The 57,369-nt window shown below is 72.8% G+C and carries 49 protein-coding genes (2 of these 49 only partly in view); 27 read left to right on the forward strand and 22 right to left on the reverse strand.

Translation table 11 applies throughout. The features are described from left to right. From ACIP9D_RS08685 to ACIP9D_RS08695, 3 genes are all read left to right on the forward strand, one after another. On the forward strand, positions 1–99 hold the 3' portion of the coding sequence (locus ACIP9D_RS08685; RefSeq protein ID WP_350867473.1) for a GntR family transcriptional regulator. 291 nt of this gene lie to the left of the window's left edge; the window shows 99 of its 390 coding nt (coding positions 292–390); its start codon lies off the left edge, out of view; it ends in the stop codon at positions 97–99. 25 nt (positions 100–124) lie between these two features. Beyond that, positions 125–751 carry an SRPBCC domain-containing protein gene (locus tag ACIP9D_RS08690; protein WP_350867471.1) on the forward strand — a complete coding sequence of 209 codons (627 nt, stop codon included), beginning with the start codon at positions 125–127 and terminating at the stop codon, positions 749–751. A gap of 69 nt (positions 752–820) precedes the next feature. Then, positions 821–1,264, forward strand: coding sequence for a hypothetical protein (locus ACIP9D_RS08695; protein ID WP_350867469.1), 444 nt, complete (start codon positions 821–823; stop codon positions 1,262–1,264). Positions 1,265–1,336: 72 nt separating this feature from the next. Here the strand turns inward: ACIP9D_RS08695 and ACIP9D_RS08700 are convergent, their stop codons facing one another. The 3 genes from ACIP9D_RS08700 to ACIP9D_RS08710 all read right to left on the reverse strand — a co-directional run bounded on the left by ACIP9D_RS08700 (position 1,337) and on the right by ACIP9D_RS08710 (position 4,815). Then, complete coding sequence (locus ACIP9D_RS08700) at positions 1,337–1,705, reverse strand: VOC family protein (protein WP_350867467.1); 369 nt, start codon at positions 1,703–1,705, stop codon at positions 1,337–1,339. Positions 1,706–1,927: 222 nt separating this feature from the next. Next, complete coding sequence (locus ACIP9D_RS08705; RefSeq protein ID WP_350867466.1) at positions 1,928–3,565, reverse strand: glycoside hydrolase family 13 protein; 1,638 nt, start codon at positions 3,563–3,565, stop codon at positions 1,928–1,930. Positions 3,566–3,726: 161 nt separating this feature from the next. Further along, positions 3,727–4,815 (reverse strand): LacI family DNA-binding transcriptional regulator, encoded by a 1,089-nt coding sequence (locus tag ACIP9D_RS08710; protein WP_350867465.1) that lies wholly within the window; start codon positions 4,813–4,815, stop codon positions 3,727–3,729. A gap of 198 nt (positions 4,816–5,013) precedes the next feature. Here ACIP9D_RS08710 and ACIP9D_RS08715 point away from each other — a divergent pair, with 198 nt between their 5' ends. The 4 genes from ACIP9D_RS08715 (at position 5,014) to ACIP9D_RS08730 (ending at position 11,106) form a co-directional block, all read left to right on the forward strand. Continuing rightward, positions 5,014–6,261, forward strand: coding sequence for a maltose ABC transporter substrate-binding protein (locus ACIP9D_RS08715; RefSeq protein ID WP_350867463.1), 1,248 nt, complete (start codon positions 5,014–5,016; stop codon positions 6,259–6,261). Beyond that, positions 6,261–7,898 carry an ABC transporter permease subunit gene (locus ACIP9D_RS08720; RefSeq protein ID WP_350867461.1) on the forward strand — a complete coding sequence of 546 codons (1,638 nt, stop codon included), beginning with the start codon at positions 6,261–6,263 and terminating at the stop codon, positions 7,896–7,898. Before ACIP9D_RS08715 ends, ACIP9D_RS08720 begins: the two co-directional genes overlap by 1 nt. Positions 7,899–7,965: 67 nt before the next feature. Beyond that, positions 7,966–8,898 carry a sugar ABC transporter permease gene (locus ACIP9D_RS08725; RefSeq protein WP_350867459.1) on the forward strand — a complete coding sequence of 311 codons (933 nt, stop codon included), beginning with the start codon at positions 7,966–7,968 and terminating at the stop codon, positions 8,896–8,898. A 402-nt stretch (positions 8,899–9,300) separates the two neighbouring features. Next, a complete protein-coding gene (locus ACIP9D_RS08730; RefSeq protein ID WP_350867458.1) occupies positions 9,301–11,106 on the forward strand; it encodes a glycoside hydrolase family 13 protein in 1,806 nt (601 codons plus the stop codon). A gap of 49 nt (positions 11,107–11,155) precedes the next feature. Here the strand turns inward: ACIP9D_RS08730 and ACIP9D_RS08735 are convergent, their stop codons facing one another. Continuing rightward, positions 11,156–11,761, reverse strand: a complete 606-nt coding sequence (locus tag ACIP9D_RS08735; RefSeq protein WP_350867456.1) for a TetR/AcrR family transcriptional regulator — start codon at positions 11,759–11,761, stop codon at positions 11,156–11,158. 96 nt (positions 11,762–11,857) lie between these two features. Between ACIP9D_RS08735 and ACIP9D_RS08740 the strand changes: the two genes are divergently transcribed. From ACIP9D_RS08740 to ACIP9D_RS08780, 9 genes are all read left to right on the forward strand, one after another. Further along, positions 11,858–12,868: a hypothetical protein gene (locus ACIP9D_RS08740; RefSeq protein ID WP_350867454.1), complete on the forward strand. Its 1,011-nt coding sequence runs from the start codon at positions 11,858–11,860 to the stop codon at positions 12,866–12,868. Between the two features lie 113 nt (positions 12,869–12,981). Continuing rightward, positions 12,982–13,323, forward strand: a complete 342-nt coding sequence (locus ACIP9D_RS08745; RefSeq protein ID WP_350867453.1) for a hypothetical protein — start codon at positions 12,982–12,984, stop codon at positions 13,321–13,323. Positions 13,324–13,599: 276 nt separating this feature from the next. After that, entirely contained in the window at positions 13,600–14,667 is a 1,068-nt protein-coding gene (locus ACIP9D_RS08750; RefSeq protein ID WP_350868777.1) for a BMP family ABC transporter substrate-binding protein, read from the forward strand. Between the two features lie 264 nt (positions 14,668–14,931). After that, positions 14,932–16,512: an ABC transporter ATP-binding protein gene (locus tag ACIP9D_RS08755; protein WP_400449608.1), complete on the forward strand. Its 1,581-nt coding sequence runs from the start codon at positions 14,932–14,934 to the stop codon at positions 16,510–16,512. Positions 16,513–16,668: 156 nt separating this feature from the next. After that, complete coding sequence (locus ACIP9D_RS08760; RefSeq protein WP_350867451.1) at positions 16,669–18,024, forward strand: ABC transporter permease; 1,356 nt, start codon at positions 16,669–16,671, stop codon at positions 18,022–18,024. A gap of 3 nt (positions 18,025–18,027) precedes the next feature. Next, positions 18,028–19,308 (forward strand): ABC transporter permease, encoded by a 1,281-nt coding sequence (locus tag ACIP9D_RS08765; protein ID WP_350867449.1) that lies wholly within the window; start codon positions 18,028–18,030, stop codon positions 19,306–19,308. 15 nt (positions 19,309–19,323) lie between these two features. After that, entirely contained in the window at positions 19,324–20,025 is a 702-nt protein-coding gene (locus tag ACIP9D_RS08770; RefSeq protein WP_350867447.1) for a cytidine deaminase, read from the forward strand. A 147-nt stretch (positions 20,026–20,172) separates the two neighbouring features. Then, positions 20,173–21,453, forward strand: coding sequence for a thymidine phosphorylase (locus tag ACIP9D_RS08775; protein ID WP_350867445.1), 1,281 nt, complete (start codon positions 20,173–20,175; stop codon positions 21,451–21,453). A gap of 105 nt (positions 21,454–21,558) precedes the next feature. Further along, positions 21,559–22,239, forward strand: a complete 681-nt coding sequence (locus ACIP9D_RS08780) for a DUF4272 domain-containing protein (RefSeq protein WP_350867443.1) — start codon at positions 21,559–21,561, stop codon at positions 22,237–22,239. Between the two features lie 10 nt (positions 22,240–22,249). On the opposite strand, the gene ACIP9D_RS08785 is transcribed toward ACIP9D_RS08780, so the two are convergent. Together ACIP9D_RS08785 and ACIP9D_RS08790 are read right to left on the reverse strand one after the other, a co-directional pair. Next, the gene (locus tag ACIP9D_RS08785; protein WP_350867441.1) at positions 22,250–23,113 is read right to left on the reverse strand and encodes a putative RNA methyltransferase; all 864 of its coding nucleotides are present in this window, start codon (positions 23,111–23,113) and stop codon (positions 22,250–22,252) included. Between the two features lie 91 nt (positions 23,114–23,204). Beyond that, entirely contained in the window at positions 23,205–23,933 is a 729-nt protein-coding gene (locus ACIP9D_RS08790; protein WP_350867440.1) for a sensor domain-containing protein, read from the reverse strand. A 269-nt stretch (positions 23,934–24,202) separates the two neighbouring features. On the opposite strand from ACIP9D_RS08790, the gene ACIP9D_RS08795 reads away from it, so the two are divergent. Beyond that, complete coding sequence (locus ACIP9D_RS08795) at positions 24,203–25,285, forward strand: adenosine deaminase (protein WP_350867438.1); 1,083 nt, start codon at positions 24,203–24,205, stop codon at positions 25,283–25,285. On the opposite strand, the gene ACIP9D_RS08800 is transcribed toward ACIP9D_RS08795, so the two are convergent. Beyond that, a complete protein-coding gene (locus ACIP9D_RS08800; RefSeq protein ID WP_350867436.1) occupies positions 25,261–25,581 on the reverse strand; it encodes a hypothetical protein in 321 nt (106 codons plus the stop codon). The two genes, ACIP9D_RS08795 and ACIP9D_RS08800, sit on opposite strands and share 25 nt — an antisense overlap. Positions 25,582–26,083: 502 nt before the next feature. On the opposite strand from ACIP9D_RS08800, the gene ACIP9D_RS08805 reads away from it, so the two are divergent. The 4 genes from ACIP9D_RS08805 (at position 26,084) to ACIP9D_RS08820 (ending at position 31,224) form a co-directional block, all read left to right on the forward strand. Further along, entirely contained in the window at positions 26,084–29,755 is a 3,672-nt protein-coding gene (locus tag ACIP9D_RS08805) for a nitrate- and nitrite sensing domain-containing protein (RefSeq protein WP_350867434.1), read from the forward strand. Beyond that, entirely contained in the window at positions 29,752–30,156 is a 405-nt protein-coding gene (locus ACIP9D_RS08810; protein WP_030329023.1) for a roadblock/LC7 domain-containing protein, read from the forward strand. The genes ACIP9D_RS08805 and ACIP9D_RS08810 overlap by 4 nt, the downstream gene beginning before the upstream one ends. Before the next feature lie 95 nt (positions 30,157–30,251). After that, entirely contained in the window at positions 30,252–30,629 is a 378-nt protein-coding gene (locus ACIP9D_RS08815) for a DUF742 domain-containing protein (protein WP_350868772.1), read from the forward strand. Between the two features lies 1 nt (position 30,630). Next, complete coding sequence (locus ACIP9D_RS08820) at positions 30,631–31,224, forward strand: ATP/GTP-binding protein (RefSeq protein WP_350867432.1); 594 nt, start codon at positions 30,631–30,633, stop codon at positions 31,222–31,224. Between the two features lie 383 nt (positions 31,225–31,607). On the opposite strand, the gene ACIP9D_RS08825 is transcribed toward ACIP9D_RS08820, so the two are convergent. Then, positions 31,608–34,034, reverse strand: a complete 2,427-nt coding sequence (locus ACIP9D_RS08825) for a transposase (RefSeq protein ID WP_350868769.1) — start codon at positions 34,032–34,034, stop codon at positions 31,608–31,610. 39 nt (positions 34,035–34,073) lie between these two features. After that, complete coding sequence (locus ACIP9D_RS08830) at positions 34,074–35,015, reverse strand: DNA primase (protein WP_350867430.1); 942 nt, start codon at positions 35,013–35,015, stop codon at positions 34,074–34,076. A 117-nt stretch (positions 35,016–35,132) separates the two neighbouring features. On the opposite strand from ACIP9D_RS08830, the gene ACIP9D_RS08835 reads away from it, so the two are divergent. After that, positions 35,133–35,471: a helix-turn-helix transcriptional regulator gene (locus ACIP9D_RS08835; protein ID WP_350867428.1), complete on the forward strand. Its 339-nt coding sequence runs from the start codon at positions 35,133–35,135 to the stop codon at positions 35,469–35,471. A 15-nt stretch (positions 35,472–35,486) separates the two neighbouring features. Here the strand turns inward: ACIP9D_RS08835 and ACIP9D_RS08840 are convergent, their stop codons facing one another. The 10 genes from ACIP9D_RS08840 to deoC all read right to left on the reverse strand — a co-directional run bounded on the left by ACIP9D_RS08840 (position 35,487) and on the right by deoC (position 46,911). Continuing rightward, entirely contained in the window at positions 35,487–36,161 is a 675-nt protein-coding gene (locus ACIP9D_RS08840) for a permease prefix domain 1-containing protein (protein WP_350867427.1), read from the reverse strand. A 68-nt stretch (positions 36,162–36,229) separates the two neighbouring features. Further along, complete coding sequence (gene cydC / locus ACIP9D_RS08845) at positions 36,230–38,089, reverse strand: thiol reductant ABC exporter subunit CydC (protein ID WP_350867425.1); 1,860 nt, start codon at positions 38,087–38,089, stop codon at positions 36,230–36,232. Beyond that, on the reverse strand, positions 38,086–39,762 hold the full coding sequence (gene cydD, locus ACIP9D_RS08850; protein WP_350867424.1) for a thiol reductant ABC exporter subunit CydD: 1,677 nt from the start codon (positions 39,760–39,762) through the stop codon (positions 38,086–38,088). The genes cydC and cydD overlap by 4 nt, the downstream gene beginning before the upstream one ends. Continuing rightward, positions 39,759–40,766 carry a cytochrome d ubiquinol oxidase subunit II gene (locus tag ACIP9D_RS08855; protein ID WP_350867422.1) on the reverse strand — a complete coding sequence of 336 codons (1,008 nt, stop codon included), beginning with the start codon at positions 40,764–40,766 and terminating at the stop codon, positions 39,759–39,761. Before ACIP9D_RS08855 ends, cydD begins: the two co-directional genes overlap by 4 nt. Positions 40,767–40,775: 9 nt before the next feature. Further along, positions 40,776–42,023 carry a cytochrome ubiquinol oxidase subunit I gene (locus ACIP9D_RS08860; protein WP_350867420.1) on the reverse strand — a complete coding sequence of 416 codons (1,248 nt, stop codon included), beginning with the start codon at positions 42,021–42,023 and terminating at the stop codon, positions 40,776–40,778. A gap of 128 nt (positions 42,024–42,151) precedes the next feature. Next, positions 42,152–43,057: a M56 family metallopeptidase gene (locus ACIP9D_RS08865; protein ID WP_350867416.1), complete on the reverse strand. Its 906-nt coding sequence runs from the start codon at positions 43,055–43,057 to the stop codon at positions 42,152–42,154. 10 nt (positions 43,058–43,067) lie between these two features. Next, complete coding sequence (locus tag ACIP9D_RS08870) at positions 43,068–43,520, reverse strand: BlaI/MecI/CopY family transcriptional regulator (RefSeq protein WP_350867415.1); 453 nt, start codon at positions 43,518–43,520, stop codon at positions 43,068–43,070. A 178-nt stretch (positions 43,521–43,698) separates the two neighbouring features. Further along, positions 43,699–44,523 carry an aldehyde dehydrogenase family protein gene (locus tag ACIP9D_RS08875; protein ID WP_350867413.1) on the reverse strand — a complete coding sequence of 275 codons (825 nt, stop codon included), beginning with the start codon at positions 44,521–44,523 and terminating at the stop codon, positions 43,699–43,701. After that, positions 44,516–45,946 (reverse strand): aldehyde dehydrogenase family protein, encoded by a 1,431-nt coding sequence (locus tag ACIP9D_RS08880; RefSeq protein ID WP_350867411.1) that lies wholly within the window; start codon positions 45,944–45,946, stop codon positions 44,516–44,518. Before ACIP9D_RS08880 ends, ACIP9D_RS08875 begins: the two co-directional genes overlap by 8 nt. 5 nt (positions 45,947–45,951) lie before the next feature. After that, positions 45,952–46,911: a deoxyribose-phosphate aldolase gene (gene deoC / locus ACIP9D_RS08885; protein WP_350867409.1), complete on the reverse strand. Its 960-nt coding sequence runs from the start codon at positions 46,909–46,911 to the stop codon at positions 45,952–45,954. Positions 46,912–47,056: 145 nt separating this feature from the next. Here deoC and upp point away from each other — a divergent pair, with 145 nt between their 5' ends. Next, positions 47,057–47,689, forward strand: a complete 633-nt coding sequence (gene upp / locus ACIP9D_RS08890; RefSeq protein WP_350867407.1) for a uracil phosphoribosyltransferase — start codon at positions 47,057–47,059, stop codon at positions 47,687–47,689. Positions 47,690–47,751: 62 nt separating this feature from the next. Further along, positions 47,752–48,429, forward strand: a complete 678-nt coding sequence (locus tag ACIP9D_RS08895) for a GPP34 family phosphoprotein (RefSeq protein WP_350867405.1) — start codon at positions 47,752–47,754, stop codon at positions 48,427–48,429. A 92-nt stretch (positions 48,430–48,521) separates the two neighbouring features. On the opposite strand, the gene ACIP9D_RS08900 is transcribed toward ACIP9D_RS08895, so the two are convergent. Then, positions 48,522–50,189, reverse strand: a complete 1,668-nt coding sequence (locus tag ACIP9D_RS08900; protein WP_350867403.1) for a phospho-sugar mutase — start codon at positions 50,187–50,189, stop codon at positions 48,522–48,524. 48 nt (positions 50,190–50,237) lie between these two features. Next, positions 50,238–52,295: a serine/threonine-protein kinase gene (locus tag ACIP9D_RS08905; RefSeq protein WP_350867402.1), complete on the reverse strand. Its 2,058-nt coding sequence runs from the start codon at positions 52,293–52,295 to the stop codon at positions 50,238–50,240. Between the two features lie 205 nt (positions 52,296–52,500). Between ACIP9D_RS08905 and ACIP9D_RS08910 the strand changes: the two genes are divergently transcribed. Both ACIP9D_RS08910 and ACIP9D_RS08915 read left to right on the forward strand, forming a co-directional pair. Beyond that, positions 52,501–54,084, forward strand: a complete 1,584-nt coding sequence (locus ACIP9D_RS08910; RefSeq protein WP_350867400.1) for a methylmalonyl-CoA mutase family protein — start codon at positions 52,501–52,503, stop codon at positions 54,082–54,084. A gap of 569 nt (positions 54,085–54,653) precedes the next feature. Then, positions 54,654–55,913 (forward strand): amidohydrolase, encoded by a 1,260-nt coding sequence (locus tag ACIP9D_RS08915; protein ID WP_350867398.1) that lies wholly within the window; start codon positions 54,654–54,656, stop codon positions 55,911–55,913. Here the strand turns inward: ACIP9D_RS08915 and ACIP9D_RS08920 are convergent. After that, the gene (locus ACIP9D_RS08920; protein WP_350867396.1) at positions 55,870–56,799 is read right to left on the reverse strand and encodes a DUF4349 domain-containing protein; all 930 of its coding nucleotides are present in this window, start codon (positions 56,797–56,799) and stop codon (positions 55,870–55,872) included. The genes ACIP9D_RS08915 and ACIP9D_RS08920 overlap by 44 nt on opposite strands. A gap of 113 nt (positions 56,800–56,912) precedes the next feature. Between ACIP9D_RS08920 and ACIP9D_RS08925 the strand changes: the two genes are divergently transcribed. Beyond that, on the forward strand, positions 56,913–57,369 hold the 5' portion of the coding sequence (locus ACIP9D_RS08925; RefSeq protein WP_350867394.1) for an MBL fold metallo-hydrolase. The gene runs 170 nt beyond the window's last position; the window shows 457 of its 627 coding nt (coding positions 1–457); it begins with the start codon at positions 56,913–56,915; the stop codon falls past the right edge of the window.

Below are 57,369 nucleotides of genomic sequence, written 5' to 3' on the forward strand. Positions count from 1 at the left end.
GCCGCCGACTACGCGGCCGAGGCGCGCCGGCTCGCCGTGCCGCCCGCTGCGGCGCTCGCCCTGGTCCGGGCGGCCCTGGACGCGAGCCGGCCGGGTTGACATCCGAACGACGAGGGGAGCACCAGTGATCGAACCGGAGGCGCTGACGGTCGAGGTCGCGGTGGCCGCGCCGATCGACCGGGTCTGGGCGGCGTTGACCGAGCCGGCGGAGATCGGGCAGTGGTTCGGCTGGGAGTACGACGGCCTGGCCGACGAGATCCGTCACATCTTCGTCGACCACGCCGAGCGCTTCCCGCCCGGCCGGCTGGCGATGGCCGACGGGTCCGAGGTCGTGCTCGCCGGCGACGGCGAGCGGACGCTGGTGCGGGTGGTCATGCCCGGTGACGGCGACGGCGGCTTCAACGTGATCCTGGAAGGCTGGCGGGCCTTCTTCGAGCAGCTGCGCTTCCTGCTCGAACGCCAACCGGTCGGGCCTCGGCGCACCGTCTACCTGACCGGTGCGGCCACCGGCGCGCAGCTGCTCGCCGCCCTGCCGGCAGGGGAGCCGTGGCACCGGAGCCGCTATCTGCGGATGGTGGTGGACGGCGACGGCCGACTGCTGACCGCCCTGGCCGAGCAGCCGCTCGACGCGGGCGAGGTGGCCCCGGTGAGCCTCACCGTCACCAGCTACGGCCTGGACGACGACGCCGCGGCCCGCCTCCGCGACGAGTGGAACGGCCGCTGGCACGCCGCGCTCCCACCGGCCCCCTGACGGTCGCCGACGAGGGTGGATCGGGCGAATGCCGCCCGAGGCTCGGGGGAGACGGACGATGATGGGCCGGTGGGCGCACTCGTGACGTTGGACCTGCCGAGCGACTCGCCGATGCTCGGCCTGCCGTGGATCATCACGCTCGGTCCGCTCGGCGACGACGACGAGTGGGAGCCGGTGGTCTGCGGCCCCTACGAGCGTCCGCACGCGCTCGCCCTGGCCGAGGCGGTGGTGGCCGACGAACAGCTGATGGCCGTCGTCGAGCCGCTGTTGCCGGCGCTCTCCGCCGAGGAGATCCGCAGCGAGATCGCCGCCGCCCAGATCGCGGCGGCGGACGAGGCCGCGCAGGTCGACCAGGCCGACCTCTACGGCGATTTCGAGGACACCATCGACGAGGAGCTGGACGCGGCGGCGGACGAGGTCGGCCACGGTGAGCGGGTTCTCCCGCCCACCGAGGCCGAGCTGCGCGCCGGATTCCACCGCATCGCCGAGATCCTCACCGCCAAGGGGGCGTGACCGCCCGGCCCGCGAGGGCTCAGGCGGGCATCCGTCGGCCCGGGCGATGTCGCGGGCCCGGCCGCCGAGGGGTCAGGGCCGGGTCGGCGGGGCGTCCAGGACGCAGAACTCGTTGTCCTCCGGGTCGGCGAGCACCACGAACTGCTCCTCCCCGGTCTGCCCGACGTCGGCCTGCCGGGCGCCGAGCCCGATCAGCCGCTGTACCTCCGCGCCCGGGTCGCCGTCGCTGACCAGGTCCAGGTGCAGCCGGTTCTTGCCCCGCTTCGCCGTGCCGGAGCCCTGCAGCCACACCGTGGGGCCGGTCGCGCCGTCGGCGGGCCAGAGTTTCGCGCTGCCGTCATCGCCCTGCTCGACGGTGTAACCGAGCGCCCCGGACCAGAACGTCACCATCAGGTCGAGGTCCTCGACGTCGAGGGTGTACTGCGTCACCCGTGCCACCATGTGCACCACCTCCGTCTGGTGCGGTACCCGGGCTGCGACGGGGCGACACGTGAGCCGCACCGACCATTGTGGTTTTCCGGTTCCGGGCGGACGTCGGCGCCCCGCGGGGCGGACCCCGCGAGACGCCGGCGCCACCTCACCCCCCACCACAAGGGGCCGGTAGCCCAGTCGCCCGTCGGCGCGGGGCACAACGGACGACCAGGTTGCTGAGGGCTTACCCGTTCAGCTCCGATCGAACCAGGCGGCGGCGTCCACCGGCAGCAGGTGCCCGGTGCCCTGCGCGGTGAGCGGTTCACTGGCGGCCAGCGGCCCGCCGTACCCGTCGATCAGCGCCGGGGCGCCGCTGATGTTCACCACGCAGGTCAGCACGGCGTCACCTGCGGCGCGGGTGAAGGCCAGCACGCCGGGCCCGGTCTCCAGCCAGGTGACCGGGCCGGCGTCGGCCGCCAGCGCCGGGTGTTCGCGTCGGATCCGCAGCGCGGCGCGGTAGAGCTCCAGGGTGGAGCCGGGGTCACCGGTCTGGGCGGCGACCGAGAGCGCACGCCAGGTGGCCGGGGCCGGCAGCCAGCTCAGCTCGCTGTCGGCCGGGCCGAATCCGTACGGCGCGAGTTCGCCGCTCCACGGGATCGGCACCCGGCAGCCGTCCCGGCTCTCGCCGGTACGCAGGAACGCCGGGTCCTGGCGCAGCTCGTCGGGCAGGTCCAGCACCTCCGGCAGGCCCAGCTCCTCGCCCTGGTAGAGGTAGGCGCAGCCGGGCAACGCGAGCATCAGCAGGGTGGCCGCGCGGGCCCGGCGCAGCCCCTCCGGCCCGTCGCCGTAGCGGGTCACGTGCCGCTGCTTGTCGTGGTTGGAGAGCACCCAGGTGGTCGGCGCGCCGACGATGGTCGACTCGGCCAGCGCGGTGTCGATGACCTTGCGGAACGAGTCGGCCGACCAGGTCGCGTCGAGGAAGTCGAAACTGAATGCCTGGTGCAGCTCGTCCGGGCCGATGTAGCGGGCCAGCCGCTGCGGCGTCTCGGCCCAGGCCTCCGCCACCGCCATCCGACCGCCGGGGTAGCTGTCCAGGATCGGCCGCCACGAGCGGTAGATGTCGTGCACCTCGTCCTGGTCGAAGTAGGGGAGCCGGCCCTTGCCGAGCAGCTCGACCTGGCGCTGGCCGGTGGTCAGCGTGCTGAATCCGACGTCGGGCAGCCCCTCGGCCTTGATCATTCCGTGCGCCACGTCGATCCGGAAGCCGTCCACGCCCCGGTCCAGCCAGAAGCGCAGTACGTCTTCGAACTCGGCGCGGACCTCGGGGTGCCGCCAGTTCAGGTCCGGCTGGGCCGGGTCGAACAGGTGCAGGTACCACTGGCCGTCCGGCACCCGGGTCCAGGCGGGGCCGCCGAAGATGCTCTCCCAGTCGTTGGGTGGCAGCTCGCCGTGCTCACCCCGGCCCTCGGCGAAGAGGTAGCGGGCCCGCTGCGGGGAGCCCGGGGCGGCGGCGAGCGCGGCGGTGAACCAGGGGTGCGCGCTCGAGGTGTGGTTCGGCACCAGGTCGACGATGATCCGCAGCCCGAGGGCGTGCGCGTCGGTGATCATCGCGTCGAAGTCGGCGAGGGTGCCGAACATCGGGTCGACGTCGCGGTAGTCGGCCACGTCGTAGCCGCCGTCCACCATGGGGGAGGTGTAGAAGGGGGTCAGCCAGAGCGCGTCCACCCCGAGGTCGCGCAGGTACGGCAGGCGCTCCCGAAGGCCCCGCAGATCACCGATGCCGTCGCCGTTCGCGTCGGCGAAGCTGCGGACGTAGACCTGGTAGACGACCGCGGAGCGCCACCAGTCCTCGGCGGCGTCGGTCGGCGGGTCGGCATGGGTGGCGGTCATCGGTGGCGTTTCCGTTCTCGGGCGCGTGACGTCGACACCCGGTGGTCTGGGGTGCGGTGGGTGTCTGAGCAGAATGCCGGCCGGGCGCTGCAAGAGTCAAGCAGCGCTTGCGCAAGAAATGATCGGCGTTGCGGGCCGCAACGCCCGGCCGGCGGGCCGGGTCAGGCCGGTACGGCCAGCGCGGGGGGTGTCGGGCGCCGCCGGGCCGACCCACCGGGCGCCGGGCGGGCCGGGTTCGCCGGCGCGACCGCGGTGGAGCCGCGGACCACCAGCTCCGGGCGGAACAGGTACTCGGAGTGCGGCGCGGCATGCCCGTTGATCTCGTCGACGAGGGCCCGGACGGCGGCCACCGCCATCGCGATCACCGGCTGCCGCATGGTGGTCAGTGGCGGGTCGGTGAAGGCCATCAGCGGCGAGTCGTCGTAGCCGACCACGGAGAGGTCGGTGGGGACCGTGAGGCCGCGCTGCCGGGCCGCCCGGACGGCGCCGAGCGCCATCAGGTCCGAGCCGCAGACGACGCCGGTGACGCCGCGGTCCAGCAACCGACCGGCGGCGGCCTCGCCACCCTCGACGCCGAAGAGGGTGAGTTCGGCGAGTTCGTCCAGTTCGGACTCGGTCAGCCCGGCCAGTCGGCGCATCGCGTCGCGCCAGCCGGCCACCTTGCGCTGCACCGGCACGAACCGGTCCGGGCCGGTGATCAGGCCGATCCGCCGGTGCCCGAGCGCGACCAGGTGGGCCACGGCCAGCTCGGCGGCCTCGCCGTCGTCGCAGGAGACGAAGGGGGCCGCCACGTCCGGCACGTACCCGTTGATCATCACGACCGGCAGCGGCCGGGCGATCAGGGCGCGGTAGCGCTCGTGGTTGGCGGCCGTGTCGGCGTGCAGGCCGGAGACGAAAACGATCCCGGAGACCTGCCGGTCCAGCAGCATCTCGACGTACTCGTCCTCGGTGACCCCGCCCGGGGTCTGGGTGCAGAGCACCGGGGTGAACCCGCTCTGCGCCAGGGTCGACTCGATGACCTGCGCGAAGGCGGGGAAGATCGGGTTGTCCAGCTCCGGCACCACCAGGCCGACCAGGCCTGCGCTGCGCTTGCGCAGCCGGGCCGGCCGCTCGTAGCCGAGCACGTCGAGGGCGGTGAGGACGGCCTGGCGGGTCTCCGGGGCCACACCGGGGCGGTCGTTGAGCACCCGCGACACCGTGGCCTCGCTGACTTCGGCCTGTTGGGCGATGTCGGACAGTCGAGCGCGCATGGCGGCACTTTAGCCCAAGGGCAAGTTCTTGCGTACGGTTCTGCAAGGTCTTCCATTCTTTGAAACCCCTTGCTAACGTCCCCGCAACACGCGACAGCAGCGGCGCCGTAACCGTGCGCCGGTTGGCAAGAACTTTCTCAGGTTCCCACTGGCGGGCGCCCTTCCCCCGGCGGACCCGCCACGACGACAGGAGTACCGATGCGCATCCGTACCGCGGGTGTGGTCGCCGTCTTCGCCCTGGCGCTCGCCGCCTCGGGCTGTGGCGGCGACAGCGACGAGCCGGCCACGAACGAATCCCCCAAGGCCGCCGGCGGCAAGCTGGTGATCTGGGCCGACGACAAGCGGACCGCCGCCCTCAAGCCGTTCGCCGAGAAGTTCGGCCAGGAGAACGGCGTCACCGTCGAGGTGCAGGCCGTCTCCAAGGACCTGCAGACCAACTTCGTGACCGCCTCGCAGCAGGGCAGCGGACCCGACGTCGTGGTCGGCGCGCACGACTGGATCGGCAACCTGGTGCAGAACGGCGCCATCGACCCGGTGCAGCTCGCCGCCGAGCAGAAGAGCGCGTTCAACGAGACCGCGGTCAAGGCGGTCACCTTCAACGGCCAGCTCTACGGTGCGCCGTACGCGATGGAGAACCTCGCCCTGATCCGCAACACCGAGCTGGCTCCCGAGGCGCCGAAGACCATCGAGGACCTGGTCGCCACCGGAAAGAAGCTCAAGGCGGACAAGAAGGCCAGCGAGATCCTCTGCCTCCAGTCCGGCCAGAACGGCGACGCGTACCACATCTACCCGCTCTACACCTCGGCCGGCGGCTACCTCTTCGGCACCGCGGCCAACGGCGACTACGACCCGAAGGACCTGGGCGTGGGCAAGCCGGAGTCGATCGAGGCGTTCAAGAAGATCGGCGCGCTCGGCGAGAAGGGCGAGGGGGCGCTGAAGCGCTCCATCACCGGCGAGAACTCGATCGCCACCTTCGGCGCCAAGAAGTGCGCCTTCCTGGTCTCCGGCCCGTGGGCCATCGCGGACGCCAAGAAGGCCGGCATCAAGTACGACATCTCCCCGGTCCCCGGCTTCGCCGGCGGCAAGGAGGCCCAGCCGTTCGTCGGCGTCCAGGCGTTCTACGTCGCGTCGAAGGGCAAGAACAAGGCGCTGGCGCAGGAGTTCGTGGCCAACTACGTGACCAAGCCGGACCTGGCCGTCGCGCTCTACAACGCCGAGCCCCGCCCGCCGGCGCTGACCGCCGCGCTCGACCAGGTCAAGGGCACCGACCCCGACCTGGCCAAGTTCACCGAGGCCGGCAAGAACGGCCAGGTGCTCCCGGCGATCCCGGCGATGGCCGCCATCTGGGACCCGTTCGGCAAGGCGGAGGCAGCCGTCATCGGCGGCGCCGACCCGGCCAAGACGATCACGGCGGCCGGCAAGACGATCGCTGGCCAGATCAAGTAATGAACGCGCCGCTGTCCGGCCCGGGGTCTGCCCAGCAGGCCCCGGGCCGGGAGCCCGTCGGCTCCCGGCCCCCGGGGCAACGCGCCGCGCGTGACCACGCGCCGACCACCCTGACCGGACTGGCGGTCAAGGTGGTCCTGCTCGGCCTGACCGCCGGCATCGCCACCTGGGCCGCCTTCCCGCTGGTCGAGGCGGAGAAGTGGGTCGGGCTGGCCCTGCTGGCGGCGACCACGGCCGGCCTGTTCTACCTCTACCTCACCCCCCGGCACATCCCGGCGAAGTACCTGGTTCCCGGAACGCTCTTCCTGATCGCGTTCCAGGTGTTCCCGGTGCTCTACACGGCGAGCACCGCCTTCACGAACTTCGGCGACGGGCACCGCGGCAGCAAGGACGACGCGGTCGTCGCCATCCAGACCGCCTCGGTCAAGCAGGTCCCCGGCTCCGTCGAGTACGCCCTCTCCATCGCCACGAAGGGTGACCCGGCCGCCGGTCCGCTGGTCTTCCTGGTCACCGACCCGAGCACCGGCACCGTCTCGGTCGGCGACGCCGAGGGGCTGCGCCAGCTCGACCCGGCCGACGTCACCGTCGCACCGGGCGGCAAGGTCACCGCCGCCGACGGCTACACCGTGCTGAACTTCGGCCAGGCCGGCGCTCGCGGTCAGGAGATCACCGACCTGGTCGTGCCGACCGTCGGCGGCGCGATCCGGTCCACCGGGCTGACCCGCGCCTACGAGGGCAAGGCGGTCCGGGCGTACGACGCCGGCTGCGACTGCGTGCGGGACAGCGAGACCGGCAAGTCCTGGTCGGCGGACGAGGAGACCGGCTCCTTCGTCGCCGCCGACGGCGAGCGGCTGGCCCAGGGTTGGAAAGTCAACGTCGGGCTCTCGAACTTCAGCCGGGTGCTGACCGACCCGAACATCTCCGGGCCGTTCTTCGGCACCCTGATCTGGAACTTCGGCTTCGCGATCGGCTCCACCGGGCTCACCTTCCTGCTCGGTATGGCCATCGCGCTGGCGCTGCACTCGCCGCGGGTGCGCGGCACCAACCTCTACCGGGTGCTGCTGATCCTGCCGTACGCCATGCCGTCGTTCGCGATGCTGCTGGTCTGGCGGGACATGTTCAACACCGACTTCGGCCTGGTCAACAACCTGTTCGGGCTCGGCGTCGACTGGTTCGGCCAGGACTGGTCGGCGCGGGCCGCGGTGCTGCTGGTGCAGCTCTGGCTCGGCTACCCGTACATGTTCCTGGTGGCCACCGGCGCGTTGCAGGCCATACCCGCGGAGCTGACCGAGGCGACGTCGGTCGACGGGGCGTCACCCTGGCAGTCGTTCCGCGCGGTGACCCTGCCGCTGCTGCTGGTCGCGCTCTCTCCGCTGCTGATCGCGTCGTTCGCGTACAACTTCAACAACATCAACGCGATCTGGCTGACCACCGAGGGCGGCCCGTTCCCGGCGGACAACCCGCGCAACGGGGCGACGGACCTGCTGATCACCTATACCTACCGGCTGGCCTTCGGTTCCCAGGGCGCCGAGTACGGCACGGCCGCCGCGGTCTCGATCTTCATCTTCGCGATCGTCGCGACCGTCTCGGCGATCAGCTTCCGACGTACCCGCAAGCAGGAGGAGGTGTACGCATGAGCGAGCGTCAGCGAGCGAATCATCGACTCAGGCCTCATGGCGGCACGGAGCGCAGCGGAGTGCCGGCATGAGCACGCTCAGCGGGGTCCGGACCGCCGGTGAAACGGCCAGTGGCGCGTCGGTCGTCAACCGCAACTCGCGCGGCGGGTCGAGGGGCCGTTGGTTCCGCCAGGTCGGCTGGCGGCACCTGGTCGGGGTGCTGGCGGTGGTGTTCAGCCTCTTCCCGATCGTGTTCGTGCTCTCCGCGGCACTCAACCCGCGCGGCACGCTCTCGTCCACCGAACTGGTGCCGACCGACGGGGTGTCGGTGGAGAACTTCGGCAACCTCTTCGCGCAGTTCGCGTTCGCCCGCTGGTTCGCCAACAGCCTGCTCGTCGCCGGTCTTGCCGCGCTGGTGTCGATCTTCCTTTCCGCGTTGGCGGCGTACGCCTTCTCCCGGATGCGCTTCGCGGGCCGCCGGATCGGGCTGCTCGCGCTGCTGCTGATCCAGATGTTTCCGCAGTTCCTGGCGGTCGTGGCGATCTTCCTGATCTTCACAACGATCACCGACCTGTGGCCGGGGATCGGCTTCAACACGCCCTGGGGGTTGTTCCTGCTCTACATGGGCGGTGCGCTGGGCGTGAACACCTGGCTGATGAAGGGCTTCTTCGACACCCTGCCGAGGGAGTTGGACGAGTCGGCCACCATGGACGGCGCGACGCACGCCCAGGTCTTCTTCCGGATCATGCTGCCGCTGGTCGCGCCGATCCTGGCGGTGACCGCGCTGCTCTCCTTCATCGGCACGATCAACGAGTTCATGCTCGCCAACGTGTTCCTCACCGACACCGAGTCGAAGACCCTCGCGGTCGGCATGTACGGCATGGTGGCCGGCGAGCGGAACAACAACTTCGGGATGTTCGCGGCGGCCACCCTGCTCACCGCGATCCCCACGGTGCTGGTCTTCCAACTCCTGCAGCGCTACATCGTCTCCGGCCTGACCTCCGGAGCGGTGAAAGGGTGAATCGGAGGGGTGGCCGCTCGTCGCCGAGGGCGAGGTGAGTGGTGCTACTCCGCGGCGTCGGTGTCGTGGTGCTACTCCGCGGCGTCGGTGTCGTGGTGCTACTCCGCGGAGTCGATGTCGGGTCCCGCGTTTTGAGGCGTCGGCACCGGGGTGCCCGGCCGGCCCGGCAGCGTCCGTCGCGTCCTTTGCTCTGCTTCAGCGACGGCAACGGCCACTGTCCGACATCCGGACGGTCGCCGTTGCCTCGGCTGAAACAGAGCAAAGGCGTCCGACGGGGACCGGCCTCGGCCCAGCCCAGCCCGGCCTCGGCTCAGCCCGGCCGGGTCACACCGCCCTGTCGCCCGCCGCCGCCAAGCCCGCCGTGCAACGCCCAGCCCAGCCCGCAACGGAAGGACCCCTGCCGTGCTCGCGCACCACGACGGCTCCGCTCTTCACGTACCCGAGCAGGAGCCCTCGCTCGGTGACACCGTCGACGTCTTCGTCCGGGCGCCGGCCGGCGCCGACGTCCGGCAGGTGCACGTCCGCACCACAGGTGACGGCGAACCCCGGTTCACCGAGGCGGTGGTGGACCGGGTCGACGGCGACGAGGTCTGGTGGCGTGCTCCGGTCGAGGTCCGCAACCCGGTCAGCAACTACCGCTTCCTGCTCACCGGCGGCCGTGGCCACCGCTGGCTGAACGCCGCCGGGGTGGTCGGCCACGACGTCCCGGACCACGGCGACTTCAAGCTGGTCAGTCACGCCCCGCCGCCGGCCTGGGCGCGGGACGCCGTGATCTATCAGATCTTCCCGGACCGGTTCGCCCGCTCCGCGAGCGCGGACGGCCGGGTGCTGCCGGACTGGGCGATCCCGTGCGACTGGGAGACGCCGGTGATCGGGCGGGGCCCGGAGACACCACACCAGTTCTACGGCGGCGACCTGGACGGCGTCGTCCAGCGGCTGGACCACCTGGACCGGCTCGGGGTGAACACCGTCTACCTGACCCCGATCTTCCCGGCCCGCTCCAACCACCGCTACGACGCGGCGAGCTTCGACACCGTCGACCCGCTGCTCGGCGGGGACGCCGCGCTGGCCCGGCTCGCCGACGCGGTGCACGCCCGCGGTTGGCGGCTGCTCGGCGACATCACCAGCAACCACACCGGCGACGCGCACCGCTGGTTCACCGCGGCCACCGCCGACGTCCGCGCTGCCGAGCGGGAGCTGTACTACTTCGACGAGGTGACCGGCGACTACGAGTCCTGGAACGGGGTCAGGTCGCTGCCGAAGTTGAACTGGGGCAGCGCCGAGCTGCGCCGTCGCTTCGCCACCGCGCCTGACTCGCTGCTGCGCCGCTGGCTTCGCGAGCCGTACCGGTTGGATGGCTGGCGGGTGGACGTGGCGAACATGACCGGTCGGCGGGGCGCCGACGCGTACACGCACGAGGTGGCCGCGCTGCTGCGGGCCGTGGTGGCGCAGACCCGGCCGGACGGCCTGGTGATGGCCGAGCACGGGCACGACCACACCGGTGACCTGGACCGCGACGGCTGGCACGGGACCATGAACTACGTCGGCTTCACCGACCCGGTCTGGTCCTGGCTGCGCCACGGCGATCAGCCGGTGCCGAACTTCCTGGGCACCCCGGGCGGGGTGCGCCGCCGGGACGCCGAGGCGGTGCTGTCCACCATGCACGCCTTCCGGTCACTGGTCTCCTGGCGCTCGTACACCCACTCGTGGCAGTTGCTCGGCTCGCACGACTCGGCCCGGATCCGGACCGTGGTCGGCGACGCCGCCCGGCAGGAGGTGGCGGCCGGGCTGCTCGCCACCATGCCCGGCACTCCGATGATCTTCGCCGGAGACGAACTCGGCCTGACCGGCGTCAACGGCGAGGGTTCGCGTACCCCGATGCCCTGGCACCGGCCGGAGAGCTGGGACGCGGGGACCTTCGCCGCGTACCGGTCGCTGCTCGCGCTGCGTCGCGCCGAGCCCGCGCTACGCCACGGCGGCCTGCGTTGGCTGCGCTCCGACCCGGACACTCTGATCTTCCTGCGTGAGTCACCGGCGGGCTCGGTGCTGGTGCTGGCCCGACGGTCGGCCGCCGAGCCGGTCCGGCTGACCGGGCTTCCGGTCGGCGAGAACCTGTACGGCGGCGCGCCCGCGCTGCGGCCCGACCGGGACGGCGCGGTGGCGCTGCCGGGCGACGGCCCCACCTTCCAGGTCTGGCGGCTGAGCTGAGCGCGGACACGCGCTCCGGCTGGCCGGTGCGGACCTCCGTAGGCGGGATTCAGACCGACCGCGGGGTCGCGCCGAGCAGGGCGGCCACCCCGGTCAGGTAGGTCGCGCGGTCGGGGACGCCGGTCAGCAGGCGCTGGATGAACCAGCCCGGGACCAGGCCGAACAGCGCCGCGCCGGCGGCCTCCGGGTCGGCGTCGGCGGGCAGCTCGCCGGAGCGCTGGGCCCGCCGGACCAGGGCCGTGAAGTGCTCGCGGAAGCCGGCGTACTTCTCGGCGACGAAGGCGGCCAGCGCGGGATCGCGCTGCGACTCGCCCCAGACCTGGATCGCGATGCGCAGCGCGCCGTCGTCCTCGAGCTGGGTCTCGATGTACGCCAGCACCCGGTCGAGCACCGCCAACAGCGGCAGCGGCGGGTCCTGGCGGGTCAGCTCGGTGAGCACCTGACCCGCGCCGCCGATCGCCTGCTCGGCGATCGCGTTGATCAGGTCGGTCTTGCTCGGGAAGTAGCGGTAGACCGCGCCCACCGAGAGATCCGCCTCGGCGATCACGTCCTGCATCGAGGTGCGGTGGAAGCCCTCCCGCAGAAAGCACCGGCGAGCGGCCTCGACGATCTGCCGGCGGCGGGCGGCGCGGTGTTCTTCGGAGACTCGTGGCACGCCACACAGTGTAAAGCGAACGTTCGTTCTTGACACATCGACGGCTCAGGGTTCACGCTCGTTTCAGAGAACGAGCGTTCGTTTTAGGAGACTGCCGTGTCCTCATCGCCCACCCGCAGCCGCTCGCCGTTGCAGCTCGCCCTCCTGGTCGCCGTCCTGGCGGTGGCGGTGCAGGCGCTGCTCGTACCGCTCTTCGCCGCCCCGGCGGCCAATCTCGCCCCCCGTGACCTGCCGATCGCCGTCGCCGGGCCGGCACCCGTGGCCGGGGAACTGGCCGGCCGACTCGCCGCGGGCCGGCCCGGCGCCTTCGCGGTGACCACCCTGCCGGATGCCGAGGCGGCCGACCGGGCGCTGCGTGACCGCGAGGTCTACGCGGCCTTCGTGGCCGGCCCGGACGGCGTCACCCTGCACACCGCACCCGCCGCCAGCCCGACGGTCGCCGCCCTGCTCGCCGAGGCGGCCGGGCAGCTCTCCGCCGGCCGGCCGGTGCCCGTCGTCCCGGTGGTCCCCGCCGATCCGGACGACCCCCGTGGTGCCGGGTTCGCCGCCGGCTTCCTGCCGTTCGCGATGACCAGCCTGCTGGCCGGTGCGCTGCTGACCCTGTTGGTGCGCGGGCGGGCCGCCCGGCTGGCCGGGCTGGCGGCGTACGCCGTGCTCGCCGGGGCGGCGGGTGTCGTCGTGCTGCACGACTGGCTGGGCGTGATCGGCGGGGACCGGCTCGCCGAGGGAGGCGTGATCGGGCTCTTCGCGCTCGCCGCCGCGGCCACCGTCGCCGGGCTGGGTGCGGTGCTCGGCCGGCCGGGGATCGGGCTGGGCGCACTGCTGGTCTTCCTGGTCGGTAACCCGCTCTCGGCGGTTTCCGCCGCCCCGGAGCTGCTGCCGCAGCCCTGGGGCGAGATCGGGCAGTGGCTGCCGGTCGGCGCGGGCGGCACCGCGCTGCGCTCCGCCGCCTTCTTCGGTGGCGCCGGCGCCGGCCAGGCGATGGCGATCCTCGCCGGATACGCCGTGACGGGATTGCTCCTGGTCCTGCTCGCCCGGCGGGCCGGATCGGCGCCGGCGGTCGGCGGTCCGGCGGCGGCCGAGCGTGCCGCGGTGCCCGCGGGCTGACCGGCCGGGCCGCAGGCCGGACGGCGGCCGTCTGCCCTGCTCGGCGGGCCGCGGCTCGCCGCGCCCGCCGCCCCCCTACTACAAAGTGTCGTTGATAGGGGAGGATGGTGCCCGTGGAAGCACTGAGGCTGATCCTTCTCTACGTCCATCTCGTCGGGTTCGCGTTGCTGCTGGGCGGTTCGATCGCCCAGTACGCGAGCGGCCGGCTGCGGATCAACGCGGCCATGCTCTGGGGTGCCGTGATCCAGCTGCTGACCGGTATCGGGCTCAGCGCGCCGCTGCGCGACGGGGACGAGCCGGCACCGGCGAAGCTTGTTACGAAGGGCGTCATCGCGCTGCTGATCTTCGTAATGGTCTTCTTCTCCCGCAAGCGGGCCGACGTCAACCGGGGTCACTTCCTCGCAATTGTCGGGTTGACCCTGGTCAACGCGGCGGTGGCGGTGTTCTGGCGGTAACGTCAGGCTTGCGGCGACGTCCGCGAAACCGGACGTTTCGCCACGCCTGGGCGCGCGTCTACCGGCACGAAGAGTGATCTGCCCCACCGAAGGGTTACGTAGGGGTAACAGGCACTCAACAGTCGTGCACGATTGTCGGCCGGTGGGTGGGCGCGGGCGTACGCTCCCGTCCGTAACGTGGGACGCCGGCGGCACAGCGCAAGCCGGCTCAAGGGCTGCCACCGCACTAGGCGCGGTGTGCAATGGGAAGGAGACGTCTTGCGCTCGGTGCGTGGGATGCGGATCGCCTCGATCGTGGCGGCGGGTGGGCTCGTGCTGAGCGCCGCCGCCTGTGGCGAGGCGCCGGATGAGAACAACGGCGCCGGTGACGGCGGCAAGAAGTTCACCGCCTGCATGGTGACCGACGTCGGCGGCATCGACGACAAGTCGTTCAACACCTCGGCCTGGAAGGGTCTCGAGGAGGCCAAGGCCGCCAACGGCAACATCGAGACCAAGTTCGTGGCCTCGAAGGCCGAGGCGGACTACGAGCCGAACCTGACGCAGTTCGTCAACCAGAAGTGCGACTTCATCCTGGCTGTCGGTGGCCTGATGGCCAACGCGACCTCGAAGATCGCCAAGGCGAACCCGAACCAGCAGTTCGGCATCGTCGACGCCAACCCGGGTGACGCCAACGTCTACCCGATGCAGTTCGACACCGCGCAGGCCGCCTTCCAGGCCGGCTACCTCGCCGCCGGGATGAGCAAGACCGGCAAGGTGGGCACCTACGGTGGCCTGCCGATCCCGCCGGTGACCATCTTCATGGACGGCTTCGTCGACGGCGTCGCGCACTACAACAAGACCAAGGGCAAGAACGTCCAGGCGCTGGGCTGGAACAAGGAGACCCAGAAGGGTTCCTTCACCAACGACTTCGCCAAGCAGGACGAGGGCAAGAAGGTCTCCGACACGCTGGTCGCCCAGGGTGCGGACATCATCATGCCGGTCGCCGGCGGCTCCGGCCTCGGCACCACCGCCGCGGCCAAGGCCTCGGGTGGCAAGTACAGCACCATCTGGGTGGACGTCGACGGCTGCGAGAGCACGCCGGACTGCTCCGCGATCCTGACCACCGTGGTCAAGAACATCCCGGAGGCCGTCAAGGAGGCCGTGCTCAAGGCCGCCGGTGGCGAGAAGCTTCCGGCCCAGCCGGGCTTCGTCGGCACCCTGGCCAACACCGGCGTCTCGATCGCCCCGTACCACGACTTCGACAGCAAGGTTCCGGCCGAGCTGAAGGCCGAGGTCGACAAGATCAAGGCGGACATCTCCGCCGGCACCATCACCGTCACCTCGAAGGCCCAGCCGACCAAGTGACGACTGGCCGGTCCCACCGGTGAGATCATCGGGTGGAGCCGGCGGTAACAGGTACGACCGATCCGGCCGCTCCGGCCCGGCGGGGGCATTCACCCCGGCGGGCCGGAGCGGCCGATCGCGCGCCCGCCACGGCGCCCGGCCCGGTCAGCGGGCGGGTCGACCGGCAGCTACGCTGCACCATCGCTCGCACTCCAGGAGGTTGCGCTGAGACTCGAACTGCGCGGCATCACCAAGCGGTTCGGTGATCTGGTCGCCAACGATCACATCGACCTGACGGTGGAGCCTGGAGAGATTCACGCCCTGCTCGGCGAGAACGGCGCGGGCAAGTCGACCCTGATGAACGTGCTCTACGGGCTCTATCAGCCCGACGAGGGCGAGATCCTTGTCGACGGCGAGCCGCTGAAGCTGAAGGGTCCGTCCGACGCGATCGCCGCCGGGATCGGCATGGTGCACCAGCACTTCATGCTGGTGCCGGTCTTCACGGTGGCCGAGAACATCATGCTCGGCGCCGAACAGGTGCGGGGCGGTATCGCCGGTTTCCTGGACCGGCGGCGAGCCCGCCGCCAGGTCACCGCGGTCTCCGAGCGATACAACCTGCGGGTCGACCCGGATGCGGTGATCGAGGACCTGCCGGTCGGCATCCAGCAGCGGGTGGAGATCGTCAAGGCGCTCACCCGTGACGTCGACCTGCTCATCCTCGACGAGCCGACCGCGGTGCTCACCCCGCAGGAGACCGAGGAACTGCTGGCCGTCATGCGGTCGCTCAAGGCCGCCGGCAAGTCGATCGTCTTCATCACCCACAAGCTCGGTGAGGTGAAGGCGATCGCCGACCGGATCACCGTGATCCGGCGCGGCAAGACGGTCGGCACGGCCTCCCCCGAGGCGAGCCGGGACGAGCTGGCCGCGCTGATGGTCGGCCGTAACGTCCGGCTCACCGTGGAGAAGGCCCAGGCCACCCCGGGCCGGCCCGTGCTCGAGGTCGCCGGGCTGGTGGTGGACGACGACCGGCAGATCCGCGCGGTCGACGGCATCGACCTGACCGTGCGCGCCGGTGAGGTGCTCGGCGTGGCGGGTGTGCAGGGCAACGGCCAGACCGAGTTGATCGAGGCGATCATGGGCCTGCGCCCGGTGCTCGCCGGCACGGTCACCCTCGACGGCGACCGGATCGACGGCTGGGCGACCAAGAAGGTGCTCCGGGCCGGCGTCGGCTACGTGCCCGAGGACCGCAGCGTCGACGGGCTGGTCAAGGAGTTCAGCGTCGCCGAGAACCTGGTGCTGGACATCTACGACCGGGCGCCGTTCGGCAAGGGACTCTCGCTCAAGCCGGACGCCATCGCCGCCTCGGCGAAGGAGCGGATCGCGCAGTTCGACGTGCGCACCTCCTCGGCCGACGCGCCGGTGGGCACCCTCTCCGGCGGCAACCAGCAGAAGGTGATCGTGGCCCGGGAGCTCTCCCGACCACTGAAGCTCTTCATCGCCGCCCAGCCGACCCGCGGCGTGGACGTGGGATCCATCGAGTTCATCCACAGCCGGGTCATCCGGGAGCGGGACATCGGCACCGCCGTCATGGTCGTCTCCAGCGAGCTGGACGAGGTGATCGGGCTGGCCGACCGGATCGCGGTGATGTACCGCGGCCGGATCATCGGCATCGTCGGCCCGGAGACCCCGCGCGAGGAGATCGGCCTGCTGATGGCCGGCATCGCGCCGGACGTGGCGGCCGAACAGGTTCGTGGCCCGGCGGCCGAGCCGGCCGACGGCGCGGCGTCCGGGCAGACCGGTGGCGCGGCGGCGAGCGACGGTGGCGCGGCGTCCGCCGAGGGCCCAGGTAGCGAGGACGAGGCATGAGCGAGCGCAGCGAGCGAATCATCAGGTGCAGTGCGGCCGAGCCTCATGCCGGCGCGGAGCGCAGCGGAGTGCCGGCATGAGCAAGCGCAGCGAGCGAATCATCAGGTGCAGTGCGGCCGAGCCTCATGCCGGCGCGGAGCGCAGCGGAGTGCCGGCATGAGCGACCCCATTCCGCAGTCGGGTTCGCCCGACAAGGAGCCGGCGAGCAAGGCGCAGGCGGCGCAGAACGCGCTCGGCAACACCGAGCGGGCGGAGCCGGCGACGACGCCGCAGAGCGGCGCGCCCGAGCCGCGGCCCTCGCTCGGCCGGCTGTTCCTGGACAACCTCTGGGCGGCCAACACCTTCACGGTCACCCTGCTCTCGCTGGTGCTGGCGATCGTGGTCGGCGGCATCCTGATGATCATCTCGGATCCGGAAGTCCTGTCGACCTACTCCTACATCACCGCCCGCCCGTCGGACGCGTTCAGCGCCAGCTGGACGCTGGTCAGCGAGGCGTACGCCAACCTGTTCAAGGGCTCCGTCTTCGACCCGGAGGCCTTCTCGGGCTGGTTGAACGGTGACAACGGGTGGCAGGCGGTGCTCGCGCCGATCTCCGAGACGCTCACCTACACCGCGCCGCTGGTCTTCACCGGCCTCTCGGTGGCGCTCGCCTTCCGCGGCGGTCTGTTCAACATCGGCGCCCAGGGCCAGGCCACCATCGGCGTGATCCTGGCCGCGTTGGCCGGCTTCCTGCTGCCACTCCCGCCCGGCCTGCACCTGCTCGTCGCGGTGCTCGCCGGTGCCCTCGGCGGTGCGATCTGGGGCTTCATCCCGGGCATCCTCAAGGCGCGCACCGGCGCGCACGAGGTGATCATCACGATCATGCTCAACTACGTCGCCACGTACTTCCTGACCTGGCTCATCGTGCAGAACGGCGTGCAGGACCCGACGCGTACCGACGCGATCAGCAAGGCCGTGGACCCCTCGGCCCAGCTGCCCCGGCTGCTCGGCGACAACCTCCGGGTGCACTCCGGCATCCTGCTCGCCGTGCTGGCCACCTGGGCGGTGGCGTGGCTGCTCAACCGCTCCACGCTCGGCTTCGAGCTGCGGGCCGTGGGCGCCAACCCGGACGCCGCCCGCACCGCCGGCATCAGCGTCACCCGGACGTTCGTCCTCATCATGGTGTTCGCCGGACTCCTGGCCGGCCTGGGCGGCTCGAACATGGTGCTCGGCTCGACCGCCAGCGCGCTCACGCCGCTGGTGGTGGCGCAGATCGGCTTCGACGGAATCCTGGTGGCGCTGCTCGGCCGCCTGAAGCCGTGGGGCGTCGCGCTCGCCGCGCTGCTCTTCGGCGCACTCCAGGCCGGCGGCAACCGGATGCAGTCGTACTCCGGGATCTCGCTGGAGCTGGTCACCGTGCTCCAGGCGCTGATCGTCATCTTCATCGCCGCGCCGGCCCTGGTGAAGGCGATCTTCCAGCTCCGGGCCGCACGGGCCGCCCGGCTGCAGACGAGCCTGGCGAAGGGCTGGTAACTCATGTCCACCATGGCTGTCCCCGACGTCGCGGTTGCTCCGGTCGACGAGGGCTTCTGGACCCGTAGCCGCAAGGCTGGCCTCGTGCTGCTGGCACTCGGCCTGCTGGCCGCGGTGCTGTTCGGCGCGCTCGCCACCGACCAGCAGGCCCGGTTCACACTCAGCGAGGACGCCGCCGGCGCCGCCCTGGAGATCAACGGCACGGTCGGCGGGATCCTCTTCGGGGCGATCGCGGCCGCCGCCGGCGCGGCGCTGCTCGCCGGGCTCCCGAAGCGCTGGTTCCTCACCGTGCTCGGCGTGGGGCTGGTCGGCTTCGTGCTCTCCTTCCTCTGCTGGCAGGTCTCCGCGGCTCCGACCGGGCAGAACTTCATGCCGCTGGTCAACATCCTGCGGGGCACCTTCATCCTGGCCCTGCCGCTGATCTTCGGCGCGCTCGCCGGGGTGCTCTGCGAGCGCTCCGGTGTGGTGAACGTGGCCATCGAGGGGCAGCTGCTGATGGGGGCGTTCAGCGGCGCGCTCTTCGGGAGCATCTCCGGCAGCGTCTGGGTAGGTCTGGTCGCGGCGGCGATCGGCGGTGCGACCATCTCGCTGCTGTTGGCGGTCTTCTCCATCCGCTACCTGGTCGACCAGACCGTCATGGGCATCGTGCTGAACCTGCTCGCGGTGGGCGTCACCGGCTTCCTCTACGAGCGGCTGATGCAGACCAACGCGGAGAAGTACAACAGCGCGCCCCGTTTCAGCAACTGGGAGATCCCGCTGCTCAAGGACATCCCGGTGCTCGGGCCGGCGCTGTTCCGGGGCAACATCTTCCTCTACCTCGGCCTGCTGCTGGTGCTGGTGATCCACCTCGGGCTGTTCCGCACCCGGTGGGGTCTGCGGACCCGCTCGGTCGGCGAGCACCCGATCGCCGCCGACACACTCGGCGTCCGGGTGCTCGGGCTGCGCTACCGCAACGTGCTGCTGGCCGGTGTGGTCGCCGGCATCGGCGGCGCGTCGTACACGCTGGCGCTGTACTCGTTCACCAAGAACATGATCGGCGGCAAGGGCTTCATCGCGCTGGCTGCGCTGATCTTCGGCCGGTGGAACCCGACCGGCGCGCTGCTCGCCGCGCTCTTCTTCGGCTTCGCCGACCAGCTCGCCACCTACCTGGGCGCGATCAACAGTGTGATCCCCAGCCAGTTCCTGGCCATGCTGCCCTACCTGGCGACGATCCTGGCGGTGGCCGGGCTGGTCGGTAGGGTGCGGGCACCGGCCGCGGACGGCAAGCCGTACATCAAGGGCTGACGGGGAGAGCACCACATGGAGATCGACTGGACCCAACTGCGCGCCGCCGCCGTCGAGGTGATGCGGCATGCGTACGCCCCGTACTCGAAGTTTCCGGTCGGGGCGGCCGCCCTGGTCGACGACGGCCGGGTGGTGGTCGGCTGCAACGTGGAGAACGCCGCGTACGGCGTCGTGCTCTGCGCCGAGTGCGGCGTGGTCTCCTCGCTGCACGCCACCGGTGGCGGCCGGCTGGTCGCGCTCTCCTGCGTGGACGCGACCGGCGAGCCGCTGATGCCCTGCGGCCGGTGCCGGCAGCTGCTCTGGGAGAACGGCGGCCCGGAGTGCCTGGTCGAGACGAAGGGCCGCCCGCTACGGATGGCCGAGCTGCTGCCGCACGCGTTCGGCGTGGAAGACCTGGACGCGGTGATCGGGGAGACCCCGCTGCCGGTGGTGCCGGAGCGGCTGGCCGCCTGGCGAGGCCGGGGCACGGTCTTCGTGCACGCCGACCTCAACGCCGGCCAGCAGGTCTGGACGGCGTACTGGGAGCGGTCCGCCGGGGACGACGCGCAGGCCGAGACCGGGGTGCTGGAAGAGGGCCCGAGCTGGGACGACCCGGCTGAGGCGATCACCTGGGGGCTGGCCCGTACGCCCCGGGTGGTGGTCGTCGACGCGAACGGCGGCATCTTCTGGGCCGGCGAGGGCGAGCCGCCGATGGAGATCCCTGTTCGCTGGGGTTGATCGTGGTTGAGCTTCAGGGCCGGGGCCGACCGCGCCCGGCTCCGGGCGGTCAGGCTTGATCCCTCCGCCGGGCGCGGACGGCCCCGGCCCCCGGTGGGCACGGTCCGCTGGCCGGTTCTGCCATTCGACTAGGAAAGATCTTTTTTGATGAGTGAGTTTGCGGCGGTTGATGTTATTCGGGCGAAGCGGGACGGCGGGGTGCTGTCGGACGCGCAGATCGACTGGGTGGTCGACGCGTACACCCGGGGCGTGGTGGCCGACGAGCAGATGTCGGCGCTGGCCATGGCGATCCTGCTGCGCGGGATGACCGGCCCGGAGATCGCCCGGTGGACCGCCGCGATGATCGCCAGCGGAGAACGGCTGGACCTCTCGGCCGTCGACCGGCCGACGGTCGACAAGCACTCCACCGGCGGGGTCGGCGACAAGATCACGCTGCCGCTCACCCCGCTGGTGGCCGCCTGTGGCGCCGCCGTGCCGCAGCTGAGCGGACGGGGCCTCGGGCACACCGGCGGCACGCTGGACAAGCTCGAGTCGATTCCGGGCTGGCGGGCGGCGCTGAGCAACGACGAGTTCATCACCCAGCTGCGCGACGTCGGCGCGGTGATCTGCGCGGCCGGCGCGGGCCTCGCCCCGGCCGACCGGAAGCTGTACGCGCTGCGCGACGTGACCGGCACCGTCGAGGCGATTCCGCTGATCGCCAGTTCGATCATGAGCAAGAAGATCGCCGAGGGCACCGGCGCGCTGGTGCTCGACGTCAAGGTCGGCTCGGGTGCGTTCATGAAGTCCGTCGAGCACGCCCGCGAGTTGGCCCGCACCATGGTCGAGCTGGGCGGGGCGCACGGCGTACGGACCGTTGCCCTGCTCACTGACATGTCCACCCCGCTCGGCCGGGCCATCGGCAACGGGGTCGAGGTGACCGAGTCGGTCGAGGTGCTGGCCGGCGGCGGTCCGGCCGACGTGGTCGAGCTGACGCTGGCCCTGGCCCGGGAGATGCTCGACGCGGCCGGCCTGCCGGACGCCGACCCGGCGGCAGCGCTCCGCGACGGCCGGGCGATGGACTCCTGGCGGGCGATGATCCGCGCCCAGGGCGGTGACCCGGACGCGCCGATGCCGACCGCTCCCGAGGTCGAGGTGGTCGCGGCGCCGGCCGACGGGTTCGTCGAGTCGATCGACGCGTACGCCATGGGAGTCGCCGCGTGGCGGCTCGGCGCCGGCCGGGCCCGCAAGGAGGACCCGGTCAGCGTGCCGGCCGGGATCCTGTTGCACAAGCGGCCGGGTGACCCGGTGCGGGCCGGCGAACCCCTCTACGAGCTGCGCGCCGAGCAGTCCGACCGGCTGCCCGCGGCGCTGGCCGAGGCCGCCCGCGCGGTACGGATCTCACCGAGCGCGCCGGTGACGGCACCGTTGGTGATGGAGCGGATAGGCTGACCCCGCGGCGCCGGGGCGGCGTGTCGTCGGCCACCTGGGACCGCTATCCTGCCTGGCCAAGGGGGGACAACCGGCGCTGAGTCGTCGCGAGCAAGGGAATTCGCCGTGACCGTACCTGCCCCCGACCCACGTGAGGTGCGCGAGGCGAGCCTGGACGAGCTGTCCCGGCTGGGCCTGCCGCTGCCGCCCCCGCAGTTCCCGCTCGTCTGGGAGCCCGACGACCAGATCGAGCTGCGTCCCAGGGTGGAGATCGAGGCCCGGATCGCCGTGCTGCACCTGATCCTGGCCCGCTGCTTCGGGATGCCGCCGCAGGCCGCGATGAGCTGGCTGCTCGCGTCGCACCTGGTCGAGATGGTCACCCCGCCGGAGTGGCAGTTCGTCACCGGCAGCAAGGGCGACCACCGCTCGTTCGTGCTGCACCACGACGCGCTCTTCTCGCTCGCCTGGGTGCTCGGCCTGACCAAGGTGCTCGACCCGACGCTGCCGGTCGACGAACGGCTGGTCGAGCGGATGCCGCACATCGCCGGCGGGGAGACCTTCGGCCAGTGGCGGTCCCGGATCCTCGCCGCGCCGCAGCACCCGGCCGACGCCGCCGCCCTGCTCGACCTGCACTACTGCCTGGACTGGGCGTACCTGGAGATGGAGCGGCACGGCAAGACGCTGCCCGGGCTGGTCGACGCGAACGCGATCGGTCAGCGGCGGTGGGCGCTGGAGTGGGCGGTGATCCTCCGCGGGCCGTACCACGACGAGCCTCCCGGCTGGGAAGAGGTCGACCTCTCCACCTGAACCCCGCCGGTCAGCTCGGGGTGGGCCGCCACACGGCGAGCCGGACCGCGACGGTCACCCGGACCGGTTCGGCCAGCGCGGCGATCCGGCTGGCCAGCCCGGCCGGGTCGGTGTGCCAGGCGCTGGGCCCCATGCCCACCAGCGTGGCCACCTCGGGTCGGGTCAGCGTCAGCTCGCTCCGGTGCAGCGCGCCGCCCACCCGGGTGAACTGCGCGCCGAGGCTGCCGGCCACCCGGTCCTCCTTGGTCGGATCGACCCGGAGCAGCCCGAGCGGGGCGACCAGCTCGGCGAGGTGCTCCTCGGCGGGGGTCACCACGAGCAGCGCCCCGGCCGGGTGCAGCACCCGGCGGAACTCCGGACCGTTGCGCGGCGCGAAGACGTTCAGCAGCAGGTGGGCCGCGCCGTCGGCGAGCGGCAGCCGCTGCCAGGTGTCGGCGAGCGCCGCCGCGGCCCGCGGGTGGGCCCGGGCGGCCCGGCGCAGCGCCGGCTTCGACACGTCCAGAGCCAGACCGACGGCGTCCGGCAGCGCCGCCAGCACCGCCGCCAGGTACCGGCCGGTTCCGGCGCCGGCGTCCACCACCAGGGGGTACGCCCCGGCGACCGGTGGCGTCGCGGCCACCGCCGCCTCGGCGAGCGCGGTCGAGATCAGGTCGTAGTGCCCGGCGGCCAGGAAGTCGGCGCGGGCGGCCACCATCTCGGCGCTGTCGCCGACGTGCGGGGCGCGACCGGCGAGCAGGTTGACGTAGCCCTGCCGGGCCACGTCGAAGCTGTGCCGGCGCGGGCAGCGCAACGCCTGGGCGGTGCCGGCGACCGTCTCGGTCAGCGGTTCGCCACAGACCGGGCAGCGCAGCCGGTCGAGGATGCGAGCGTCCATGCTCAGGCGTCCGGACGGGTCGGCGCCAAGCGGGCCCGGCCGTGGGCACGGGTCGGCACCGCGCCCCGGAGCGGCTTCGACTCCTCGGCGTTCACGATCGGCACGGTAGCTCCACCTGGACCACGGTAGGCCCACCGGCCGGCGGATCGAAGGCCGCCCGGCTGTCGCGGGTGGTCGGCCCGAGCAGGGCCCGCGTCAGCCGGGCGTCCAGCTCGACCAGGCCGCGCGGCAGCCGGTACGCGAGGGACGCCACCAGCAGCCCGACCACGGCGGCCAGCGCGGGGGAGTCGACGGGCAGGCCGGGGTACGGGTCGATCAGGCCGGGTCGGATTCCGTGCAGCACCGGTGCGGCCAGCCCCTGCGCCGCGCCGAGCCAGCACACCACCGGCAGCAGCACCCCGAGGGCGGTGACCGGCAGGTGGACGAGCTGGAAGAGCAGGTCCCGATAGGTGGCCGGATCGGTCGTCAGCACCGCCAGCCGGGCGGTGAGCGACCCGGTCGCGGGGCGGTACGGCGAGATCACCGGTTCGCCCGCCACCCGCCGGCGTTGTCGGTCCAGCACGGCGCGGGACCGGGTCACCGCCCGGTCGAGCAGCGGCAGGCCGATGCCGGCCGGGCTCAGCGCGGCACCGGCGAGGGTGCCGAGGGCGAGCAGCCCGCCGGCGAGTGCGACCGGCCCGCCGGCCAGCAGGTGGCCGAGATCTCGTAGCGCCTGACCGGCGATGCTCACCGGCTCCTGCTCCCCGCCGGTCCTGGTGGGGCCGGGCCACCGGTGACCGGTGGCCGCGCCGCCGACGCCCGTCGTCATCGTGGTCCCCATCGCCGCCTCCACCGCTCGTCAGCCCAGCCTTGACGCTAGGTGGATCGGTGGGCCGCTTCGATGGTGTGCGCACCACAGTCCATGGTGGTGCTGGCATCACCGGCAACGGGGTGGTGACCCCTCCGCGCCGGAGAGGACGCACGGGCGGCCATGGTCGCCGACGGCCGCCTGGTGCTCCGGCTCGCCGTCGAGCGGGTCTACGAGTGGCGCCCGGAACGGGCGCGGTCGGTCCCGGCGCGGTCGCGCGCGCGGCTGACTAGGGTCTGAGCATGGTCGCGACTATCCGGTACGAGGACATCGTCAAGGTTCCGAAGGCGCTGCTGCACGATCACCTGGACGGTGGCCTGCGGCCGGCGACGATCGTCGAGCTGGCAGCGGAGGTGGGGCACGAGCTGCCCACGGCCGACGCCGAGGCGCTCGGGAGCTGGTTCGTCGAGGCGGCTGCCTCCGGCTCGCTGGAGCGCTACCTGGAGACGTTCGCGCACACCGTCGCCGTGATGCAGACCGCGCCCGCGCTGCGTCGGGTCGCCCGCGAGTGCGCGCTCGACCTGGCCGCAGACGGGGTGGTCTACGCCGAGGTGCGCTTCGCCCCGGAGCAGCACCTGGAGCGGGACCTCAGCCTCGACGAGGTGGTCGAGGCGGTGCTCGTCGGCTTCGCCGAGGGCAGTGCCCAGGCCGCCGCGGCCGGCACCCCGATCCGGGTCGGCACGCTGCTCACCGCGATGCGGCACGCCGCCCGCTCGCAGGAGATCGCCGAGCTGGCCGTGCGGCACCGGGACGCCGGCGTGGTGGGCTTCGACATCGCCGGCGCGGAGGCGGGCTTCCCGCCGACCCGGCACCTGGACGCCTTCGAGTACCTCCAGCGGGAGAACTTCCACTTCACCATCCACGCCGGCGAGGCGTTCGGGCTGCCGTCGATCTGGCAGGCCATCCAGTGGTGCGGCGCGGACCGGCTCGGCCACGGGGTGCGGATCGTGGACGACATCACCACCGGGCCCGAGCCGGTGCTCGGCCGGCTGGCCGCGTACGTCCGGGACAAGCGGATCCCGCTGGAGCTCTGCCCGTCGTCGAACGTGCAGACCGGCGCCGCGGCCTCGATCTCCGAGCATCCGATCGGGCTGCTGCGCGACCTGCGCTTTCGGGTGACGGTGAACACCGACAACCGGCTGATGAGTGGCACGTCGATGTCCCGGGAGATGGCGCTGCTGGTCGACGCCTTCGGCTACGGCTGGGCCGAACTGCGGTGGTTCACCATCAACGCGATGAAGAGCGCCTTCATCCCGTTCGACGAGCGGCTGCGGATTATCGACGAGGTGATCAAGCCGGCCTACGCGGAGCTGCTGCTCGACTGATCGGCGCGCTGCGGGTGGCCGGCGAGCAGGCTGGCCACCTGGCGTAGCACCTCTCGGCCCCGGGCCGCCTCGGCGCCCAGCCCGGTCTGCCGGCGCAGCACCGCCGGCTCGGCACGCAACAGCGCCAACCCGCGGCGCAGCAGGACGCGGGGCCCCTTGCGCTGCTCGGCCAGGTCGCGGCTGAGCCGGCGGAGGAAGGTGGCGCCGCGCGGCCGGCGCAGGGCGTACGCCCCGGCGAGCAACCCGCGCCGTTGGCACTCCGCGACAATCTCGGCGGCGAAAATCCCTTCGGCCACAAAAAGTGGCGATCCGGCTATGTCAAATGCCCGGGTGGCCACCCGGCGGTCCGCGCCTATCGCATAAACCGGCACTTCCGCCCGACCCTCCCGGGCCAGCTTGGCAATGGTTTCCACGGCCGCCTCGGCGTCCCAGGACAGCGGTGACTCCCAGTCCACCTGGCCGCTCCGGCGTGGCAACGTAGGGTCATCGCCCTCCTTGTAGAAGTCGTCCAAGCAGAGCACCGGAAGACCGGTTCGTTGGGCTATGTACGACTTTCCAGAGCCGGAAGGGCCGGCGAGCAGGACGACGCGGTGCGGGTGTCTCATTACCTTCAGTAACTCCGGCCAGACGGTCTGCTATCAAATTGCATCAACATCTCATCACACCATCGGCGGGTACCAACCTGGGCTTTCTCTTTGCGAGGCGGCGTGATGGAATCTCGGGGGTCCGACCCGCCGGGTCGGTCGCTGGGCGTTGCCCGGGGCAACGCGCTGAAGCTGTAATCGCGAGGGCGGTGACGTGAGCAAACGGCCAAAGACGGCGGGCTCCTTCCTGTCGCGGCTGGGCCGGCCGGCCAGCCGGCTCCGGGACATGCCGATCTGGTCCAAGCTCGGTCTCATCATGATCGTGCCGACCATCGCCACGGTTGTGGTGGGCACCAGTGGTCTGGTCGACCACCTGGAGACGCTCAACAATGCCAACCGGGCAGGCGACCTGGCCAACCTCTCCGGCTATGCGGGTGATCTGATCGACACCCTGCAGGACGAGCGGACCACCGCGGTGCTGCTGCTGGTCGCGCCCCAGGGGCAGGCGAAGGCGCAGTACGAGGAGGCCTACCGGCGGGTCAACTCCCGGGTGGACCAGTCGAAGGGTCCCTACCTCTCCCAGCGGTCGTCGATCGACGATCTGCCGGGCAGCCTCGAGACCCTGCTGGACCAGATCGACCAGAGCCTCACCGATCTGCCGGGCACCCGCAGCCAGGTCTACAACAACAAGCTCACGCCGGTCGACGCGACCCAGTCGTACGAGTCGGTGATCACCAACCTGCTCGCCATCCGCGACTCGGCCACCCAGCTCGCCGGCGACAACGACCTGAGCGACCGGATGCGGGCCGCCGCCGCCGTGGCGCGGGAGAAGGAGTTCCTCTCCCTGCGCCGGGTGGTGGTGCACCGGGCGTTGGCGCAGAAGCAGCTGACCCCGACGCTGCGTAAGGACTACATCGCCAGCGGCACCGGCTCGGACCAGGCCGTGCAGAGCTTCAAGGCGGTCGCGAGCCCGGATGAGGCTCGGTTCCACGACCAGACCATCGCCGGTGGCGACCGGCGGGAGGCCGAGACCTACACCGGCTGGCTCGACGGCAACACCTCCGGCAGCATGGCCGGCGCTCCGTTCGGGCCCGACCAGTGGGACTCGGCCATGGTCGCGAACGCCAAGCTGATCCGTACGGTGGAGTCGCGGCTCGACGGCGACGTGGTCAGCCGGGCCGACGAGATCCGCTCCGACGTGCAGCGGCAGGTGTTCCTGGAGACCGGCCTGCTGCTCGTCATGCTGCTGCTGGCCATCCTCTTCGCCTACCTGGTCGCCCGCTCGATGGCCCGCTCGCTGCGCGACCTGCGTCAGGGCGCCCTCTCCGTGGCCCAGTACGGCCTGCCGCAGGCCGTGGCCCGACTGCGTGACCCGCAGGTCACCGGCCAGCTCTCCCCGGCGCAACTGGCCAACCAGATCGCCGAGCCGCTGCCGGTGCGCAGCAAGGACGAGTTCGGGCAGGTGACCGAGGCGTTCAACGCGGTCCACCTGGAAGCCGTCCGCACCGCCGCCGAGCAGGCGGCGCTGCGCGCCTCCGTCGCGACGATGTTCGTCAACCTCGCCCGCCGTTCGCAGATCCTGGTCGACCGCCTGATCGGGCACCTCGACCGGCTGGAGCGCGGCGAGGAGGACCCGGACCGACTGGCCGAGCTTTTCCAGCTCGACCACCTGGCCACCCGGATGCGGCGTAACGACGAGAACCTGCTGGTGCTCGCCGGCGCCGACTCCACCCGTGTCCAGCGGGAGCCGGCCGCGCTGATCGACGTGCTGCGCGCCGCCCAGTCCGAGGTCGAGCACTACACCCGGATCGAGTTCGGCGTGATCGACCGGGACATCGAGGTCGCCGCGCACGCGGTCAACGACCTGGTGCACCTGGTCGCCGAGCTGTTCGACAACGCCACCGCCTTCTCGCCGCCGGACTCGCAGGTGATGGTCGAGGCCCGTCGGGTCGGCGACCGTGCCTCGCTCTACGTCGAGGACCGCGGCATCGGGATCAGCGGCGACCAGCTGCACGAGCTCAACGAGCGGCTGGCCACACCGCCGCAGGTGGACGTGGCCGTCTCCCGGATGATGGGCCTGGTCGTGGTCGCCCGACTGGCGGCCCGGCACGGCGTCCGGGTCGAGCTGCGCCCCGGCTCCGACCGGGGGACCGTCGCCGACGTGACGCTGCCCACCTCGGTCCTGGTGCCTCGGGCGCTCGCCGGGCGGGCGCAGGGCGCCCCGGCGCTGCCCGCCTCCGCCGGCGGCCCGCCGCCCACGGCCGGCCCCACGCCGTCCTTCGGCGCGTTGCCCGCGTTGGGCGCTCGGCAGAGCGAGTCCGGCAACCAGGTGACCCTCGGCGGTCGCCCGTTCGACCCGGCGTCGCGCAACGGCGCGGGCACCCCGGCGGTAGCCGGCTCGGTCCCCGCCATGCCGGCCTGGTCGGACCTCACCGGTGCGACCGGCGCCAACGCGGCCAGCCCGTTCACCCCGCGTAACCCCAACGGCCAGCCGATCGACCCGCTGCCGCAGCGGCGCAACAACGGTGAGGCCGAGCCGGCCACCGGCCAGCAGCCGAGCATCCCGCGGCAGCTGCCGAGCAGCCCGGAGGCCGGGTCCTACTCGCCGCCGCCGGTCTCCGCACCGCCGCTGCCGCCGGTCTCGGGCGGTCCGGTCTCCGGCTCGCCGGTCTCGGCGCAACCGTTCTCGGGTCCGCCGGTCTCCGCGTCGCCGTACGCCGGTCCGCCGACGTCCGCCTCGCCCTATGCCGGCCCGCCGACCTCGGCGTCGCCGTACGCCGGCCCGCCGGTCTCGGCGCAGCCCTACTCGGCGCCGCCGGTCTCCGCCCAGCCGTACTCCGGGCAGCCCTACTCGGGTCAGCCGTACTCCGCGCCGCCGGCCGGCCAGCCGTACTCCGCGCCGCCGGCCGGACAGCCCTACTCGGCCCCGCCGGCTGGGCAGCCCTACTCCGCGCCGCCGGCGAACCAGCTGCCGTCGCGGCCGGCCTCGAGCGCCGCGGCGCCGCCGGTGTGGCCGCCGGTCGCCGGTGCGGACCGGGACGCCGCGACGCCGCCGGTGCCCGAGCGCCTCGCCGCGGCCCTGGACATGACGACCGAGCTGCCGCGGGTGCCGCGGCCCGGTACGGAGAGCCAGCCGTCGGCCGCGCCGACGCCGGCTCCCGCGCCGGCCGCGCCGCAGGCGCAGAGCCGACCCACGCCGCCCCCGCAGGCCCAGAACCGGCAGCGTTACGCGGACGAGACGATGGAGTTGCCGATCTTCCGGGAGCTCGAGTCGGCCTGGTTCCGTACCGCTCGGCGGGGGTCGGAGGAGTCGGCGAAACCCGCACAGCCGGCGGCGGCGAACGGTGCCACGACGCAGCAGTTCGCCGCAGTGGACGACACCGGCCGGGCCGTCCAGAAGACACCACCCGGGACGACAGGTAACGCACCGATGGCAGAGACTCCGACGGTCGGAGGGGCGCCACGGGGGAACGGGTCGACCGCGAACGGGGGCAGCCGGCCCACGATCGCCGAGAGCCTGCCCACCCGTCGGCCCCAGCAGCAGACCAACGGCTGGCAGACCGCTGCCGACGACGGGTGGCGGGCCGCCACGGCGGCCACCGACGTGCCGGTGCAGGCCACCACGACGACGGGTCTGCCGAAGCGCACGCCGATGGCACAGTTGGTGCCGGGCGCGGTGGAAAAGCCCGCCGCGGCCGTCCAGCGGCGTACGCCGGAGGGTGTACGCGGCCTGCTCTCGGCCTACCACCGGGGTGTGCAGCGTGGACGTAGCAACCCCGCGGAGAGCAACTCGACCAGCCCGGAGGCGACTCCGGGAGGGCAGCAATCCTCGCAGTCTGGCTCAGGCCCAGTGGCCGGGAGCGGGCAGAAGGAGCAAGAAGGATGACTACTACGCAGGATCTCGGTTGGCTCCTCGCCAACTTCGCCGACCGGGTACCCGGTGTCGCGCACGCGGTCGCGGTCTCCGCGGACGGCCTGCTCCTCGCGTCGTCAAGGGATCTCCCGCGTGACCGGGCCGACCAACTGGCGGCCATCTCGTCCGGCCTGGTCAGCCTGACCCAGGGCGCGGCCCGCTGCTTCGAGGGAGGCGCGGTGTTGCAGACGGTCGTGGAGATGGACAATGGCTTCCTGTTCCTGATGTCCATCTCGGACGGCTCGTCGTTCGCGGTGCTCGCCGCGCGCAGCAGCGACGTCGGGCAGGTCGGCTACGAGATGGCGTTGCTCGTCGACCGGGTGGGCGACGCGCTGACCCCGCAGCCGCGCGCGGCTGCGGGAATGCTGGGCTGACGCCCTGCTGACCACGGTCGGCTGGGCAGTAGCGACGACAAGACGGGCTCCACCGGATGGAGCCGGTGCCGGGTACGAAGGAGGTGAGCGGCGACATGTCCGATCGTGACGAACCGACAGGAGCGTTGGTCCGTCCATACGCCGTCACCCGTGGTCGTACCCGCCCCCGACTCGACATCGCGCTGGAGGCGCTCGTCGAGACGACGGTGCGCGGCCGGGCCGCTGCCAACGGCAGCATCGGCCAGGGCCGCGAACACCAGTACATCGCCGCGCTGTGTGACGGACGCGTGCAGTCGCTCGCCGAGATCGCGGCGCGGATGCAGCTCCCGCTTGGTGTGGCCCGGGTGCTCATCGCCGACATGGCGACGGACGGCCTGGTCGCGGTCCACGAGCCGACCATCCTGGACGACTCGAACGACGCGGTGGGCACTGAACTGCTGGAGAGGGTGCTGAGTGGACTTCGCAGGCTCTGACATGTCGCACCGCCCGCCGAGCCCGAGCGGGCGCGTGACGTCGGCGAAGATCGTTATTGCCGGTGGATTCGGCGTCGGCAAGACGACGCTGGTCGGCTCGGTATCGGAGATCACGCCGCTGACCACCGAGGCCATCATGACCTCCGCCGGCGTGGGCGTCGACGACAACCGGCAGGTGCCGGGAAAGTCGACGACCACGGTGGCCATGGACTTCGGCCGCATCACGATCGACCGTGACCTGATCCTGTACCTGTTCGGTACGCCGGGTCAGACCCGGTTCTGGTTCATGTGGGACGAACTGGTGCGCGGGGCGATCGGTGCGGTCGTGCTGGTGGACACCCGCCGGCTGGCCGACTGCTTCGCGGCGATCGACTTCTTCGAGCACCGGCGGCTGCCGTACCTGGTGGCCATCAACTGCTTCGACGGGATGCAGTACCACGACCCGCAGGACGTCCGGGACGCGCTGGCGATCTCGAGCGACGTGCCGGTGGTGGCCTGTGACGCCCGTAACCGGGAGTCGACGAAGCACGTGCTGATCTCGCTGGTCGAGTACGTGCTCACCATGCGTCGTACCCGCGCGGTCGCGCCCGCCTGACGGGCCCGTCGACACGCCCGGTGCGGCTTCGGCCGCCACCGGGCGTTTGTCGCTGTCCGGGCACGCCCGACGCCGCTGCACGCCCGACGCCGCTGCATGCCCCCCAGTCGGCGCGCCCACCCCGGGTGCCAGCCGGGCTGGGCGACGCCACGGCGGGATAGCCATGCCGCTTCGCCGCCGCCGGTGTGCGCGTGTCGAGGGCTGGGCACGCCCGGCGGCCGCGCCCACGCCAGCGGCCGGGGCGGGCCGCACCGACGCCAGCGGCCGGCAGAGTGGGCCGTACCGCCGCGAGCGTCCACCCCAGAGCCGAGAGCCCCTGCCGCCGCCGGTGTGCGATCAACCGGGGGCGTACAGGGGCTCAGGGGTAGGTCAGGTCGCCGCGGTCAGGAACGGTAGCCGGCGGAGCGGTACTCGTACTCTCGGTCGTCGTCGCGGTCACCGTGGTCGCGGCTGAAGTCCCAGCCACCGGCGGCCTCCCGCCCGGGGCGGCCGCCCACCGCGAAACCGCCGATCTCCTGCCCACGGCGCCAGCCGCGGAAGTAGCCGGTGGTGTTCTCGGCAAGGCTGGCGGCGTCCCGCACGATCCGCAGCGGGCGCTCCTCCCGTAGCGGCGAACCGGGCACCAGGTTGGCCTGCGGCACCCGCTTGGGCAGCCCGGCTGTGGTCTCCGCACCGACCGCCGGGCGGGCGGCCTGCTCGGCCGCCTGCCAGCCGGCGTCGGAGGTGGTCGACCAGTCCAGGTCCACCTCGTCGACGTGCCCGACGAACCACGCGGACTTCGCCTGCGCGAAGATCAGCAGGTCGCCGTCGCCACCCTCGTCCGCCACCGGTGGTGGCCGGTGTTCGACCGGCGGTGGCCGGTGCTCGGCCGCGGGCGGCCGGTGTTCGACCGGGGGCGGCGGCCGGTGCTCGGCCGCCGGGCGTTCGACCGGCGGGCGTTCGGCGCGGCTCGGGAGCCGACCATTGCGGCCGACGTCCGACCGGTCGACCAGCCGCAGCGGCGGAGTCTCCAGCTGCGGGTCGGCCGGCGGGTTGGCACCCTCGCGCAGCGCCCGGTCGGCCAGCGGCGGCGGCTCGACGAGCCGCAGCATCGGCGGTTCCTGCGGCAGGTCGTCGGCGAGCCAGGGCGGGGTGACCCGTCCCTCGCCCGTCCCCGGGTCGGTCGGCGCGTCCACGCCGCGTCCGTAGGAGTAGGCGACCGGGTTGTTCGCCGAACTGTCGGCCGGGTCCTCCGGGTTGTTGACCAGCGGCCAGTTGGCCCGCGAACCGGGCGGGGCGGCGGACTCCTGGTCGGGTCGGGGCGTGGGCACCGGGACGCTCAGGTCGGTGGCGCTGAAGCCGCCCGTGGGGGGCGGTGGTGGCGCCGCGCCGTTCGTCTTCGGCCTCGGCGGGATCACCGTGCGCTGCCGCTCGGCACGGGCGTTGTTGATCGCCGCGGTGGTCAGAGTGGGTCGGAAGGGCTCACCCGCCTCGGCGGGCGGCACGTTGCCCCGCTGCGCCGGTGCGATCGGGGTGATCCCGGGCGGCGGCGGTGGCGGCGCGGAGACCGGACGGTTGGTGGGTCCGTCGATCCGGCTCGGGGTCGGCTCGGCCCGCCCGGGCGGGGCGGACACCGGCGGACCGGCCATCGCGGCCGGAGCCACCGGCGCCGGTGCGACCGGCGGCGGGGTGACCGGTGCGGGTGCCACCGGCGGCGGCCCGAGCGGTCGCGGGGTGAGCGGCGGGTTGCCGCCGGAGACGGGCTCCGGACGGCTGCGGCGGCCGCCGCCGGAGGGCAGCGGCTCGGCGGTCGCCGGCCGGACCGCCCGCAGGTTGGTGCCGGTGGTTCCCAGAGCGGTCAGCTCCTCCACCGGCTCACCGCGCCGGGCGGCGGCCCGGCGGCCCGGCGCCGGTGCGGGCGTGGTGACCCGGGAGCTGAGCGCGCCCACCAGCGCGTCGCAGCCCGCGTCGCAGGCACGGACCGAGGCGACCGCCTGCCGGACGGTCTCCGCCACGGCAGAGGTGAGCGCCCGGTTCACGGTGGCCCGGCGAGGGGTCTCGGAGATGGCGACCCGCAGTGCGGTGACCGCCTCGTCGATGTCCTCGGCGTCCGCGACGCCGTCGGCGGCGAGGTGCGCGGCGATGGCGTCCGCGGCGACCGGGGTCTCCCGACCGCGGGTGGCGCCGCCACCGAGCATCCCCGGCTCCGGCAGCGCGTCGAGCACGGCCAGCGGGATCGGCTCGGCCGGGTCGGGGTATGCGCGCAGCGCCGCCGGGTAGAGCTCGCGGAGCACTTCGCGCAGTGCGACGGCGGCAGAGTGCCGCCCGCTGGCCAGCGCGGCATGTGCGGCGAGCACCTGCTTGTAGCCGGCGAGGTCTCGGGGCGCGGGCAGGGTGACCGCGGAGAGCGCCCCGGCCTGCAGGGCCCGGGCCAGGCCGACGGCCCGTCGCTCGGCCGGCGGCGACTGCATCTCCTCCAGCGAGTCGTCGTCGGCGAACCGCTCGGCGAAGTCGTCCACCGAGTCGTCGTCGGCGATCGCCAGCGGGCGCCCGGCCGCGCTGAGCAGCGAGGTCACCGTGTGGTCGTCGCTGTCGGCGGCGATCGCCGCACCGCTCGGCCCGCCTGACCGCTCCACGAGCAGCGCGACCAGCTGGGCGTAACCCGCCGGTTCGTCGCCGATCTCGCAGACATGCAGCAGACGGCCTGCGTCATCGACCACAGCAGACGTCAGCGTCGAGCCGGCCGAGGCCGGTCGGTCGGCCGGATCCGCCGAGGCCAGACCGCAGTACACGCGCACGAGCGCCACGGCGTCGTCCTCCTCCCGGGACAGGTCTTTCCTCTGCCAGAGACTGATGCTCCCCGGTACGGGTCAGTCGCGCCAGTCCACGACCGCAGAGATCTTGCCGACAATGGTGCGCCAACCGAGACTTGCGGTTTGTGCCCCGATTTTCTTCAGCCGCCGTCGACCCCGGAAAGCGCCGATCCCGCCGTTGACGGTGGCCCGCAGCGCCTCGTCCAGATCGTCGAGGCTGGAGCCGGCCGAGAGCATGTCGAGCACGGCGGGTAGCCGCAGCGCGTACGACAGGTCACGGGCGACCTCGCCGGCCTCGATCAGGAGCGTCGGATCCCACGTGTCGTGCCCGCCGCGGAGGTTCTCCACCACTAGGTCGAGCTCGTAGGTGTCCTCGTCGAGCGGCGCGATGTGGGCCGGTTCCACCCGTTCGGACAGTTCCCGCCAGCTGTCCAGTTGGGACAGATCGTTGGGCGCACCGGATCGGATGAAACTGACCAACGACTCCGGGGTCTTGAAGAGCAGCAGCCGGCCCCGGTGGGTGAGGAAGACCGGCACCTCCTCGTCGTCCGCCTCCTCGGCGGCCTCCTCCTCGGAGTCGGCGTCCTCGTCGGAGTCGGCGGTCTCCCGGCGGCGCTTGGCGTCCTCGTCGCTCTCGGCGAACTCCTCGGCCAGCTCCTCGTCGAGGATCACGACGGTCTCGTCGTCCTCGTCCTCCTCCTCGAGCACCTGGCGGCGGGCGAGGAAGGGGTCGTCCTGGTCGCGCTCGGTGACGTCGGTCGGGGTCAGCTCCCCGGCCGGCCGGTACGCCCGCAGGGTGAAGCCGGTGCCGGCGGGCAGGGCGATCTCCACCGGGTCGATGCCGACCTCGTCCCAGAGCGAGCGGTCGACCGCGACCGACGCGTCGTCGGTCTCGGCTTCCTCCGGCTCGGTGGTGTCGTCGAGCTCGGGCTCGTCGGCGTCGGGCCGTTGAGGCGACTGGCGGGCCACGCTGACCTCCGTGTGCTTCGGGCTGCCCACCCGCCGACGTCTCCGACGGCGAGTGACTCTGGGCACATACCCTAGTGGGCCGCTCCGGAACACCTGAGCCCGCACCCCGGTGGCGGTCCGGCCGCCGGACAAGTAGCGTAGCTACGTATGAAGGCCCAGGCGTTGCACGGACACCTCGACGCCCTGCTCCTCGCCGTGCTCGAGGCGGGGTCGCTGCACGGCTACGCCATCATCGAGGCGTTGCGGGCCCGCAGCGACGGCAACCTCGATCTGCCGACCGGCACCATCTATCCCGCGCTGCGCCGACTGGAGCGGGCCGGGCATGTGGCCAGCACCTGGAGCACCGTCAACGGCCGGGAGCGGCGGACGTACCAGCTCACCGACGCCGGGCGCCGGGCGCTGGCCGGCGAGCGGGCGGGCTGGCGCGAGTTCAGCTCCACCGTCGGCCGCTTCCTCGACCCGGACGCCCCACCCACCCCCGCCTGAGCCGCCCGGCGAGGCTCAGCGGGCGGCGAGCAGCCAGCCACGGGCGGCCCGGCCCACCCAGATGTAACCGGCCCCCGCCACCACCATGCCGACGATCATCGGCGGCCAGCTGAGCGCCGCGTCCCAGAGCCCGATCGACCAGCCGAAGAGCGCCGCCCCGGCGAGCACACCGAGCCCGAGCAGACCGGTCAGGCCGGTGCCGACCAGCCGGGCGAGGACGGCGGGGCCGGGCCGTGCCGAGCGGGCAGTCACCGTGACCAGCAGCAGCCCGACGACCGCGGCGGCGAGCGCGCCCAGCCAGATGCCGCTCACCGACCGGGAGAGCAGGAGATAGCCGGCCGGCGGGTGCGGACCGTCACTGCTCCAGCTCGACCCGCGCCAGGTGAGGTCTCCGGCGACGGCCAGCGTCGCCGCGAACGCGAGCACCCGCAGCGACAGCCCGCGCAGCGCCGCCACCGCAAGCTCGGCCTGCCACGCCGGCAGGAGCTGCGCCGGGCTGCCGAACTCGGCCACCGCCTGCCGCTCGGCCTCCGCCGCCGGCAGCCCGCCGGCCCGGTACGCCTCGACGGCGTCCAGCAACCCGTGCCGGGCCTCGGTGAGCAGGTCGGACTTGAGCCGGGCCGGCCCGTGCAGGCGGGCGGCCAGCTCCCGCAGGTGGCCCTCCACCGAGACGTCGTCGCAGCGCAGCATGGCCCCACCCTGCCACGCCGGGCGGACCGCCGTCGTCCGGGAGAACCCTGGACCGACCCGGAGACCGGTCAGGGCGCCAGGGCCAGGTAGCCGCGCTCCGCCGCCTCCTGGATGAGCCACTGGTCGCGGTACCAGCCGGGGGTGGCGACCAGGTCGGCGTGCCGACCCCGCTGCACCACGTGGCCGGCGTCGAGGACCACAATCTCGTCCAGCCCGGCCAGCCCGCTGAGCCGGTGGCTGATCAGCAGCACCGAGTGCCCCGCCGGGGTCGCGGCCAGCACCGAGGCGAGCACGGCGTCGGCGGCGGCCGGGTCCAGCCCTTCGGTCGGTTCGTCGAGCACCAGCACGGCCGGCGCGGCCAGCAGCGCCCGGGCCAGGGCCAACCGCTGGCGCTGCCCGCCGGAGAGCTGCCCGCCCTCCTCGCCGACCACGGTGTCCCAGCCGGCGGGCTGTGCCCGTACCCAGTCGAGCAGCCCGGCTGCCGCGGTCGCGGCGGCCAGTTCGTCCTCACCGGCGCCCGGCCGGCCGAGCAGCAGGTTCTCCCGGACCGAGGCGTGGAAGACGTACGCCTCGGCGAGCAGCCCGCCGACCGCGCGGGGCAGCTCGTCCTCGGAGTACGTCGCCAGGTCCCGCCCGTTTACCGTGACCCGACCGGACGAGGGGCGCACCGCGCCGGTCAGGACGGCGGCCAGGGTGCTCTTGCCCGCACCGCTCGGGCCGACCACCGCGACCCGGCGGCCCGCCGGCAGGTCGAGGCTGAGCCGGTCGAGCGCCGGCACGGCGCCGGTGCGGTACCGGACGGTCACCTCGTCGAAGCGCACGTCGTGCGGCCCGACCACGGGCGGGGCCGGCTGCGCCCGCCCGTCCTCGGGCCGGGCCGGCCGCTCCGCCGGCCCGCCCGTCGGCGATGTGGCCGGCGCCGGTCCGGCGGGTGCGGAGTCGACGTCGCCGAGCAGGGCGGCGACCCGGGCCAGTCCGGCCCGGAGCTGGGTCCACTGCCGGGCCGCCCCGACCAGCGCCAGCGTGATCTCGACCGCGGCGAGCGTGCCGACGGCCAGGACGCCGACCAGCACGCCGGGCACCTCCGCGGCCAGCGCGACCAGCACCACCGCGCCGGCGGTGAGCCCGGCGACGAGGGTGCCGGCCGCGTCCACCGCGAAGCCGGCGGCGGCGAGCCGGCGTTCCAGTCGGGCCAGCCGCTGGGCGCGCCCGGTCGCCGCGCGCAGCGCGGAGTCGGTGGCCCCGAACGCGGCGAGGTCGGCAGCGCCGTGGGTCAGGTCGATCGCGTCGGCGGCCAGCGCCCCGCGCAGCGGCGCCAGTTCGTCGGCGCTGCGCCGGGTCAGCGCGGTGGCCAGTGCGGGCAGTGCCACCCCGGCGACCAGCAGTCCGACGGCGAGCGCGCCGGCGGCGGGCGGTGAGATCAGCGCGGCCCCGCCCACCGCGAGCACGCTGACCAGCACCGCCGCCGAAGCCGGAACGAGCACCCGCAGCAGCAGGTCCTGGACCGCCTCGACGTCGGAGACCAGGCGACTCAGCGCGTCGCCGGTGCGGGGCGGGGCAGCCTGCCGCGCGGCGAGGCTCGCGAAGACCCGGGCCCGGACGTCGGTGATCATCCGGAGCACGGCGTCGTGCCCGGCCAACCGTTCGGTGTAGCGGAACACGCCGCGGCTGATCGCCAGGGCCCGGACGGCGACGATGGCCACCGTCAGCCGGTCCAGCGGCGGCCGCCCGGCGGCGCTCATCAGCAGCCAGGTGGCGGTCGCCATCAGGGCCAGCCCGGCGAGTTCGGTGGCGGCGGCGAGCAACCCGGCGCCGACCAGCCGGTTCAGGTACGGCCGGGCCAGCCGCAGGACGGTTCGCTCGGCCCGGCCGGACCCGGCCGGACTGGTCCGTGGTGTCGCGGCGTCGGGTCGCGGCGCTTCGGTCATCGGGTCGCCTTCCCGGTGGGCGCCGGAGCCAGCTCGGTGACCCGGCCGTCCTCGATCCGCAGGATCCGGTCGGCGTCGTCGAGCAGCGCCGGGCGGTGCGCCACCAGCAGTGCGGTGCGGCCGGTCACCAGCCGCCGGGTCGCGGCGAGCACCACCGCCTCCGAGGCGCTGTCCAGCCGGGCGGTCGGCTCGTCGAGCAGCACCACCGGGGCGTCCCGGAGGAAGGCCCGGGCCAGCGCGACCCGCTGCCGTTGCCCGCTGGAGAGACCGTGCCCCCGCTCGCCGAGCATCGTGTCGAGCCCGTCGGGCAGCCCGGCCACCACCTCGTCGAGGGCTGCGCCGTGTACGGCCCCGGCGAGCGTCTCGGCGGGGGTGTCGGCGGCACCGAGCCGGATGTTGTCGGTCAGCGAGGCGGCGAAGAGGTGCGCGCGCTGCGGCACCCAGGCGAGCTGCCGGCGCCACGCGTCGGGATCGGCGTCGGTCAGGTCGACTCCGCCGACGGTCACCCGCCCGCTGGTCGGGGTGACGAAGCCGAGCAGCAGCCCGAGCAGGGTGCTCTTGCCCGCCCCGCTCGGGCCGATGATCGCGATCCGCTCGCCGGGCCGGATGGTCAGCGTCACGTCGCGCAGCGCGGTGGTCCGCTCGTACGCCACGGTCACCGACTCGAACCGGATCTCGCCCCGGCCGTCCGGGACGAGGCGTGCAGCCGGCCCGGCCGGGGCCGGCGCCCCGGTCTGCACCTCGAACGCGTCGTTCAACGCGCTGAGCCCCTCCATGCTGGCGTGGAAACGGCTGCCGGCCGCCCGCAGCGGCAGGTACGCCTCCGGGGTGAGCAGCAGCACCAGTAGCGCGGTCTGCAGGGCGAGCCCTCCGCCGAGCAGCCGGATGCCGACCGGCACCGCCACCAGGGCCACCGAGAGGGTGGCGACCAGCTCCAGCACCAGGGCGGAGAGGAAGGCGATGCGCAGCGTCTTCATGGTGGCGACCCGGTGCCCGTCGGCCATCCGGCGGACCACGTCGACCTGCGCTCGGGCCCGGCCGAAGGCGCGCAGCGTGGGCAGGCCGGCGACCATGTCCAGGAAGTGCCCGCCGAGCAGGGAGAGTCGGCGCCACTGCCGCTCGGTGGCGGCCTGCGCCTGCCAACCGAGCAGCGCACCGAAGATCGGAATCAGCGGCAGGGTCAGCGCGATGATCACCGCCGAACTCCAGTCGGCCAGGCCGATCCGGGCCAGCACGGCCACCGGGACGGTGACGCTGAGCACCAGCTGGGGCAGGTATCCGGTGAAGTAGGCGTCCAACGCGTCCAGCCCACGCCCGGCCAGGGTGGCGAGCTGCCCGGCCCGCTGCCCGGCGACCCAGCCCGGCCCGTGCCGGCCGACCGCGCCGAGCAGGTCCGCGCGCAGCGCGGCCTTGACCGTCGCGGCCACCCGGGCGGCCACCGTGCCCTGCGCCCAGACGAGCAGCGCCCGGGCCGCGACGGTGGCCACGAAGCCGCCCAGGGCGGGGCGGTCCAGCCGGCCGTCGAACGCGGTGGCGAGCAGCATGGCCAGGGCGGTGGCCTGCGCGACGACCAGCGCTGCGGCGGCCACGCCGAGGAGTGCGAGCAGGGCGAGGTCGCGGCGGGCCGCGGGGACCCGACGCAGCAGACGTGGGTCGAAGGGGCGGCGGTTCACCAGTACACCGGTGCCCTGCCGTCCGTCCGTCCCCGGAACACCCACCAACACATCAGCTGGAAGCCTAGTAGGGCCGGCAGGAGCGGCAGCGCCAGCCAGCCCAGCAGGCGCAGGGTGGGTGCGCTGGCCGCCGCGTCGGCCACGGTCAGTGACGCGCTCGGGTCGGTGGTGGAGACCAGCACGTAGGGCCAGAGGGTCGCGCCGACCAGCGCCACCGGCAGGGCCAGGGCCACCGCGGTGGCGGCGAAGGCCAGCCCGGGCCGCCGCCGCGTGAGCGCCGCGCGGGCCACCAGCAGCGCCGCGACCAGCAGCACCGGCAGCAGTACGCCGGCCAGCGGTCGTTGTGCGGTGGCGCGTACCCGCTCGGAAAGCAGGCCGGCGACGGTGGCCAGGCCGATCGCGGCGAGCGCCACCGGGATCAGCCGGCGGGCCAGCCGGCCGACCACGAGCGCGTCCGCTTCCGGCAGCCGAAGGGTGAGGAAGGTCGCACCGTGCAGCGCGATCAGGGCGAGCACGGCCAGCCCGGCCGCCGCGACGAACGGGGTGAAGAGGTGGGTCAGCCCGGCGACGTGCCCGTCGCTGTGCAGCGGTACGCCCTGGAGCAGCCCGGCCAGCACGGCGCCCCAGCCGAGCGCGGCGAGCGCGCTGCCGGCGACGACCACCCGGTCCCACCCGTTCCGGGCCCGCTGACCGGTGGGGCGGCTGCGCAGCTGCACCCCGGCGGTCACCAGGATCACCCCGGCGAGCGCGCCGAGCACCGCCGGGTAGAACCCGGCGAGCAGTTCCCCCTCCAGCAGCGGGAAGGCGCCGAAGAGGATGCCGACGGCGGCCACCAGCCAGACCTCGTTGCCGAGGAAGAACGGGCCGACGGCGTTGAGTGCCGCCCGGCGGCGGCCGGGGTCGGTCTCGCGGGCGAGCAGCAGGCCGACGCCGTAGTCGTAGCCGCCGAGCACCAGGTAGCTGGCGAAGAAGAGGCCGAGCAGGGCGTACCAGGCGAGTTCCATGGTCGGCTCCTAGGCGAGGGCGGGTGAGGGGGCGAGGTCGGCGGGCTCTCCCGGCGGCCGGCCGAGGGCCGGGTCGTGGGCGCCACGCGCGGCGTGCCGGGCGAGCAACACCCAGTTGGTGACGGCGAGGGTGCCGAGCAGCAGGCTGAATCCGATCAGCGAGGTGAGCATCACCGGCGCGCCGACCGGGGAGACCGCCTGCTCGACCGGGAGCAGCCCGTACGCCACCCAGGGCTGGCGGCCGACCTCGCGGGAGATCCAGCCGAGGATCACCGCGACGAAGGGCACCGGCAGGGCGAGCAGCAGCAGCCAGAGCGGGAAGCGCAGCCGGATGATCCAGTCGCGCCAGATCAGCGGCACCAGCAGCCAGAGCAGGCCGAGGCCGAAGCCGGTCAGGATCATGAAGCCGAGCCCGGCGCTGGCCAGCACCGGTGGGGTGTAGTCGCCGGGGCCGAACCGCGTGGTCCACTCGGCGACCAGCGCGTCGGCCTCGGGGCCGGCGCCGAACTTGGTCGGCTGCACGGCGCCGACCGGGCCGAACTGGGCGAAGCCGAAGCCCTGCACCATGGTGACGGCCAGTGCCGCGGTGACCAGGCCGATCCGCAGTGAGGTACGGAAGAGCGCGTGGTCGGCGGTGCGCCGGATCAGGTGCCAGGCGCTCACCGCCGCCATCAGCATCCCGCCCACGAGCATTGACGCCGAGACCACGTGGCCGAACGCCATGCCGAGGCTGGGGTTGGTGAGCAGGGCACCGAAGTCGGTGAGGTGGGCGACGCCGTCGCGCAGTTCGTAGCCGACCGGGTTCTGCAGCCAGGAGTTGGCCACCATGATCCAGAACGCCGAGGCGTACGCGGTCAGCGCGACGCCGTAGAGCAGCGCGAGGTGCAGTCCGCGTCGCATCCGGTGCCAACCGAAGATCCACATGCCGAGGAAGGTGGACTCCAGGAAGAACGCGACGAGGGTCTCGACGGCGAGCGGGGCCCCGAAGACGTTGCCGACGTAGCGCGACAGCCCGCTCCAGTTCAGCCCGAACTGGAACTCCATCACGATGCCGGTGGCGATGCCGAGCACGTAGTTGATCACGTAGAGCTGGCCCCAGAACCGGGTCAGCCGTTCGAACCTCTGGTTGCCGGTGATCACCCAGGCGGTCTGCAGCCCGACCAGCAGGGTGACCAGGCCGAGCGTGACCGCGACGAAGAGAAAGTGGATCGAGGTGGTGGTGGCGAACTGCAGTCGGGCGAGGAGCAGGGTGTCCATGGCCGGCTCTCCAACGGTTGGCTCGCTTGTCGTAGCGAGCCTACACGTAGATTCCCTACGTATAACTACTACGTCGTGTCGTAGACAATGTTACGACAAGGCGTAGTAGTTGTGGGGGGCGTCGCGGGTCAGCTCAGGAAGAGCGAAACGGGCAGCGCGACCAGGGTGGACGCCACGGCCAGCGCGGCGGCGCCGATCAGGCGGGGTGGCCGGTCGGCGACCAGCAGCCGCTGCACCCGGACGTCCAGATCCCGGTCGCCCATGCCCAGGGCGCCGACCGGGGTGATCCGGTGACCGGCTGCGGCGAACCGACGTAGCGCACCGGCCAGCGGCGCCTCGGCGTGCAACTCGCGGGCCTTGTCGTCGGCGCGCATCTCGACCAGCAGGGCGACCCGCTCATGCGCCCGCCGGACCCAGCCGAACCAGGGCAGCGCCCGGCAGAGCGCGGTGAACGGCAGCAGCACCAGGTCGTGCCGCTCCTCGGCGTGTGCCCGCTCGTGGGTGAGCACGGCGGCCAGCTCGGCCCGGTCCAGCAGGCTCAGCGTCCCGGCGCTCACCACCACCCGAGGCTTCACGCCGGGCAGGCAGTACGCCGCCGCGCTCGGATGGTCGAGCACCAGCGCGCCGGGCGCGGCGGGGTCGTTCCGGGCCACCAGGGTGAGCAGCTCCCGGTGCCGGCGCTGTGCGCGGACCGCGCCGTGGATGCTGCGCACGGTGGTGGTCAGCAGCACCGCGCCGATGCCGAAGCCGAAGCTGACCCCGGCCAGGTGCAGCACCCCCAGCCCGGCGGGGAGGGTGTCGTGCAGCAGGTCGTCGAAGAGGGAGACCAGGGCGGTGCCGGTGGGCTGGTCGTACGCGGTCAGCCCGAGCGCCATCGGCAGGCCCATGGCGGAGAGCCCGAGCGCCAGACCGACCGCCTGCCAGCAGACGATGGCCACCCGTGGGCTGCGCCACGTCCAGGTGGATCGGGCGAGCACCTGCGCGGTCAGCCGGCAGGCCAGGACGGTCAGGGCGAAGTGCAGGGCGTACGCCATGGCAGCCGCCCTACCGGTCCGCGGCCTCGTCGGCGGGGGCCGGGCGGGTGGCCGGCGGGTCGATCTGATCGGTGAGCGCGTCCTCGGCCGGCCTGGCGCCGGCGGCCTCGGCGGAGAGCGCGGCGCGCAGCACCTCGGCCTCCGTGCCGGTCACCGAGCGGGCGAAGCGCACCAGCGCCGCGTCCCGGCTGCCGCCCAGGTCGAGCGCGTCGAGCATGAGCTGGGCGATGTGCCCCTCGCGGGTGCCCGCGGCGCGGTAGCGCCAGGCCCGGCCCTCCCGTTCGCGCTGCACCATGCCCTTGCCGGCCAGTCGGTCCAGCACGGTCATCACCGTGGTGTAGGCCAGCTCTCGGCCGGCCAGCGCGTCGGCCACCTCCCGCACCGTGACGCCGTCCGACGTGCCGGGGACCGAGTCCCAGAGCACGTCCATCACCGCACGTTCGAGATCACCAAGCCGAGTCACGCCACAATCCTACCCCCGGTAGTAGACCCCTCCCCGAGGCGGCACCGCGTGAGCTGACCCTCCTCGCGGACCCGGACCGGCGAGGGTTTCCGGGGGAGCCCGCCCGCGTCGGGATCAAGCCTGACCGCCCAGAGCGGGCGGGCTCCCCCGGAAACCCCACAGAGCGAGGGACCGCGACTCACACCCCCTTGGGATGCCAGACCGTCTTCGTCTCCAGCAGGGTGGTCATCCGGGTCACGCCGGGGTCGGCGAACCAGTCGTGGTCCGCCGGGGCCGGCCGGAGCACCCGCTTGAGGTTCTCGGCGGCCTTGACCTCCAGGTCGGCGGCGAGTTCGGCGTCGACGACCCCGGTCAGGTCGATCGCGTTGACGTCCATGTGGCTCGCCAGCGTCGGCACCGTCTCGGAGATCCGGCCGGTGAGCAGGTTCACCACGCCACCGGGCAGATCCGAGGTGGCCAGCACCTCGGCGAGGGTGACCGCCGCGAGGGGCTGCGCCGGCGACGCGGCCACCACGACGGTGTTGCCGGTCACGATCGCCGGGGCGACCACGCTGACCAGGCCGAGCAGCGCCGGCTGCTCCGGGGCCACCACGGCCACCACGCCGGTCGGCTCCGGCGCGGAGAGATTGAAGTAGGGGCCGGCCACCGGGTTCGCCCCGCCGTACACCTGGGCGAGCTTGTCGGACCAGCCGGCGTACCAGACCCAGCGGTCGATCGCCGCGTCCACCTCGTCGGCCGGGACACCGAGCGCGACGAACTGCTCGCGCCGGCCCTCCAGCATCTCCGCGACCCGGTAGAGGATCTGACCCCGGTTGTACGCGGTCGCTCCGGCCCAGCCCTTCACGGCGGCGCGGGCGGCGACCACGGCGTCCCGCGCGTCCTTGCGGGAGGCAAGAGAGACGTTGGAGTCCTGCACGAGATACGACCGTCCCGACTCGCTGCGCGGGAACTTCCCGCCGATGAAGAGCTTGTACGTCTTGCGTACCGCGACCCGCTCAGACATTGAGGTAGCCCTCCAGCCCGTGCCGGCCGCCCTCGCGACCGTAGCCCGACTCCTTGTAGCCGCCGAACGGCGAGGTGGGGTCGAACTTGTTGAACGTGTTGGCCCAGACGACGCCGGCGCGCAGCCGGTCGGCCATCCAGAGGATCCGGGAACCCTTGTCGGTCCAGATTCCGGCGGACAGCCCGTAGGGCGTGTTGTTCGCCTTCTCCACCGCCTCGGCCGGGGTACGGAAGGTGAGCACCGAGAGCACCGGGCCGAAGATCTCCTCCCGGGCGATCCGGTGCGCCTGGGTGACCCCGGTGAAGATGGTCGGGGCGAACCAGAAGCCCCGGTCGGGCAGCTCGCACGGCGGCGACCAGCGGTCCGCGCCTTCGGCCGAGCCCGCGTCGGAGAGTTCGCGGATCCGGGCCAGCTGGGCCGCCGAGTTGATCGCGCCGATGTCGGTGTTCTTGTCCAGCGGGTCGCCGACCCGCAGCTGGGCCATCCGCCGCTTGAGCGACTCCAGCACCCGGTCGGCGACGTTCTCCTGGATCAGCAGCCGGGAGCCGGCGCAGCAGACGTGCCCCTGGTTGAAGAAGATCCCGTTGACGATGCCCTCGACCGCCTGGTCGATCGGCGCGTCGTCGAAGACGATGTTGGCCGCCTTGCCGCCCAGCTCCAGGGTGAGCTTCTTACGGGTGCCGGCGACCGAGCGGGCGATGGCCCGGCCGACCTCCGTCGACCCGGTGAACGCGACCTTGTCCACCCCCGGGTGCTCGACCAGCGCCCGGCCGGTCTCGCCCGCGCCGGTGACGATGTTGACCACACCGGCCGGCAGCTCGGCCTGCTGGCAGATCTCGGCGAAGAGCAGCGCGGTCAGCGGGGTGGTCTCGGCCGGCTTCAGCACCACCGTGTTACCGGCGGCGAGCGCCGGGGCGATCTTCCAGGCCAGCATCAGCAGCGGGAAGTTCCACGGGATGACCTGCGCCGCCACGCCGAGCGGCCGGGGGTTGGCGCCGAACCCGGCGTGCTCCAGCTTGTCGGCCCAGCCGGCGTAGTAGAAGAAGTGCGCGGCGACCAGCGGCAGGTCGACGTCCCGGGATTCCTTGATCGGCTTGCCGTTGTCCAGCGACTCCAGCACCGCCAGCTCGCGGGAGCGCTCCTGGATGATCCGGGCGATCCGGAACAGGTACTTGGCCCGGTCTCGGCCCGGCATCGGGCCCCAGACCTTCTCGTACGCCGCCCGGGCGGCCTTGACCGCGCGGTCCACGTCCTGGGCGCCGCCCTCGGCGACCTCGGCCAGCACCTCCTCGGAGGCGGGGTTGATCGACTTGAAGCTGCCGCCGTCGGTCGGGTCGACGAACTGTCCGTCGATGAAGAGCCCGTAGGAGGGCTTGATGTCCACCACCGAGCGGGACTCGGGGGCGGGGGCGTATTCGAACATCGGGCTCAGTCCAGGGTGAAGTAGTCGGGGCCGGCGTAGACGCCGGTCGTCAGCTTGGTGCGCTGCATCAGCAGGTCGTTGAGGAGGCTGGAGGCGCCGAAGCGGAACCAGTCCGGGTCCAGCCAGTCCGCGCCGACCGTCTCGTTGACCATCACCAGGTACTTGATCGCGTCCTTGGTGTTCTTGATGCCGCCGGCCGGCTTCACGCCGACCTGCCGGCCGGTGGCGGCGCGGAAGTCGCGCACCGCCTCCAGCATCACCAGGGTCACCGGCGGGGTGGCGGCCACCGGAACCTTGCCGGTGGAGGTCTTGATGAAGTCGCCGCCGGCGAGCATGGCCAGCCAGGAGGCGCGCCGCACGTTGTCGTACGTGGCCAGCTCGCCGGTCTCCAGGATCACCTTCAGGTGCGCGTCGCCGCAGGCCTCCTTGGTGGCGACGATCTCGTCGTACACCTCGGAGTAGCGGCCGGCCAGGAAGGCGCCGCGGTTGATCACCATGTCGATCTCGTCGGCGCCGGCCGCGACGGCCGCCCGGGTGTCGGCGAGCTTGACGTCGAGCGGCGCCTGCCCGGACGGGAAGGCGGTGGCCACGCTGGCCAGGTGCACCTTGCTGCCCCGCAGCACCTCGGCCACGTACGGGACCATCGCCGGGTAGACGCAGACCGCGCCGACGTGCGGGCAGGACGGGTCGGCCGGGTCCGGGCGCAGCGCCTTGGCGGCCAGCGCCCGCACCTTGCCCGGGGTGTCGGCGCCCTCGAGCGTGGTGAGGTCGACCATCCGGATCGCCAGGTCGATCGCCTGGGCCTTGGCGGTGGTCTTGATGGAGCGGGTGCCGAGCTGTGCCGCCCGCTGCTCCGCGCCCACCTGGTCCACGCCGGGCAGGCCGTGCAGGAAGGTCCGCAGAGCGGTCTCGGATCGTCCCAGCTCGGAGAGGTCCGACCGGGCCGACGTCGCTGTCGCCGTCATGGCAGGAAGTCTACGCATCCACCGCGTCAGTGATCTTGGTCACTGCCGTCCCGGTCCGGCTGTCCGCGGGCGTCGGAAGTGAGCGGCGTCGCCCGTCCGCCCGCGACGGCGTATCGGCCCGCTGCGTTCGGTAGGTTGAGCGATCGTGGACGTACACGTCATTGACCACCCGCTGGCCCAGTCCCGGTTGACTGCCATGCGGGACGAGCGCACCGATTCCTCCTCGTTCCGGGCGGCGCTGCACGAACTGACCACCATGCTGGTGTACGAGGCGGCGCGCTCCTTCCCGGTCGAGCGGTACCCGGTGCAGACCCCGGTCACCAGCACCGAGGGCACCCGGCTGGCGAACCCGCCGCTGCTGGTCCCCGTGCTGCGCGCCGGCCTCGGCATGGCCGACGCCGCGCTGGGCCTGCTGCCGGAGTCCTCGATGGGCTTCGTCGGCCTGGCCCGGGACGAGGAGACGTACGAGCCGCGCGCCTACATGGAGTCCCTGCCCCGGGACCTGGCCGGCCTGCCGGTGCTGGTGCTCGACCCGATGCTCGCCACCGGTGGTTCGCTGGAGCACTGCTGCCGGCTGCTCGCCGACCGCGGCTGCACCGACATCACCGTGCTCTGCGTGCTGGCCGCGCCGGTCGGCATCGAGCGGCTGGAGCGCTCCGGACTGCCGCTGCGCCTGGTAACGGCGTCGATCGACCAGGACCTCAACGACCGGATGTTCATCGTCCCCGGGCTCGGTGACGCGGGCGACCGCCAGTTCGGCGGGATGCCCCGCTTCTGACCTCGGTCCGACCCTCGGCGAGTTCGTGCGCGGGGTGCGCGTAGCGGCTACCGTTCCGGGCCATGACTGGTGTTGCGCTCGCCGAGGAGTTGCTGCTTCTCGCGTACGACGACGAAACCGGCAAGGCGACCATGCCGCGGATCAGCCTCGATCTGGGCATGGCCGCCGCGGTGCTGATCGAGCTGGCCCTCGCCGGTCGGATCGCGTACGACGACGGAAACCTGGCGGCGGTCGACCCGACACCCACCGGCGAACCGATCGCCGACGCGGTCCTCGCCCGGATCGCCAGCGACACCCCGCACACCCCCGCCTCCTGGGTGCAGCGGCTGCGGCACGGCCTGCGTGACCGGATCCTCGGCGACCTGTGCACCCAGGGTGTGGTGCGGGACGTCGACGAGACCGAGCTGGGCTTCATTCACGTGCACCGCTATCCGGTGGTGGACACCTCGGTGGAGGCGGACACCCGACGGCGGCTGGCCGAGGCGCTCACCGGCGGGCTGGTCCCGGACGAGCGGACGGCCGCGCTGGCCACCCTGGTCGCGGTGCTGCGGATGGAGTCCGCGCTGGGCGTGGACGGGCAGACCGCCGAGGAGGCCCGCCAGCGGCTGGCAGAGATCGCCACCGGCGCCGGGTTCTCCGGCGAGGTGAGCCTGGACGACTCCGTGGTCCGCCCCTCAGTGGGCCTGGTCGTAGCCGCCCTAGCCCAGGCAGTCGACCAAGCCCTAGGCCCCCGCCGCTGACTTCCACCCCCCACCCACCTGCTGCTGTTGTTGATCAAGAGGTTTGCGTCAGGATTCGCGGCTTCCCTGACGCAAACCTCTTGATCAACGCGTCACAGGCCGAGGGCGGTGGCGATTTCTGAGCGCAGGGCGGCCACGGACTGGGTGGCGCGGTCGCGGGCGGCGCCGACCTCGCCCTCCGCGACCGGCTCCACCACCTCCAGGTACGCCTTGAGCTTCGGTTCGGTGCCGGACGGGCGGATCACCACCCGGGCGGCGTCGGTGCGCAGGATCACCACGTCCGACTCGGGGAGCAGGTCCTCGGTCGCGGTCACCGGGTGCCCGAGCAGCGTGGTCGGGGTGGCCGCCCGGACCCGCGCCATCGCGTCGGCGATCTCCCGCAGGTCGTCCACCCGCACCGAGAGCTGGTCGGTGTGGTGCACGCCGAACTCGGCGGCCAGCTCGTCCAACCGGTCGGCGAGGGTGCGCCCCTGCGCCTTGAGCCCGGCGGCCAGCTCGGCCACGGTCAGCGCGGCGGTGATGCCGTCCTTGTCCCGCACGTGGTCGGGGGCGACGCAGTAGCCGAGCGCCTCCTCGTAGCCGAAGACCAGCGGCGCCGAGCCCCCGCCGGCCCGCACGATCCACTTGAACCCGGTCAGCGTCTCGTCGTAGGGCAGGCCCCGGGCGGCGCACATCGCCCGCAGCAGCGACGACGACACGATCGTGGTGGCGTAGAGGCCGGTCACGCCGCGACGCATCAGGTGGTCGGCGAGGAGCACGCCCACCTCGTCGCCGCGCAGCATCCGCCAGCCGGTGACCGCGTCCCGCACGGCGACCGCGCAGCGGTCCGCGTCCGGGTCGTTGGCGATGGCGATGTCGGCCGCGGTGGCGTCGGCGAGCGCGACCAACTTGTCCACCGCGCCGGGCTCCTCCGGGTTGGGGAAGGAGACCGTGGGGAAGGCCGGGTCCGGCTCGGCCTGCTCGGGCACCACCCCGGGCACCGGGAAGCCGGCCCGGGCGAAGGCGGCGGTGAGCACCGCCGCGCCCACCCCGTGCAGCGGGGTGTACGCCACCGACAGCTCCCGCGACCCGTCCGGCGCGATCACCGCGGTGGCCCGCTCCACGTAGGAGGCCACCAGGTCGTCGCCGAGCACCTGGCCGGGCGGGCCGAGCGGCACCTCGGTCAGCGGGCCGACCGCCCGGATCGCGGCCTCGATGCCGGCGTCCGCCGGCGGCACGATCTGCGCCCCCGCGCCCAACTCGCCGCCGAGCTCGGCACCGAGGTAGACCTTGTAGCCGTTGTCCTGCGGCGGGTTGTGGCTGGCGGTGACCATCACTCCGGCCACCGCGCCGAGGCGCCGGACGGCGTACGCGAGCACCGGGGTCGGCAGCGGTCGGGGCAGCAGCAGCGCCGCTCGCCCCGTCCCGGTGGCCACCTGGGCGGTCCGCTCGGCGAACTCCCGGGAGCCGTAGCGCGCGTCGTACCCGATCACCAGCGGGCCGGTGCCGCCCTGGGCGGCGAGCCAGCCGACCAGCCCGGCGGCGGCCTGGGTGACCACCGCGAGGTTCATCCCGTTGGGGCCGGCCCGCAGCGGGCCGCGCAGCCCGGCGGTGCCGAAGGTCAGCGGGCCGGCGAAGCGGTCGGCCAGCTCCGGGGCGCTCGCCGGCAGCCGGTCGAGCACCGCCCGCAGCTCCGCCCGGCTGGCCGGGTCCGGGTCGTCGTCGAGCCAGCGTCGGGCTTGCTCGCGAATGTCGTCGATGTCAGTGGTTTCCGCCGGCATGCCTCTTGATAGCACGCCGGCGGATCACCGCTGACGGTTCCCTCCGGCTCAGCCCGCGGCGGTGAGCTGGAACGTGCGCACCATCTCGTCGAAGATCGGCTTGCTCTCCGCGAACTCCGTGTCGGTCGAGCTGAGGTAGAACGAGTAGATCTTTCCCCCGCTGACCACGCCCCGCCAGACGCCGTGTCGCCTGGTGTCGCCCTCGCCGCAGGTGTACTCGAACTCGGCGGCCGGCTTGCCGGCCAGCTCCTGCTCGGTCATCGAGAGCTGGGTGTACGGCTTGGGGCAGGACTTCGCCTTCTTCAACCCACCCTCGGCGATCTCGGCCCAGCGCATCGAGCTGCTGCCGCCGAAGTTCTCGGTGAGGATGCGCACCTTGCGCCCGGAATTCTCCGGGTCGACATAGTCGATGTAGACGCCACCGGTCGCCCGCTCCCAACCCTTGGGCACCATCACCTGGACGCCGCGGGCGGAGTGTTCCTGCATCTCGACGCCGGGGCCGGCGGGTGCGGTGGCCGTCGGCTGGGCCTGCGGCGCCGGGGGCGCAGGGTCGTCGCCGCCGGACAGGGCGATCGCCCCGATCAGCAGCAGCACGGCGACCCCACCGGCCGCGGCGAGCTGGACCTTGCGCGGCCAGCCCTTGACGGTGCCGACCAGCTCCCCGCCCATCCGGCGGGCCCGGTCGAGCGGTTTGCCACCCGCGTCGGGCGGGTTGGCCGGCGCGGCCCAGGGCTGGCCGGTGCCCGGCACCGACCACTGGCCGCCGCCGTACGTGCCCCCCACCCGCTGGGTGGCGTCGGACCCGCCCGCGTAGGGGACGGCCTGGGTGGCGTCCGGTCGGGCGCCCCAGGTGACCCGCTGGGTGGCGTCCGGGTGGGCACCGGCATCCACCCGCTGGGTGGCGTCGGCGCCACCGTAGGTGCGGCCGGTCGCCGGGCGGCCCGGCGTCGGCATCGCGCCGGTGGGCGTGTGCAGCGGACCGGCCAGCGCGTCGGCGCTGGTCTCGTCGAGCGCGGCGGCGGCGTCGTCGGCGGCGGGCTTCGGCCGCTCGCCCCGGCGCAGCTCGGCCAGCCGGTCGGTCAGCGACTCACCGGGGGCGAGCATCGCCCGCCCGCCGATCTGGCCGCTGGGCTTGGGCTCCGGCTGGGCCGGCGGTGGGGGCGTGACCGGGCGCTGCACGGGCACCACGGCGTACGGGTCGGTCACCGAGTGCACGGCGGTGGCGGTGCTGCCCAGCGGGCCGGCCAGCAGCTCGCGGAGCATGGCCCGGGAGGTGTGCACGTCGAGCCGGCGGCTCGGGTCCTTCTCGAGCAGGCCCATCAGCACCCGGGTCAGCGGGCCGCTGCGCTGCGGCGGGGCGGGCGGGTCCTCGACCACCGCGTGCATGGTCTCGATCGGGTCACCCTTGTCGAACGGGGGACGCCCCTCGACCGCCGTGTAGAGCGTCACACCGAGCGAGAAGAGGTCGCTGGGCGGACCGAACTCCTGGCCCATGGCCCGCTCGGGGGAGATGAAGTGCGGCGAGCCGAGCACCATCCCGGGCGTGGTGAGCTGCACGTCGGTGGGCATGCGGGCCACCCCGAAGTCGGTCAGCACGCAGCGGCCGTCGGAGCAGATCAGCACGTTGGCCGGCTTGACGTCGCGGTGCAGCACGCCGATCGCGTGCGCCACCTCCAACGCGCCGAGCAGGGCGATGCCGATCTTGGCCACCGCGCGCGGCGCGACCGGGCCGTCCTCGATCACCATGTCGGCGAGGCTGCGGGCGTCCAGCAGCTCCATCACGATCCACGGCCGGCCACCCTCGGTGACCACGTCGTACACCTGCACCACCGCCGGGTGCTGGATCGCCGCGGCGGCCCGGGCCTCGCGGAGCGTGCGCTCGTACATCGCGTCACGGTCGCTGGGGGCCAGCCCCGGGGGGAGGACGACCTCCTTGACCGCCACGTCCCGCCGCAGCAGGGTGTCTGTGGCACGCCAGACCGTACCCATGCCGCCGTTGCCCACCGAGGAGCGCAGCGAGTAGCGACCACCGATGGTGGTGCCGGGTGCCGCACGCCCGTTGGGAGGACTGGCAGGTCCGCCGCTCCAGGTCGGGATCTGAGTCACAGAAGAGCCACCGGGGGATATCGAGGGGGCTGGGACACAACCCCCCTATCTTGCTGGTTCCGACGCCCGATGCGAAAGCCGACGCGTCGGACGTTTATCGAAGTCCACGTTCCGTACCCGGCTGTTCACCTGAGGTCGACCTTCGTGGACGCAGTGTGCGGTATCCCTCACCCGGTCCGGCCGCCCGGCGTCCTACCATCCGGTAATGAGCGAACGGCGGTCAAGCGAGTCCGGTTTCCCGATCAAGGGCGTCTACACGGCGGCCGACCTCCCGGCGGAACTGGACTCCCGGCTGGGCGGCCCCGGCGAGTTCCCGTACACCCGCGGGGTCTACCCCACCATGTACACCTCCCGCCCGTGGACCATGCGTCAGTACGCCGGCTTCGGCACCGCCACCGAGTCGAACGCGCGCTACCACCAGCTGCTGCGGGCCGGCACGATGGGCCTCTCGGTCGCCTTCGACCTGCCGACCCAGATGGGCTACGACTCCGACGACCCGATCGCGCACGGCGAGGTGGGCAAGGTGGGGGTGGCCATCGACTCCATCGAGGACATGCGGCTGCTCTTCGACGGGATCCCGCTGGACAAGGTCTCGACCTCGATGACCATCAACGCGCCCGGCTCGGTGCTGCTCCTGCTCTACCAACTGGTGGCGGAGGAGAACGGGGTCCCCGGCTCGGCGCTGAACGGGACCATCCAGAACGACATCCTCAAGGAGTACATCGCCCGGGGCACGTACATCTTCCCGCCGAAGCCCTCGCTGCGGCTGGTCGCGGACACCTTCGGCTACTGCCGCGCCGAGGTGCCGAAGTGGAACACCATCTCCATCTCCGGCTACCACATGGCCGAGGCCGGGGCGTCTCCCGCCCAGGAGATCGCGTTCACCCTGGCCAACGGGGTGGAGTACGTCCGGGCGGCGCTCGCCGCCGGGCTGGCGGTGGACGACTTCGCCCCCCGGCTGTCGTTCTTCTTCGTGGCCCGCACGACGCTGATCGAGGAGGTCGCCAAGTTCCGGGCGGCCCGGCGGATCTGGGCCCGGCTGATGCGCGACGACTTCGGCGCGAAGGATCCGAAGTCGATGATGCTGCGGTTCCACACCCAGACCGCGGGGGTGCAGCTCACCGCCCAGCAGCCCGAGGTGAACCTGGTCCGGGTCGCGGTGCAGGGGCTCGCCGCGGTGCTCGGCGGCACCCAGTCGTTGCACACCAACAGCTTCGACGAGGCGATCGCGCTGCCCACCGAGAAGGCGGCCCGGCTGGCGCTGCGTACCCAGCAGGTGCTGGCGTACGAGACCGACCTGACGGCCACCGTCGACCCGTTCGCCGGCTCGTACGTGGTCGAGGCGATGACGGCCGAGCTGGAGGCGGCGGCGATCGAGCTGATGGACCGGGTCGCCGACCACGGTTCGGCGGTGGACGCGATCGAGGCCGGGTTCCAGAAGCGGGAGATCGAGCAGTCCGCGTACCGGATCGCCCAGGAGATCGACTCTGGTGAGCGGGTGGTGGTGGGGCTGAACCGGTTCCGGATCGACGACGAGGAGCCGTACGAGCCGCTTCGGGTCGACCCGGCGATCGAGGCGGCGCAGGCGGAGCGCCTGGCCCAGCTGCGGCGGACCCGGGACGCCGGTGCGGTGGAGCGGGCCCTCGCCGAGCTGCGTGCCGCCGCCGACGGCACCGAGAACGTGCTCTACCCGATGAAGGACGCGTTGCGGGCCCGGGCCACGGTCGGCGAGGTCTGCGGGACGCTGCGCGAGGCGTGGGGCCTCTACCGGCCCACCGACCGGTTCTGAGTCGGCGCACCGCAACCCGGCACCGGTCCCGGTGCCGGGTTGCTGTCGTGTTTCCGCTGGTCAGGTGCGTGATGCTCGGGTTCGTCGAGCGCTACAGTCGAAGAAAGTCCCCGGCCGGTGCGGCGTGGCCCCGACCGATGTGGTGTGTGCCCACGAGGTTTGCGGGTACCCCGACCGGGTGAACGGGGACGGACACCCTGTGCGGTCTTCCCGCACCGGTGCATGTGAGCGTCGATAGCCGTTCGTTGCGGAGAGTGGTCGGCTAATTGCCGGAGTGTCGGTTCATCAGACCGACTAATGCGACAATTCGCAACGAGAGGCCCAGTCCGGACGCTCGATTTCGTGACCGCTGAATCGGTTACGCGTTGTAGGAGGTGAGACGGCGGATGACGGCGTTCGAACGCGATCTACCTGCTGTCCCGCCGATCCCCGAGCGCTCTCAGCAGGGCATTCGTGACGCTGCGCGGTCCGATCACTACCGTAACGAGGTTGCGCAGCGTCACCGGCGGAGGTCTAGGCTGTCTGCTGTTCCCGATGATCCATCCATCTCTAGTGATCGAGAATTCGACGTGACGAGTGCGATGATGCTGCCGACCGGCAGCCAGCTGGCGTCGCCCTGGCCGGAGGCGCCATCCGGGTCCCACCCCCTGCCGTTCGAGTTGGACAACCTGCTCGCGCTACGGGTACCCGGCCTCATCGCCACCCGTCGTCACATCCACGCGCACCCGGAACTCTCCGGCAGCGAGTTCTCCACCGCCGCGCTGATCGCCCGGGAACTCTCGCTGGCCGGGCTGAACCCCCGGATGCTGCCCAAGGGCAACGGCGTGCTCTGCGACATCAACGGCCGCCCCGACGGTCCGGTGATCGCCCTGCGCGCGGACATCGACGCGCTGCCGCTGACCGACGTCAAGGACGTCCCCTACCGCTCCACCGTGGACGGCGTCTGCCACGCCTGCGGCCACGACGTGCACACCTCGATCATGCTCGGCGTCGGCATGCTGCTGGGTCAGCTCGCCGCCCTCGGCGAACTGGACGGCCGGGTCCGGCTGATCTTCCAGCCGGCCGAGGAGATCCTGCCCTGCGGCTCGCTGGAGGTCATCGAGGCCGGCGGCCTGGACGACGTGGTGCAGATCTTCGCGCTGCACTGCGACCCCAACCTCCCGGTGGGCCAGATCGGCCTGCGGGTCGGCCCGATCACCGCCGCCGCGGACAACGTCACCGTCCGGCTGACCGGGCCCGGTGGGCACACCGCACGCCCGCACCTCACCGTCGACCTGGTCGACGCGCTCGGCCGGCTGGTCACCGAGGTGCCCGCGCTGGTCAGCCGCCGGGTACCGGCCAACAGCGGGCTGCTGCTGGTCTTCGGCCACGCATCGGCCGGTACCCGCTACAACGTCATTCCCTCCGAGGCGTGCGCGGCCGGCACCCTGCGGGTGATGGACCGCGACACCTGGGAGCTGGCGCCGAAGATCGTCGCTCAGGTGGTGCGGGACGTGATCGCCCCGACCGGCGCCACGGTCGACCTGGAGTACCTGCGCGGCCGGCCGCCGGTCAGCAACGACTCGCGGGCCATCCAGGTCCTCACCGCCGCCACCACGGCCGCCCTCGGCCCGGAGGGCGTCGCGGAGACCCCGCAGAGCATGGGTGGCGAGGACTTCTCCTGGTACCTGGAGTACGTCCCCGGCGCGCTGGCCCGGCTGGGCGTCGGTCGGTCCGGGCCCAACGTCGACCTGCACCGCGCCTCGTTCGACGTCGACGAGCGGGCCATCCCGGCCGGCGTCCGGGTCATGGTGCAGACCGCGCTGCGGGCACTGGCGGCGGCGCGCTGACCGCTGCCGCGGGCCGACGACGACGCCGCCGGCGCAGCACCACGAGCAGCGCCGCCACCGGTACGCCGAACGCGATCAGCCACGGCAGCACCGCGCCCAGCACGGTCAGCAGGATGGTCATCGAGGCCAGGAAGACCTTCCAGCCGCCGTTCAACCCGACCAGGAAGCCGATTTCGGACTCCTCGTCCGCCGTGCTCACGTCCGGCCCCACCAGGGTCAGCGTGATGGTGGAGAGCGCGGTCAGGTCGGCCAGCCGCCGCTTCTTCGCCTCCAGTGAGGCCAGGTCGGCCTCCCGCCGGGCCAGCTCGCCCTCCAGCGACACCAGGTCGGTGATCGTGGTGGCCCGGGCGAGCAGCCGACGGGCGCTCTCCACCCGGGCGCGCTGGCTCGCGATCCGCGCGTCCAGATCGATGGTCTCCTCGGTGACGTCCTGGGTGTGGATCTCCCGCCGCTCCTGCCGGCCCAGCTTGGCCAGCTCGTCGATCACCCCCGTGAACCTCTCCGCCGGCACCCGAAGCTCCAGCTCCGCCCGGGCGTCCGCGTCCGAGCTGGAGCGCTGGTCACCGCCGATGAAGCCACCCACCGCGGTCACCGCCGTCACCGCGCTGCGAGCGGCGGTGTCCACATCGTCCACCTGGACCAGCATCGATCCGGTGTAGATGATCGAGCGCTGGTCGACGCGCAGGTCGGGCGCGCCCGCCCCGGCCTCGGCCGGCGCGCCGCCGCCCGCCGCGTCGCGGTCCGCCGCACCGGCTGCCGGCGCCTCGTTCGAGGTCGCCGAGTCATCGCCGGAGTCGCCGGCTCCGCAGCCGCCCAGCACCAGCACCGCCACCAGTCCCAGCGCCGCCAACGGCGCGCCGCGGTGGCGTCGTACCCGCACGTCCATCCCCGCTCCCCTCTGCTCGCCCGGATGGGCGATACCTCGGACGCGGCGCGCCAGCACGCCGGTTCCGGCAGACTGCGCTGAGGACGTCACGATTCGATAATCGAGGAGTCACGATGCAGCTCACCAAGTACGCCCACTCCTGCCTACGGGTGGAGCACGACGGTGGCGTGCTGGTCATCGACCCCGGGGTCTTCAGCGACCCGGCAGCGCTCGACGGGGCGGACGCGGTACTGATCACGCACGAGCACCCGGACCACCTGAATGCCGAAGCGATCACCCGCCAGCTCGACCGGCGACCGTTCACGGTGCACGGGCCGGCCTCGCTCGCCGCGCCCCTGGCCGACGCGGCGGAGGTGTTGCAGCCGGTCCAGCCCGGCGAGCGGTTCACCGCGGCCGGAGTGGCGATCCGCGCCTACGGCGGACAGCACGCGGTGATCCACCCGGACATCCCGGTGGTGGCGAACCTGGGTTTCCTGATCAACGACGTGGTCTACCACCCGGGGGACTCGCTGGTGGTGCCCGACCAGCCGGTCGACACGCTCTTCGCGCCCATCCACGCTCCCTGGTCGA

This window comes from Micromonospora sp. NPDC093243 (assembly GCF_044753725.1).
GTDB lineage: Bacteria > Actinomycetota > Actinomycetes > Mycobacteriales > Micromonosporaceae > Micromonospora.

Bases quoted from the DNA above. Each gene is read 5' to 3' on its own strand.
- ACIP9D_RS08700 (WP_350867467.1), bottom strand. From the start codon at position 1,705: ATGGTGGCACGGGTGACGCAGTACACCCTCGACGTCGAGGACCTCGAC.
- ACIP9D_RS08705 (WP_350867466.1), bottom strand. From the start codon at position 3,565: ATGACCGCCACCCATGCCGACCCGCCGACCGACGCCGCCGAGGACTGG.
- ACIP9D_RS08710 (WP_350867465.1), bottom strand. From the start codon at position 4,815: ATGCGCGCTCGACTGTCCGACATCGCCCAACAGGCCGAAGTCAGCGAG.
- ACIP9D_RS08715 (WP_350867463.1), top strand. From the start codon at position 5,014: ATGCGCATCCGTACCGCGGGTGTGGTCGCCGTCTTCGCCCTGGCGCTC.
- ACIP9D_RS08720 (WP_350867461.1), top strand. From the start codon at position 6,261: ATGAACGCGCCGCTGTCCGGCCCGGGGTCTGCCCAGCAGGCCCCGGGC.
- ACIP9D_RS08725 (WP_350867459.1), top strand. From the start codon at position 7,966: ATGAGCACGCTCAGCGGGGTCCGGACCGCCGGTGAAACGGCCAGTGGC.
- ACIP9D_RS08750 (WP_350868777.1), top strand. From the start codon at position 13,600: ATGCGGATCGCCTCGATCGTGGCGGCGGGTGGGCTCGTGCTGAGCGCC.
- ACIP9D_RS08760 (WP_350867451.1), top strand. From the start codon at position 16,669: ATGAGCGACCCCATTCCGCAGTCGGGTTCGCCCGACAAGGAGCCGGCG.
- ACIP9D_RS08765 (WP_350867449.1), top strand. From the start codon at position 18,028: ATGTCCACCATGGCTGTCCCCGACGTCGCGGTTGCTCCGGTCGACGAG.
- ACIP9D_RS08770 (WP_350867447.1), top strand. From the start codon at position 19,324: ATGGAGATCGACTGGACCCAACTGCGCGCCGCCGCCGTCGAGGTGATG.
- ACIP9D_RS08775 (WP_350867445.1), top strand. From the start codon at position 20,173: ATGAGTGAGTTTGCGGCGGTTGATGTTATTCGGGCGAAGCGGGACGGC.
- ACIP9D_RS08785 (WP_350867441.1), bottom strand. From the start codon at position 23,113: ATGGACGCTCGCATCCTCGACCGGCTGCGCTGCCCGGTCTGTGGCGAA.
- ACIP9D_RS08790 (WP_350867440.1), bottom strand. From the start codon at position 23,933: ATGGGGACCACGATGACGACGGGCGTCGGCGGCGCGGCCACCGGTCAC.
- ACIP9D_RS08795 (WP_350867438.1), top strand. From the start codon at position 24,203: ATGGTCGCGACTATCCGGTACGAGGACATCGTCAAGGTTCCGAAGGCG.
- ACIP9D_RS08810 (WP_030329023.1), top strand. From the start codon at position 29,752: ATGACTACTACGCAGGATCTCGGTTGGCTCCTCGCCAACTTCGCCGAC.
- ACIP9D_RS08815 (WP_350868772.1), top strand. From the start codon at position 30,252: ATGTCCGATCGTGACGAACCGACAGGAGCGTTGGTCCGTCCATACGCC.
- ACIP9D_RS08820 (WP_350867432.1), top strand. From the start codon at position 30,631: ATGTCGCACCGCCCGCCGAGCCCGAGCGGGCGCGTGACGTCGGCGAAG.
- ACIP9D_RS08835 (WP_350867428.1), top strand. From the start codon at position 35,133: ATGAAGGCCCAGGCGTTGCACGGACACCTCGACGCCCTGCTCCTCGCC.
- ACIP9D_RS08840 (WP_350867427.1), bottom strand. From the start codon at position 36,161: ATGCTGCGCTGCGACGACGTCTCGGTGGAGGGCCACCTGCGGGAGCTG.
- cydC (WP_350867425.1), bottom strand. From the start codon at position 38,089: ATGACCGAAGCGCCGCGACCCGACGCCGCGACACCACGGACCAGTCCG.
- ACIP9D_RS08855 (WP_350867422.1), bottom strand. From the start codon at position 40,766: ATGGAACTCGCCTGGTACGCCCTGCTCGGCCTCTTCTTCGCCAGCTAC.
- ACIP9D_RS08860 (WP_350867420.1), bottom strand. From the start codon at position 42,023: ATGGACACCCTGCTCCTCGCCCGACTGCAGTTCGCCACCACCACCTCG.
- ACIP9D_RS08865 (WP_350867416.1), bottom strand. From the start codon at position 43,057: ATGGCGTACGCCCTGCACTTCGCCCTGACCGTCCTGGCCTGCCGGCTG.
- ACIP9D_RS08875 (WP_350867413.1), bottom strand. From the start codon at position 44,523: ATGTCTGAGCGGGTCGCGGTACGCAAGACGTACAAGCTCTTCATCGGC.
- ACIP9D_RS08880 (WP_350867411.1), bottom strand. From the start codon at position 45,946: ATGTTCGAATACGCCCCCGCCCCCGAGTCCCGCTCGGTGGTGGACATC.
- deoC (WP_350867409.1), bottom strand. From the start codon at position 46,911: ATGACGGCGACAGCGACGTCGGCCCGGTCGGACCTCTCCGAGCTGGGA.
- ACIP9D_RS08895 (WP_350867405.1), top strand. From the start codon at position 47,752: ATGACTGGTGTTGCGCTCGCCGAGGAGTTGCTGCTTCTCGCGTACGAC.
- ACIP9D_RS08900 (WP_350867403.1), bottom strand. From the start codon at position 50,189: ATGCCGGCGGAAACCACTGACATCGACGACATTCGCGAGCAAGCCCGA.
- ACIP9D_RS08910 (WP_350867400.1), top strand. From the start codon at position 52,501: ATGAGCGAACGGCGGTCAAGCGAGTCCGGTTTCCCGATCAAGGGCGTC.
- ACIP9D_RS08920 (WP_350867396.1), bottom strand. From the start codon at position 56,799: ATGGACGTGCGGGTACGACGCCACCGCGGCGCGCCGTTGGCGGCGCTG.